The sequence below is a fragment of the Streptomyces sp. NPDC052020 genome, assembly GCF_040680575.1.
Lineage (GTDB): Bacteria > Actinomycetota > Actinomycetes > Streptomycetales > Streptomycetaceae > Streptomyces.
Genome location: NZ_JBFAWY010000038.1, coordinates 1 through 57,671 on the forward strand (window position 1 = coordinate 1; position 57,671 = coordinate 57,671).

Sequence of the window (57,671 nt, forward strand, 5' to 3'; positions counted from 1 at the left end):
GATGCCCGCCGATGAGCACGCCGAGCGCGCTGCCGCCGAGGACGACCGCGATGGAACCGATCACCAGGGCCTGGTCGAGGTCCTTCAGGATGTCGCGGCGCCACTAGAGCCGATCGGGTCGGCTGTCGCGGCATCCACGTCGGTGAGCGCACCGCCTGTCTGGCCCACCTGGACGAGACCGACCGCATCGCCTATCTGGATGCCTTAGAGCCAGGCGCCGACATCGACCACCGCGGCACCCCGTTCCTCGTTTATGGGCTGCTGGACCAGTTACTCGATGCTCTGCGCGACCCCACCACCGGTAAGTCCCACATCGGCACTGCCCGGTTCGACGATGCGCATTTCTACGATGCCAAGTTCGGCGGGGCGTTCTTCACCGGCACGGCCCGTTTCCACCATGCGTACTTCTCCGGCGATGCCTGGTTCGGCGGGGCGTCCTTCTCCGCCGCCGCCCAGTTCGGCGGGACGCACTTCGACACCGCCCGGTTCAACAGGGCGCATTTCTCCGGCACCGCCCAGTTCGACCGGGCACACTTCTCCGGCACCGCCCAGTTCGACCAAGCGTTCTTCTCCAGCACCGCCCAGTTCGGCGGGGCGTACTTCTTCAATACCGCCCAGTTCAGCGGGGCGCGATTCGAGGTGGTACCGCGACTGGGGCCGCTGGTGTGCGGTGAGCGGGTGGTGTTGGACGGTGCGGTGTTCCAGCAGCCGGTGACGATGGAGATTGCCGCCCGCCGGGTGAGCTGTGCGCGCACCCGGTGGGCGTCGACCGCCACGCTGCACCTGCGCTACGCCGACTTGGACCTGAGAGACGCGGTCTTCGAATACCCGGTGGTGGTCGCCGCCCGCCCCGACCCCTTCCACTTCCCTGATACGGATCGCTCACTGCGGGAGGCGGGGGCGAGGCTGTCCGGCCGGGAGCCCGGCGTGCGCCTGACATCGGTGGGCGGGGTGGATGCCGCCCATCTGGCGCTGTACGACGTCGACCTGAGCGGGTGCCGGTTCGCCGGCGCGGTCCACCTCGATCAGCTGAGAGTGGACGGCTGGTGTACCTTCGCCATCACTCCCGCCGGCTGGAGCCGACGTTTCCCCTGGCGGTGGAGTCGGCGCGCCACGCTGGTCGAGGAGCACCACTGGCGGGTGCGCACCGCCCGCCGCCCCGCCTTGGCCCTGGGCTGGACCGACCCGTCGCGGGATGCCCCAGAGCTGCGGCCGGCGGCGGTGGCCGCGCTGTACCGGCAGCTGCGCAAGTCGCTGGAGGACGGCAAGAATGAGCCGGACGCCGCCGACTTCTACTACGGCGAGATGGAGATGCGCCGTCACGACGCCACCCGCCCCTGGGGCGAGCGGGCCCTGCTGACCGCCTACTGGGCGCTGTCCGGGTACGGGCTGCGTGCGACCCGGGCCGTGGCGTGGCTGGGGGCAGCGATGGCCGTCACGCTCGCGGTGATGGTGCTATGGGGCCTGCCCGCCGATGATCCGAAACCACAGACCGCCGGCCGCCAGGTCGCCGTCGGGCAGGAGATCGTCCTCACCACCGACACCCCGGACCCGGTCAACCCTACCGGCCCGGTGACCGACCGGGTGACGAGCGACCGGTTCGAGAAAGCGCTGCGAGTGGTGATCAACTCGGTGGTCTTCCGCTCCTCAGGACAGAACCTCACCACCGCCGGTACCTACACCGAGATGGCCTCCCGCCTGGCCGAACCTGTCCTCCTCGGCTTGACGGTCCTGGCCATCCGCAACCGCGTGAAACGCTGACCCAGCGCAGCCACGGCCAGGGCCAGGGCCCGGCGGAACACCGCAGTCACTAGGTACTGGAGCAGCCGGTGCGCCCCAACCGCCGTGAGCCATCGCGCGGAACATTCCAGTGCCCAGGTCATAGCCTCAAGCACTGAAATCTTCCGCGCGGCCCGACAGGGGATATGGCCATATGCGGGGGCCGTCGTCCAAGGTGGGGCGATGAGCGCGCTGCGACCCGGTGACATCGCCGACGGAATGATCCAGGCCATGGACGCGGCTAAGACCGTGTCCTACGTGGTGAGGCGGACATTGGCTCGGTATGGGGCGGGGAACGTGGAGCTGGATCGTGCCGGATGGCTGCCCCGAGGCGGCTGTGGTTCTCATTGTCATAGCCAGTTGGCAAGATCGAGTTTATGAACAGCACCCCGACCACTCCGCCGCGGCCGTTCGACGTGACCGCGGTCTTCCCTCAGCTGGCTCCGCTGGCCCGCACGGCGACCCGGTTGCACCCCCGCCGGGGGACTCCGTCACCGCAGCACAGTTCCATCGGCGGACCGCTGCTGTGGCCAGTCGGCGAGCCGTGGCCGCACTGCGAGGGACCTCATGTGGTGGACGGGATCAACTTGGCCCTGTCGCCGGCGGACGTGAGGCTGAAGCGGCGCATCAGTACCGCCTCCCGCGGACGGAGCCTGACCGAGCAGGAACGAGAAACCCTGGAGCGGATCATCCCTCCTCGGAAGTACCCCGTGAGGGTCGCGGTCGCCCCGTATGAGGGTTCCATCGCGATGCTGCCGGTCGCGCAACTGTACAAGCGGGACGTCCCCGATCTGCCCACACCCGAAGGAGCAGACCTGCTCCAGGTCCTCTGGTGCCCCTTCGACCACCCGAGCATGCCTAAGACCGCCCTGTTCTGGCGGTCGGCAGCCACGGTCACCGACATCCTCACCACGCCCCCCGAACCGCCCGCGATGCAGTTCGACGACTACCTCCCCGAGCCGTGCCTGCTCCGCCCTGAGCAGGTCACCGAATACCCCGACCATCTGGAGGTGAGCAAGGAACTGCAGGAGCAGCTCGGGAACTGGCGCATGTGGCAGGCCGCCGACGTGGAGATAGACAGTGACTACGAGTCGTGCCCGGAGGAGTTCTATGACAGTGAACTGGCAGGCGCGCCCGGCTGGAAAGTCGGCGGTTGGCCGCGGTGGACCTCCACCGACCCCGGCCCTCGGCTCTGCACTGCGTGCGGCAGTGACATGGATGCCCTACTGACGATCGCCACGTTCGAGAGCGACGACGACAGCAGCTGGCTCCCGCACCAGGAACCGGCGGATGAATCACTTCCAGGCTTCGACCCCTACGAACGTCGCCAGCCCACTGCCGTCCAGATCGGAAGCGGCTACGACCAGCAGCTTTACGTCTGCCCGGCGACGCCCGAGCACCCCCACTCCGAGCTGATGCACTAGGGTCCGTCTTCAAAGATCACCGGATTGTGGATCATGGTGGGGTGATACGCCGTCATGAACTTACTGACCGGGAGTGGGAGTTGCTCGCTCCGCTGATCCCGCGGGCCGTCACCGGACGGCCCCGGGCGTCGGACCGGCAGGTCATGGCCGGGGTCACCCAGGGCGGCGGCGCCATCTGGCGGTGTGCCTCGATCAGCTTCGGTGCGCGAAGAAGGCTCGCAGCTCACCGATTCGCATCACCGTGGTAACCCGCGACGGCATCGTGCTGTACGACAACGAGCTCGCCGAGGGCGGGCGCTGGCGGCCCGCTGCCGGCAAGGCCGTCTCCCGGGCCGTCGCCCGTTCCTGGACGGCCCAGCACCCCCCGGCATCCTGTCCTTGCGGATCTCGGGTCCATCGCACTCCTTGAATTGGGGTGTTGCGACGACCACTACTGATCCTTTCGTAAGTTCGATGGGTGTGGTGGGCGGATGGTCAGGCCGGTATGGCGAGGAATGACCATGGCAGTCGGGGGTTGGTGTTGACGCGGTGGATGCCTTGCTCGGTGGCGTCGGCGACATCGGCGAGGTGGTCGCCGGCGAGGTTGGCGAGTTCACGCTTCTTGAGTGAGGACCACAGCAGTTCCACCGGGTTCAGCTCGGGAGCGTAGGCGGGTAATCGTTCCAGGGTGAGCCAGTCCTGTTCGGCGGCCCAGGCCCGCATCGCCCGGCTCCAGTGGGCGGACAGGCCGTCCCGGACCAGGACCACTCGCTCGCCGCGGTAGAACACCTTCATCTGCTCCAGGACCTCGATGAGTCCGGCGGTGTCGTAGCTGCCGGGCTTGAGGTGGAAGCACAGGCGGGCCCCGCGATCGGGGTCGGTGGAGTGGTAGCCCAAGGCCCCGGCCATCGACGCACGCTTCCAGCCCAGGCGGTGCCGCAGGAGCGGAGTCCGCCCTCGGGGCGAATAGGTGCGGCGGATCTGAGGGAGCAGGGAGACGCCTGATTCGTCGAGGAAGACGATCCAGGCACGTGTGTTCACGGTCCCTTTTTGATGCGCGGCCACTCGTGCGCGATCCAGCGGGCGATCTCCGAATCGTCCCGCTCGACCGCCCGCCGCTCGGGCCGTTGCAGGCTCCATCCCAGCCGGCCGGTCAGCAGCCGCCATACCGACGCCCGCAACAACACCGCCCCGTTGTCCGGGTGACGACCGCGCCTCCCACCCACACGGCCACCACACCTACCGTACTTACGAAAAGATCAGTAAGCGGCAGGGACCGCAGAAGGACCTGCGCGCCCTCGCGGCGAACATCCGCGCCGACGCCCGAGGCCGCTACGCCAGTGCGGAGCCCGGGTGACGGCCGGAGTCGAGTGGACGCTGCTGTGGATCGAGAACACCGCCGCCCAGCTGACCGAAGGCAGGCCGGACGCCGCCGGCGGGCGTCAATATGTGTCGCCGGAGCAGTAGAGCGGCACCCGACGCAGGGCCCCTGTGCGCGGGGTTCGCCGGGCGCGGGTCGTACAGCGCCCGGCCGCCGGGCCACCGTCCGAGTTCGGTGGTCAGGGCGACGCCGTCGTCGGCTTCCTCGGTCCGCCAGCCGTGGATGTCCAGCAGCAGGCCGTCCAGCGGGCCATCGACCCATTCGGCGTGGGTGCGGTGCGGGAGCGGGCCGAGGTGGGGATCGTCGTGGTCCGCGCCGTAGACACGCCGGTTCAGCAGCTGCTCGTCTCCGTTCATGCGATCAGCTTTCCAGCCACCGCCGACAGCCGGGCAGGGCCGGCGGGCCCGGCCTCCACCCAGGCCGGGCCCGCTGTGCTCACCGCGGCTGGGCAGCGCGGTCAGCGCCCGCCGGTCCTCACCGTGGCCGACGATCCGCCATACCGGCCGGTCGGCCCCCGTCGTGGGTGAGCTGGCGCAGGGTCGTCGTCGCCACGGTCATCCGGTAGCCCACGGTCGAGAGGCGGCGGGCGCGGTCGTGGAAGGTGGCCTCCCTCGTGTCCGGGGCCGCACGGCGCGGGGCCGGGACGAAGACGAACAGCAGCGGCGGCAAGGGCCGGTCCAGGTACGGCCCGGCGTAGGTCTCCTGCCAGTGGCTGCGCGGGGCGCGGGCGGCGTTTCCGCGTCCGGACGGCGGTGCGTTGCGGCAGGCGTCGTAGCGCTCCAGCTTGGCGATCAGGCGGGCGTAGGACTCTGCTGGGCGCGGTGGGTCCGGCCGACCAGGGCCGGGGATTCGGCGAGCAGGTTGCGCAGCGCGCGGCGGACGTGGTCGGTGTCCTGCTGGTGGGGCAGCAGCGGTTCCTTGAGCTGGCGGGGTGTGGCCAGGCGCAGCTGGGCGAGGCTGAGCAGGACCTCGCCGCGGAGGTCCGCGCCGGCCTTCGTCGCCGCGGCCTTGTGCGGCCGGGACGCTTCTCCAGGTACAGCGGTTACAGGAGAAGAGGAGTTGCAACCGGCCGGAGTGGGTGAATCGGAGGTCTGATCAGCAACAACCGTCAGTCGGCGACTGGAAGCTGCGGGGCTGGGAGCGGGGCTGGGAGCGGGGCTTGTCGCAGGGCTCGGAACGGGGCTTGCCGCCGCAGTGGTGTCCACCGGGGCCGGCGCGGTGTGCGGGTCGGGTGCGGTGGTCATCGCGTCCTCGGGTTTCTCCGGCCGTACGCGGCCGGGTCGGCCCGCGCGCGGATCTCCACGCGGGCCGAAGCCACCGTGAGAAGGCACCCCTTGACCGACGTCTGTTCTGACTCGCTCCCCCAACTTCGGTATGCCTAGGTTCACCCCTTGCAGCACCAATGTGTCCGTTACCGACGTCACTGCCAGGACCTCATCCCGGAGCGTGGCCGCTGTCCACAGGTCCGGGCCCGCACCGTAGGGCGATCGGCCGGGCGCGGCAGGCACCCGGCCCGCGAACAGCAAGGAGCCCGTCATGGAGACGACGTCGCCGAAGCCCCAGCTCGCCCCGGAGCAGATCCTGCGGGCCTGCGACTGCGTGGAGCTGGTCTGGCAGGAGCAGGGCAGCGAGGCAGAGAAGGCCAAGCTCGAGGAGTTCCACGCCGACGGCCCCGAGCTGGCGCGGCTGATCGGTGAGTCCGGTGCGCTGCTGCCGGGCGACTACCTCACCGCCGTGCCCGACGAGCACGCCGGCTGCGAGTCCGCGTACGCGCTGCGGCATCTGGCGACGTGGCGAGCCGGTACCTCAAGCGGTGGTGCCTCGCGGGCGGCGGCGCGCACACCGCATGGATCGCGGCGGGATTCCTGGTCGAATGCATGCAGAAGGTCGACCAGGTCCACCAGTTCCTCGCCGACGTCCGCGGCGACGCCGGCGCCCGGTACGCGGCAACTGCGACCTGAATCTGCGTGGGGAGTGGCGCGGACACGGAATGCGGTGGATCACAGGGGTTGTCGGACACCGGGCCTCCCTCCTCGTTCTCGCTCTTCCGTGCCCGCTTCCCCGCTGGTGCGCCGGCGGGTGCCGCACATCCCTGTCACCCAATTCGGCGGCGGACCGATCAGGTCGGTGCGAAAGGAGCGATCACGGATATTGATGAGGATCAGTCGTCCGGGTCTTTCACGGCCGTTCACCACCAGGAGGTCGTGGACGCACAGCGCCCAGCCTGAGCTGGTCCGGCAAGGCCGGATCCACCTCGGGGACGAACCAGGCGTGTACGGCGATGCGAGTTACTCGGGGCTCGCCGTGGACATTCCCCTGACATTGCAGAAAACCGATCCTACTGGTCCCGACACCACCGCACTGCCTGCGACTGGCGTATGGAGATGCTCAGATCCCACAGCGGCGGCGGTGTTTTGCACCGCTCTGGTCCGGGCCAGATCGTCCAGCGTGAGTGGATTCGGCAGGCCACAGCTCCCCCTAGTCCCGTAGTGATGCGGTCCTGGGAACCTTTCCGGAAGTGCTGTGGCCGGTACAGGTCGAATCGGGTTGAAGCGCGCGCCGAGGAACGGTGCTGTCACGGGCGGTCGAGGACTCGGGCCGCGGCGTCGGCCTTCCGCTTGCGCAGGGCCTTCCAGGCGGTCTCCGTCTCCCGGTGGGCCTCCAGCCAGCGCTGCTGCATGACCGCCAGTCGCCCGTAGGCCTGGCGCAGGTAGCCGGTGGTTTGTTTGCAGGCGAGGTCGGCGCGGGCCGCGGGCTGGGCGGCGAGCGGTTTGTCCGGACGCAGGCCGGCCGCGAGATGCCGCGGATCCTTCGCCGTGATGCCCGCCTGCCGCACGCAGGCGCGCCAGCGGTCCGTGGCGCGGCGGTAAGCGGAGTCCCGCGCCAGAGCCTGAAGCGCGTCGCGCTCGCCCTGGTCGAGACGCACCCGCAGGGTGAGTTCGCGTTGCGGTCCGCCCGCGCCGAGCAGGCGGGTCTGTGCCTCAGCGACACACCCCGTGGCCGATCCCTGGACACTGATCGCCTTGTTGCGAGCGGAGATCTTCTGCTTCGGGTCGCCGTAGAGCGCCCGGGTGAACGCCTTCCCGCGCGGCCGTTCCGAGGGCTGTGCGCCGGGGGGCTCGGCCGCTGACCGCGGTGTGAGGGTGTCGATGCCGAACTGGCCGGGTCCTCCGCCGGCCGTTCCCGCCCGTGTGCTGGGCGCGGCCTGGTAGCGGAAGCCGTGGCGCGCCATGCAGGCGGTGATCAGTCGCTGCTCGGCCTCGTGCACGCGACGGGCCGTCTCGGCAGGAGTGCGCAGGAGCGGATCGAACGGAAGCCGGGAGCGCAATTCCGCGGCGGGCGGCCGTAGTCGAGCGGGCTGGAGGGTGCTCCCACGGGCGGGCGGGGCGGCGCGGTCCTGCACGGCCCAGACGACGAGGACGGCGACCGCGAGGGCTGCGGCGACCAGTGAGGCGAGGACCGGCCCCGGACGCCGGGGTGCTGCGGGTGGCGTGAAGCGTGGTGAGGGCATGTGGCGGTCTTCTCTCCGTGGCGTGGGCCGGGAACGGCGACAGGGCGTGTCGCCGTTCCCGGCCGGTGCGGTGGTGATCAGATGCAGTCGATGTTGGTCGTGCCCCGCACCTGAAGGGAGCTCGCCCGGTCCCGCAGGTCCGTCGGCAGCATGTTGTATGTGCGCCCCGGGTTCAGGCAGAACAGGAAGCCGCCCCAGTCGCTGCCGACGCCCGTGTAGTAGTGGCTCTCGTACCCGCCGCTGCTGGAGTTGCTGGCGGAGACGACGTTGTTGTGCACCACCTGGCCGCCACCGCTACGGCTGGTCAGCTGGTTGAACGTGTCGTTGCTGAAGTCGGTGTCACTGTTGAAGTAGGAGTGGCGGGCCGAGTCGTAGACCCCCCAATAGAACACGCAGTGGTAGCCGGACGCGCAGTTGTCTCCAGCGGAAGCGGGAGACGCCCCCAGCAGCATGCCGACGGCGGCCGCCGCCGCGGCCAGAGCGCTCACAGCCGTCATTCTCTTGCGTGCACGCATGTGTTTCCCCCTCGTTTCGGTGTTGCCGTGGCTGGTACGTCGAGTCTTCGCGAAGGCGGGCCGCCCTCCCGACAGCCGGTGGCGAGGACGCCGGAACCGTCTGCCTGAACGACGGTAGGTGGGGGGTGTTCGCGGGACATCAGGGCAGACCCTGAGGAGGGTGACCACCACCCCGTGCTCTCGGGTGCGTCGTTACCGTCGGCCCTCGGGTCGCTGAGGCAATCGGCACCAGCCGGGCCGGGGCCGTCGACGTCGCGCTTTGCACAACGGCGTCCGTCGACGCGGTCATCCCCGCCACCCGGAAGTCGACTGGGAGCAGCCGCAACGCGAGGGGGGAAGGCCGGCGCTTCCCGCGCGCCGCGCTGGCGAAGCAGGCCGCCCCGGCCTGACCTGGAGGCGCTGTACGGCGACGTCGCCTCTCCCCCGTGTCCGGCGGGAGGGGCCGCGTCGCGGTGTGGGGTCAGCCGCGGCGGCGGAACAGGCCGAGAGCTTGCCCGGCTCCTGGCCGCGGTCCTCCTCCGGGGGCGGCCGCATGGCGGCCTGCTCGCGCGCGGCGTCGGCGGCTTCCCGCCGGGCGACGTCGCCGGCGTGGCAGCAACCGCACACCGACAGGTCACCGGCCTTCGGCACGAGATTGCGCGGGGTGGTCTCCTCACACCGCCGGCGAGGGCGAGGCGATGGTGCCTGTCTGGGCGGTACATGGACGACCTGCGCGGCAAGGGCGGTCTCGGGAAGGACCCCAAGCGGGCGGAGCAGCGCGTGAAGCGGCTGGCCGCGATCGACCCGGATCGCGCGGAGACGCCGGTCCCACGAAGCCGTCTCCCGGCCTCACCGTTTCGCTTGAGCGGCGTCCCGGTCACATGAACCGGGCACGACCGCCGCTGCCCGCCCACGGCCGAGGGACCTGAAAGAACCCGGCCGAGCATCGGGCCCTCACCACGCACGTCGGCAGGTTGGCGGCCAAAACCGCCCATCTCGCCCGCACAGCCACCCGAGCGAAACGGAAGGCTGGATATGCGGCAATTCGAAGCGCTTCGAAAACTTTCGCAGTCGCCCTGTCCGGAGAAGCGGCGGTCCCGGTCGAAACCCTGGCCCGGGGAATTCATCCGACTGGTTGACATTGGCTGGGCCGGGCTGTCACCATCACGTGGTCGAAGCGCTTCGAAAAGATCGAGAAGTCGCCACCACAGTACCGCCGAAGCTGCCGTCCCCTAACTCAATTGCACTCAATTGGAATCAGCGACTCGCAAGGCGAATCAGCATATGGTTGAGACCGGCAAGAGGGCTTCCGTTATCGTGCCCACTTTCAATCGCGCACCTCTTCTCATGGAGACTTTGCGCGGATTGGCGCGACAGGATCTGGACCGATCGGAATTCGAAGTCATAGTCGTCGACGACGGGTCGACAGACGAAACCGCCGACGTAGTCGAATCCTTCACCCGGCGGTTGGACATCACATACGTGTTCCAGGAGGACAAGGGGTTCCGGGTCGCCGCGGCCCGGAACGCCGGAGCACGGCTGGCCACGGGGGACGTATTCGCCTTCCTCGACACCGGGGCCGTGGTCGGACCCGGCTATCTGCGCCACCATCTCGCACTGCACGCCGACGAGTCCGAGCACCGGGCCGTCGTGGGATACGCCTACGCCTACCGGCCCGAGGACCCCACGGCCGGCCTGGAGCAGATGTGCGGCAGACTGCTGCCCGAACGGCTGTTGGAGGTCTACGCGCACGACCCGTCGTTCTGGGACATCCGGCACGGCGCGTTCCTGCGCTGCGGCTGGGACCTCGGGGAGCTGGCCGTCCCGTGGATCCTGCTGTGGGCGACGAACTGCTCGGTGCGCGCCGACGACTACTGGGCGGTCGACGGGTTCGACGAGGACTTCCAGCGCTGGGGCGTCGAGGACATGGAGCTGGGCTTCCGGCTTTTCAAGCACGGCGTCCGGTTCGTCGCCAGCCGCGAGGGATGGGCGATAGAGACACCCCACGATCGCGATGGGGACAACAACGCCCAGGGCAATCGCCACAACATCGGCCAGTTGCTCGCCAAGCACCGGGAGCCGGTGGCGGAGATCGGCTGGTCCCTCATCAACAGCGACCTGTACTGGCCCTGGGAGGACGACTACCGGACGCTGCTCAGGTGGACCACCGAGGCCCGCGGGATGCACGTGCACGACGAAATCGCCGCGGCGGTGAGCGACCTCGGCAGCGGGGACCGGGTGGCGGTCATCGGCTGCGGCGGTTCGGTTCCCGAGGAGCTGCGAGAGGCGAAGCTGTTCGACTTCGATGCCACGCTTCTGGAATCACGGGACCGGGACGAGACCGCGTGCCACGCCATCGGCTTGCGCACCCCGCTCCCGGATCACTCCGTCGACGTGGTGGTGCTGACGTCGAGACTGGCCGGCCTGTGGCCGCGGTGGAACCTGGAGATCCTCGCGGAGGCCAGGCGGATCGGCCGCGAGGTGCGGGCTCCGGGCCTGGAGCGGTGGTGAAGGCGCCGAGCCTGACGCTGGCCGTCCATGGCGGGCGTCCGGTGCGCGACGAGCGACGCCCGTGGCCCGCCTGGCCCGTGGCGGCTCCGGGTGCCTCCACCGCCCTCGACGCCGTGCTGCACAGCGGCAGTTGGGCCATCACCAGCCCCTACCAGGGTGAGCTCCAGGAACGCCGGTTCGCACGGAAGTTCGCCGCCTACGTGGGAACGAGGCATTGCGTACCGACCGATCACGGATCGAGCGCTCTGGTGATCGCCCTGGAGTCGCTCGGACTGCGGTACGCGGATCCGGTGCTGGTGCCGGCGCTCACCTGGACCGCGAGTGCCACAGCGGTCCTGCGGGCCGGACTCGTCCCCGTACTGGCGGACGTGGACCCGGCCACGGGATGTCTCGACGCCTCCGCGGTGGCGGCGGAGCCCGAGCTGGGCGCCGTGATCGCGGTGCACTGGGCGTGCACCATGGCGGACGTCCCGGCGATCGCGGCCGCTGCGGCGCCGCTGGGTGCCGCGGTGATCGAGGACGCCGCCCAGGCGCACGGCGCCCGCTGGCAGGGGCGGCCGGCCGGGTCGCTGGGCGTTGCCGGGTGCTTCAGCATGCAGCACTCCAAAGTGCTCACCTGCGGCGAGGGCGGGGCCGTGGTGACCGATGACGCGGAGCGGGCCGGCCTTCTCGAGGAGCTGCGGGCGGACTCCCGGCGTTACCGCGAGGACCCGGTGCGCGGCGAGCTGCCGCTGCGGGAGAGCGCCACCACCATGGGGGCGAACTTCTGCCTGAGCGAGTTCGGGGCGGCCCTGCTGTGCGCGCAGCTTGACATCCTGGACGAGCAGCACGCCGTCCGGAACCGGAACTACGAGACGCTGCGCCGGCTGCTGGCGGACGTGCCCGGGGTGCGGTTGCCCACCCGGAACCCCTTGCAGGACCGCCTCTCCCTGTACGAAGTCCCCCTGGTCTTCGACCCCTTGCCGCGGGAGAGGACCAACGCCTGGGTGGCGTCCGCCCTGACCGCGGAAATGGGGATGCGTGCCTACCCCCCGCGGCCGCCGCTGTCCCGCAGCCGCCTGCTGGCCCCGTGGCTGAAGCCGACGTTGACCCCTTTGGCGGAACACTTCACCAAGCGGAACGCGGGACGGCGGTTCGCCGGAGCCGAGTATCTGTCGAACCACGCCGTCTTGCTGCACCACAGTGCCTTTCTGGGCACCGAGGAGGACATGTCAGACATCGCGGATGCCGTCAAGAAGATCACGCACTACATCGCCGCCGGGCGGCCGGCATGACACAGGAACAGACAGTCTCCCGCGGCGTCACGGTGGTGGTACCGGTCCGCGGCCGGGTAGCGGCGACCGAGCGGATGCTGGCCAGCGTGCGTGCGGCGGCCGAACGCTGTCCCGAGCCCGTCGAGGTCGTCGTCGTGGACGACTCCGGCCCCGAGGACGCCGTACGCCACCGTGACCACTGCGCGCGGCACGGCGCCCGCTACGTCCGCGGCCCCCGGCACGTCGGAGCCAAGCGCAATCTCGGCGCCCGGCACGCCTCCCACGATCTTCTGCTGTTCATCGACTCGGACTGCCGCGCCGCGCCCGATCTGCTGCGGCGATACGTCACCGCCATCCGTGCGGCGGACGACACCGACGGGCTCGCCGGTCCGACGGTCGTCGAAGAGAGCCCGACAGCCGTGTTCCGGATCATGCGCCGCTCCCATCTGCTCCACGGCGACCTGGAAAGACCGGCGGACGGGGGCGCGCTGGAGTGGGCGACCACCTCCAATCTGCTGCTTCGCCGGACGGCCTTCGAAGCGGTGGGAGGCTTCGTCGAGGAGTCCCTGACCGTCGTCGCGGGCGAGGATGTCGACCTGGGGATCCGTCTCACCCGGCAGGGGTTCACCCTGCGGGCCGAGCCGGGTGCCGAGGTCGTGCACGACCGGCTCAGCTCCGAATCCCTGCGCAGTGTCTGGCGCAGACTCTACGGGTACGGCAGATCGGAGCAGTGGCTCACCACGGTCCACCCCGACCGGCGCACGCCTCGCTGCAACCCGGTCGTCGCCCTGACGGCGGTCACCGCGGCGGCGCTGGCTGCCGCCCCGGCGACCCGGGGCCGGAGCACCGCGCTGATACCGGTGACGGCGGCGCTCGCCCTCGGGCTGCGAGCCCGTGCGCGTCTGTCCGGCGGTGGCCCGGGCGCCGTCGCCGATTCCCTGGCCTGCGCGGCCCTGGAGTGCGCCTTCGACGTGGGTGCGGCGGTCGCGGCGCTGCAACTGCGGCGGCCCGGGCTGCTGTTCACCGGCTTCCGACCAACCCCGACTGGAGGACCCCGTGCGTGAGGGAATACTGCGTATCGGGTCGGCGGCAGTGCCCTACCGATACGGTGCCGACTGTGCCGACGCCCTGTGCGAGAGCATCGAAGCCCTGCGGCCCGCGTCGGCGATCGTCGCCCTCGACGAGGCGGTGCTCGCACACGCCGAACCTCTGCTGAGGCGGCTGGAGCGGCGGATGCCGGTGCACCCGTTCGTGATCACGCCGGCGGAGGAGAACAAGCGGCTCTCCCTGGTGGAGTCGCTGCTGGACCATGCGGTCGCCCACGGCGCCGACCGTACGTCCGTGATCCTCGCGATGGGTGGCGGACTCGTCGGGAACGTGGCCGGGCTCGCCGCCTCGCTCCTGTTCCGGGGTGTGCGTCTGGTGCACTTGCCGACCACACCGGTCGCCGCGTTCGACGCGGTGCTCTCGCTCAAGCAGGGGGCCAACCTCGCGGCGGGCAAGAACCTGTGCGGCGCCTACCGGGCGCCGTCCCTGATCTGCTGCGATCTGTCCTGGCTCGTCACCCTGTCCCGTCCGCAACTGCTGACCGGCATCACCGAGATGGCCAAGAACGTGCTCGCCGTGGTCCCGAGCCGGGAGAACGCGTTCAAGGAGGCCCTCACCGCTCTGCCGGAACGCCCCGTCGAAGCCTTCGACGCGCTGTTCGAGCTGGGGCTGGCCGCCAAGGCGCCGTTGCTGGCCACCGATCCGCACGAGCGGCACGAGGCGTTGGTGTTCGAGTACGGACACACCGTGGGCCACGCGCTCGAGGTACTGTCCGCCGGTGCCATGGGCCACGGCGAGGCGGTCGCCTGGGGGATGCTGGCGGCCGCGGAGGTGAGTGCGCAGCTGGGGCTCCTCGACCAGGCGGACGTGGCCGCGCACTACTCGCTGCTGTCGGCTCTGGAGCTCCCTTCCCCCTGCACCGCGCTGGGCGACGTCGACCTGGAGGCACTGGCGGCCCGGCTGGCCACCGACAACAAACGCGGTCACATCCCGTCCTCCCCCGGCTCCGTCCCGATGGTTCTGCTGCGCCGTCTGGGCGAGCCGGTGACGGACGCGGACGGCCGCCCCCTGGCTCCCGTGCCCCTCGACATCGCCGTCGAGGCGTTCGAAAAGGTCGCGGCAACCGAGGTGGTCTGACATGAGGCAACGGCTGGACGCCGGGAAGCGGCCGGTGTCGGTGCTCCTGGCCCTCGCGGTCGCGGCGTTCTGTTACGTCTCGGTGGAGACCGTGCCGGTGGGCCTGCTGTCGGTGATGTCCTCGGACCTGGGCGTGCCGTCCTCCCGGATCGGCCTGCTGGTGACCGGGTACGGAGTCACGGTCGCGGTGGTCTCGTTGCCGCTGGCCCGGGCGGTGGCGCGGGCGCCGCGCCGCCCCCTGCTGCTGGGGCTCGTCGCGCTGCTGACGGTGGCGACCGCCGCGTCCGCCCTGTCACCCGGGTACGGCCTGCTGTTCGCCGCCCGTCTGGTGACCGCGCTCAGCCAGGCCGTCTTCTGGGCGGTCGTGGCTCCGGTCGCGGCCGGCATGTTTCCCCTGCATGTGCGGGGACGGGTGACGGCCGTGGTGTTCACCGGCGGTTCGCTCGGCCCGATGCTGGGCGTTCCCGCCGGAACCTGGCTGGGGCAGCAGGCCGGTTGGCGGGTGACGTTCCTCGCCCTGGCGGGACTGGGTCTCCTCGCGTTCCTCGTCCTGGCCGTGGCGATGCCGGCCACTCCGGCGTATCACGAGCACGCCGGGCGGGGCACCTCGCCCGACACCCGCCGGTTCGTGCTGGTGCTCGCCACCACGGCGCTGTCGGTGGCGGGGTTCTTCGCCGTCTTCACCTACACCTCCACGTTCGTCACCGTGGTCGCCGGCATGCCGGCCGTACTGCTGGGGCCGTTGCTGGTCGCCCGGGGGGTGGCCGACTTCGGCGGGATCACGGCCGGGGGCTTCCTCTCCGACTGGAACCAGCGGCTCGCCGTGCTGCTCCCGGCCGTCCTGCTGACCGCCACGCTGGTCACCATGTTCGCCCTCGGGACCAACCCCGTGGCCGCCGGGACCACCCTCGTGCTCACCGGGCTCGCCATGGGTGCGCTGACTCCGGCGCTGCAGAACCGGGTCATGGAGTTCGCGCCCGGCAGCACGGACATGGCCTCGGCCGGGAACTCGGTCGCCTACAACGTCGGGATCGCCCTCGGCTCCTCGGCCGGCAGCCTCAGCCTGGCCCACGCCGGGCCCCGCAGCACCGCCCTGGTGGGCGCCGCGCTGGCCGCCGGCGCCGTGCTGATCGCCCTCTGGCCGCCCGAGCCGCACCGGCCGCACACCGGACTCACGAAGGAAGAAGCACATGGATGAGGCCGTAGCACCGTGGACATGGGACGAAGCCGACCCCGATGAGGAATTCCCCTGCGCACAGTTGGCCGACACCGGTCTGACGGCCCCCGTCCGCGGCGACGACCTCGCGGCGCTGGGCGTGCGCGGCATCCAGTTCGGCAGTTGGGACGGGCAGGCGGACGGCTGGCTCAACACCGACACCGTCGGACTGCGCTGCGGCGGGGCCCGGACCGAGACCGGTCGCGTCTACCGTGTGAACGAGGCCACCTACTTCGTCAAGGCGGACGCCCGGCAACGGCTGCCCTTCGCCGACCATGTGACGCCGTGGGTCTATGCGGAGCACTTCATCGAGCATCTCTCCCTCGACGAGGGCATTCGCTGGCTGCGCGAGGTCAGGCGCGTCCTCACCCCTGGGGGGCTGCTCCGGCTCACCACCCCCGATCTCGCCCGGTACGTCGACGGTTACCGCCTCGGTGACGGCTTCTACTCCACGCATCGCGAACGTCTGCTGCTCCTCGGAGCGCCACCGCACGAGGTCCCGGACCGCCGGGCCTTCATGATCAACCAGATCTTCCGCTTCCACGGGCACCGGTGGATCTACGACGCGGACGAGCTGTCCTTCGCTCTGACCACCGCGGGTTTCCCCACCGCCGGCATCTCGCGCCGCGCCTACCGCGAAGGCGCGGTGCCCGAGGTCGCCGCGCTGGACCGGCAGGTCCGCAACGACGAGACCCTCTACGTCGAAGCCCGCTCGCCGGACGGCCGGTGAGCCGGCCCTGCGCCTCGTCACCACACCCGGCGCGAGAGCACGCGGTGTCATCGGGCCCTGCCCGACTCGACCGGACACGAGCATGGCCCTGACCCGTCCGCGGCATCGTCCGTCCGTGCCCGGCCGCGCGTACTGGTCGGTGAGGACACCGGCTTCGCGGGTGCGCACCTGTGCGGACGGCTCCTCGGCGGGGACCGCTCGGTGGTGGCCGTGGACGGCCTCTCCCCCGGTCGGCTGAGCAGCCTTGGCGCGGTGCCGGGAGTCCGGCGCTCGGCACGTGGCGCGAGCCGCGCACCGTACGGCCTGGTGTGGGCGGTGCCGGTGTCGGTGACGCAGGGGCTCGGCGCCTGGATGCCCGGCCGGGACGCGCGCCACCCGCCGGGGGGTCACGCAACGGTGGGGCCGGCGTCATGTATGCGTCACGGTCGGCGCCGAAGAGGCGGGAGCCAGGCATGGGCGAGCACAGCGAGCGTTCGAGAGGCACCGCCGGGCCGCCCGCTGTACGGCGGGATCGCGCAAGCCGTCGGCGAGAGCCCGGCCCCGGTCCGTCGGATCGCGTACCGTCGCGGGCGCACGTCGCGGCGCGCCGACCTCGCGGGGCCGTTTCGCCGGCCGAGCCGGAACTCGGGCCAGTGATTCCCGGGCACGAGCGCCTCCCCGGGCAACCGGAACCACTACTGTCCAGCAGCCCGCCTCCAGCTCTCTATCGAACCCGGTCGGTTCGGCCAGCGGTGAGGAGCTTGGCGAGAACCAGCTGCCCGAATGTCTCGGCTTGCCCTTGGGCCGCCGCGGCCCTAGGGATGTCCCAGGAAATTCTGATCACCCGCGGTGTAAACGCGACCTCCGCCAAGGCTCGGCCACGGGCATCATTCATAGACGTATGTACGCTGAACCGGTCACTTCCGGGATCTCTGGCCAGTTCCGAGGCGTTCGCCCGCACGTTGAGGCGCAACATTCGCTGGAATCTGTCCTGTTCAGCCTTCCACGGCTTGGTGCCGGCTTCGAGCGGGGGATCAGTGAGGAGCTTCCGAGACTGAGTGACGACAGAGCGCCAGACGTTTGCTCCCTCTTCCACGACGTCTGCCTCAGGGCTTGGAGCTGAGAGGAGTATATTCACATCCCCCGGACCCATGTAAGCACGGCCGGCCGTTGGACTGGGGAGCCTATGGAGCAGCGTCAGAGGAACCTTTGATTTTGCGTCCACCCCCATGCACATCCGCCAGGCACAACCGAGCGCGGCAACAATAGTTCCGGACGTGGTCATTGTCCTGGTAACGCCGATACTGGAACCCTTCTCTGCTCGGAAAACTAGCTCGCCACTTTCTCGAGCCCTGAGTCGATCCCAGTAGTTGGATGTGAAGTAAGCTTCGAACTCATCGGGCACCCCCGCTTCGGGCGCAGCTGTTCGACGTCTCACTGCCCGCTGCGCCAGCACTACGTCGGAAAGAGACGCGACTGGAACCCGCCGCCCTGCGAGACGATCGGACAGAACTCGCGCGAAGCCCTTTAGCCCAGCCCCGTCGGCGAATACATGCGATACGGCAGCGATCACCGAGAACCTCCCGTCATCGCGCGTATAACCGAACAACCGAAGCGGCGCCTTATGTACGTCAATTTCATAGTATCCATGACGGAATCGGGTGTGAATCAGGTGCACCGCCCATGCCGGACTTCCCTGTAGGTTAGTCCATTCGACTGGAACTTCACGAAGGCTCCGACAGAGCCGTGCTTCGCCTGTGCACGTCTCGGCTACAGCCCAAAGATCCAACTCGTAGTCTGCCAGGAGGACACGCAGGGCGTTCTCCAGTGCCGATTTAGATTCAGATCCGAATTCGACTACGTCGCCGACGACCACCCATCGGTTTGGGTTGTGTTGCCAGTCATTGATCCAATTCCACTGCTGAACCTGCCCCCAAGACATCTCCATCGTGACACCAGAGTCCACCAGTCCTCCTTTGCGTGTGCAGGAAGTGCGCCTATGCATGCTTTGCCGTGCAGCGTCAGCGGCAGACCGCTTGGGCGACCGGTCGTGCGGGGGCCTGCGCTTGATATCCGTGGCCAGCCAGGGGCCGCCGCCCTGGTAGGCGAGGTCGGGCCGGGACGGGGACGCCCTGGCCCGACCGCCCGGGAACTCCAGACGTCCGGCCGACTACGGAACATCAAAGCTTTGCGGCATGGACAATGCGGTTGCCAAGCTCCAAAGCTGATATCGCTCAACGCCTCGGACCTGCTCTGGGTTACGCCTGAGCAGTTCTACGACGCGCCCGCGATCGAGGACGTCCCATGCGGGGTGATTGTTGTCGGAGTGAGCCGCAGAACGAGCCAGGTCCAGGATGGCACCAATCGGCTCGATGGGAATCCTATGCGCATTGCGTCGGCGTTCTTCGTTCATGGTGGCGCCGACCGAATTGTCTTGCAGCCAGGAGGCGTCGGCTGTCTCGTACGGCATGTTTGCCAGATCCGGTCCGAATGATTGGAGGAGTATCCGATGGAATTTTCCGTCGACATGACCGCCTCCGCCACGACCTATCATGTGCGGCCAGATCCTAGGCGAAAGATACAGGGATGCGGTGTCCTCGCGGTGGTCTCGATTCGACAGGTTCGGACCATGCCATGACGCCTGTCGCTCCAGATGAAGCACTTCCGGTATGTCGGCGAGTGCAACTCCTCGCTCGATTTGTTCACGACAGAAGTTTCGCATCCAGTCATAGATGAGGAACTTACCGTCGCTGTTCAGAAGGGGGGACGGCGACCTGGGCGTGATCTTCTCAAAGAGAGAGCCAGCCATTTCGTCGACCGTCTGCCCGGTCGGATGTTCTCCACCGAGGTAGGCTGTCCAGGCACCGCGTCCGATCTCGCCGGCCACTCCGTCGAAAAGTATCGGCAGTGAATTCACCGGCTCCAGCTCGACATCCATGATGTCCGTAAGAGACGTTGTTTGCGCTGATGTGAGTTGAAGTAGCTCTAGCACTGAGTGCGTCCGGCTGTATATCGCAGCGGTCTCACGTGTCCGGGTAGCCGAATGCTCCCAGCCCAGCATCACGGAAAGCCGTCGAGCTGCCCGTACATCCCCGGTTTCGGGATAGCCGACTTGCCCAGCATATGCGTTCGTCACTACGGCCGGCTTAATATCGGCTTTTCTCAGGATAGCGGCGATGACTCTAGAATCGCGACCTCCCGTGAGAGCCAGTTGGGTAGCCCTGCCAGGCCAGTCGGCGAATGCGCGGGCAAGTGAAATGAGGAGTCGTTTGGCTTCCGTATAATCTGGGGTAGATTTGAGCACGTCTGCATAATTAGTCCCACACTGCGCCGTTGTGACCACTCTATCGCGGGATATAGATGTCGCCGTGCCGGGAACCAGGCGTTCAACGCCTTCACGCAGAGGCTCGCCCGTGATACTCCACCCCCCTGCGAGCAATCCGGCCAAAGCTCGTGGGCGAGGTTGTGCACCGACTGGCGTGACCAGAGCAGCCATATTGCTGATCTGAATTCCTTCAGAATTTCGGGAGAAGTATACAGGAAACAATCCCGCGGCGTCGGTTTGGACATAGACTGTGTCGTTATCGATTCGGACTACGACGTAACGTCCGTCGAGATCCTGTGACCATTCCGCTGTGTCGCGCAGGTAGGTCCGCGGGTCGACCGACGTGCGACCGTCAGCTTCGCCACCCTTCCAGAGCACGGGCCTGCCGCCGAAGAGGGCAAACTTGTCCCTTTCTGTAGTCGTGTACCGCACCCCGCCCAGATGCTCTGCCGAGTGCCCGCCCCAGTGGCATGTGACCGACCCATCGGTAGACACCCAGGTGTGTACGGTCTTGTCGCTGAGCATCGGATAGCGATCAAGCCACCGCTTCAGTGTTTCGCGCTCAGTGCCATCGTGTACGTCGGATCGAGCTCGGATCGTCAAGAGAAAAGCAATCATGATCGGCTCCTACCAGGTTTCAGTTCGTTGCGTCGGGCGGGATATCGGCTCGAAGGCCAGTCGCGATCAGGGGATCGTCTGGTGTCGGGGCTGCGTTTCGGCAGGGCTCGGTAGGGCGTCAGGCCGGAGCCGCGGGGGGCGGCGCCTGGTACCGGGGGACGAGGGCGTCGCGAACCGACGGCCAGCGGGTAAGAGCGGCACGCACGTCCGAGCGGGCTTCCTCGCGCAGCGCCGCCGCGCACGCCTGGTCGAGCACGTCGTCGAGGAGCACGCGCTGTCCGGTCCGGGCCGACAGCACCGCGGCCTCCACCATCGCCAGGCTCATGGCGTTCTCGTGCACCTCGCCCATGGGCGTGCCGCCCGTCCGCAGCGACTCGACGAAGACCCGCAGCGCTCCGCCGATGCCGTCGTACGGGGAGCGGGGCCGCTCGGCCGGTTGTGCGTCGGCGACGAGAATGGGCTCGTGGTCGCCGTCCCACAGCGCCGAGCCCTTCTCGCCACTCGCCCGCCATGTGCCGTTCCACGACGTCTCGGCGCCCGGGCTGCACCAACTGCCGTTGTACGCGTAGCGCGCTCCGCCCTCCATCTCGAAGACGGCGCTCGCGGCGGCGTCGCCGCTGTACCAGCTCCACGGAGGGTTGTACGCCTGGCAGTAGGCGGAGACCGGGTCGGCGCCGAGCAGGAACCGGGCCGAGTCGAAGGTGTGGATCGCCATGTCGATCAGCAGCGGGTACGCCATCTCCTCCCGGAAGCCGCCGAAGTGCGCAGACGTGAAGAACTCGGTCGTCAGCGTGCCGATAGCACCGAGTTCCTCCATCATCCCGCGCAGGGCGAACAGCTGGGGGTTCCAGCGCCGTGACTGGCTCACCATGAACAACTCACCGGTCACCTCGGAGGCGGCCGCCAGGGACAGGGCGCGGGCCAGGGTGTCCGCGACCGGCTTCTCGCCGAGGACGGGCAGCCCGGCGAAGAGCGCGGCGGTGGTGATGGGGTGGTGAGCCGCCGGAACCGTCACGTTGACCAACGCCTGGGCGTCGGTGCCGGCCGCGAGCGCGACCGCGTCGGAGCCGACCGGAAGGTCCGGCCGGCCCAGGCCGGCGGCGGCTCGGCGCGCGACGTCCAGGTCGAGGTCGGCGATGCCGACGAGCTCGGTCTCGGGCTCGTCGGTGACGGCGGTCAGCCAATTCTGTCCCATGGCGCCGGCACCGACCACCACCACGCGCAGGGGATCGCCGGGCCCGCAGGGAATCGTCCGGTGGGTCATCGAACCGGCTCCGCGGAGGACCTGCTGTCGGAAAAGTCACCGGTGTCGTAGCGCCGCAGCTCTGGGAGGCCGCGTTCGGGCCGGTCCGTGCGAGCCCACCGCACTGCGTTGGCGATCACCCGGCGGATGTCCTTGTTGTGGTAGACCGGGTAGTCCTGGTCGCCGGGGCTGAAGTAGAAGATCCTGCCGTGGCCGCGGCGGAACGCGCAGCCGCTGCGTATCACCTCACCGCCCGTGAACGAGCTGACGAATACCAGCTCGTCCGGTGCGGGGATGTCGAAGAACTCGCCATACATCTCGTCCTCGTCGACGACGAGCGGATGCGGGACTCCCTGGGCGATCGGGTGCGTGGGATTCACCGTCCACACCAGTTCGCGGTCGTGCTCGTTGCGCCACCGCAGGGTGCAGGTGGTGCCCATGAGCTTGACGAAGATCTTCGACCAGTGGCCGGAGTGCAGCACTATCAGGCCCATGCCCGCCAGCACGTGCCGGTGTACTCGTTCCACGACCTCGTCGGACACCTCGGCGTGGGCCATGTGTCCCCACCAGGTGAGGACGTCGGTCCCGGCGAGCACCTCCTCGGTCAGGCCGTGCTCGGGGTCGTCCAGCGTCGCCGTGCGAATGGCGCAGGCGTCACCGAGGTTCTCCTTGATGCCCTCGGCAATCGTGGTGTGCATGCCCTGTGGGTAGATCTCGGCCACGTGCTCATGGAGCTTCTCGTGGCGGTTCTCACCCCACACGGTCACATGGACCGGGGACGGGGACGGTGCGGAAAACGTCGTCACAGTGGTGGTCTGCCTTTCTCCGAAGTCACTCAGAGGGCGGGGCACTTGACTGCTCCGCCGGTCACACCGGTGGCGATGTGGCGCTGTGCCACCGGGAGAAGCACGAGAGCCGGGACGAGGCGAGTGTCACGGTGGCCATCACCGCGTTCCGGCCGCTCACGTGGGTGCGGAGTTACTGGTAGAAGCTGAAACCTACGGGGTGGGGTCGCCCCTTCTTGTGGTGTAGGCGATCAACCAGCGGTCACGGTGCGGGCGTTGGGTAGTGCGGCGGTCCTGTCGGAGCGCTCGGCCTTGCCGCCCTCCCCTCCATGTCGAGCGTCCCCCTCGGGCCGGCCGACTGTCTGGTGAAGCTTCTACCCATCAGCGCCTCCCGGTCCGGGTGAGCCCGGTTCCCGCCACCCCACCCGCCGGCCAGCCGGGGCAGGAGGCGACTCACAGCTCCGCGGCAACCGCGATGTCCGGCACTACCAGAGCGGGATCTTCTTTTATGCGATCCGCCATGTACCGACGCAAGTCTTCTTCTGTTACGTCTCTTTTGTTCACAAGGATCCGCGCCCTCAGTCCGGACGGTCCTCGATCACTGTCTCCGAGGTCCACCGAGACGACCGCCGGATGCTCGCAGAGCACAGTGCGTACCAGATCACGCCTCACCCAGTTGCCCTGGCGCATCGTAATTCCGGAGGGCTTCTCGAAGTTCAGTGTCGAGAGATGCTCCGCGGCTACGGTGTCCGCGTCCACGTCGCCTTCCACCAGGCATTCGAGTACCCGCTCTATTTCTTCAAGAAAATCCTGCGGGTCGCCGGCTAAGAGTCGGTCGGTCCTGACAAAGACCTCTGAACTCCCTGGATCCACGTAGAAATCAAGACCGCGGCAACCTGCGAGGGTCCTGCTACGAATCACGCGAGGAGCTTCGGAGCGGGCCTTCGCGTTCGGCTCCTGAACGTAGTTGAACGTCACCTGATTGCGGTATTCGAGTCCTCGCTGCCGCATCTGGGTCTCCTTCATATCCCAGTACTGCAAACGGGAGGAGTCGCCGTACTTGACGACGTCGAGAGACGCCCCCATAACCTCTGCCGCGAGTTCACGAAAGCTTCGCCCTGCTGACAGGTCCAGGAGCACGGGAGACGTCGAGCTAAGATGCCCTACAATTCCAAGTCTGCGCCTTTCGATACGATTAGAAACAATTATTTCGAACAGGCATCGACGCTGGCCGGAGGCCGCAGAAAGGACTACCGTGAAGATGGCCAGCCAGAGCGATGGCTGCCATATCCGCATACGGCGTGCGACGCGATCGGCACAGTCAAAGGCTCTGTGGGAGAACAGCGACGCCTCTAGGTATCTGGGCTCCGTCTCCACCATGGTTCCCGGGAAGACAGCCTGCGGTCCCTGCGCGAAAATCCGGGCGGCCCGTTCCAGCGAACGCTCGCTACGTTGCTGCCCGGCAGAGGAACGCTCCTCGACTGCCAGATCGGTCGGCTGATAGGCCGCGGGCAGACGGGCGGCCCTGCCCGCCAAAAACTCCTTTATCTCCGTGATGAGCAACTGGATTGCGTTGTGATCGGCGGTGATGTGGTGCATGGCCAAGACCAGCGCATGTCCTCTGGTCGGTGTAGTCACGATGACCGCTCGGAATGGGGCCTCTTCCGTGAGAGAGAACAAATCCGCCTTTAGTCGTTCCGTCTGGCGTGCCGCCTCGTTTTCCACTTCATCATCGGCCACGGGGACGATCTCGACTGCCGGCGACGGATCGTTTCGCACGTACTGCGTTGGCTCGCCCAGAGGGGAGAGGCCATAGACCGTTCGCAGACCCTCGTGCCGCCATCGGACGAAGTCCAGGGCTTCGACGAGGCTTTTGACTGCCACCGTGCTGTTGAAAAGTTCCACTCTGGACAGCAGCAACTCAGGGGCAAAGGGATAACCCTGCCACAGGGTCCACATCTCCTCCTGGCCCCAGGTCATTCGTTCAGCCTTCGTGACAGCCATGCCACGCCCTCCCACTGGGTACTGATGAATGTCGGCGATCGGCGGCGCAGTGTGAGCTGGTCACATGCCACCCTGTGGTTTCGGTCACCGCACGGCAAGCGCTTTCCCTTGTTTCTGATTATCACAGCTGGACGACTGAAAGGGAAGAGACCTGCCAGGGTCCTTGTGTGAAGTTGATCGGCCCGGTTCACGCAGGGCTGTTTTGAAGCTCTGATTTGAGTGGACGAACTCTCAGAGGGCGCTCAGGCAGGTCAAGCCCACTATGCGACGCTCGCCCCGTCCTGATTCAAGAGGCTTCATAGGCGGCGAATGGCGCTCTGAAGGGCGGATGCCGGCCGTCCGTCTCGTTGGCTTCTCTAACTCGAAGTCCGTTTGGTTTGAAGTTGCCGTGGAATCACCCAGTGAACGGCGGAACCGAGCTCACCGCCTCGCTCGTGATCACGTCGCGCCGTGAGTGAGCGCAAGCGGTACGCCAGCGACCCGTCCGACGCCCGATGGGACCTGACCGAGCCGACTTGACGGCCTGGAGCAAGGCTCGACTCGACCGCAGACCAACGGGCGGCCGGCCAAGGTGGTTTGCGGGACGTCGTCAACGCGATCCTCCACGTGATGTCAGAGATCCAAGTTCCCGCACATAGAGCCGACTCGGACGAGACGCGTCTCCCGCACCGTCGGGTAGCTCCCCGCCGGTCGGGACAAGGGCGCGACGCCGGCCGGACACTGATCCCCAGGTCACGGGCTGAATCCGCCTCGCCGGAGCCCTTGTTGTGACGTGCCGAGAAGTCAAGCGGTGTCATACACCCGTTGAGGCCGTTCGTGATCTCTCCTAGGATGGCCCGCATGGCGACCGAGATGCCTTACCAGCCTCTTCCTATTCATCAATCAGACGTCCGCTATGCCCATGGACCCGACTCCGTCGTGCAGCCTGGTGTACCCGCCGGGGAGACAATCGAGTTCGAATGGACTGACAGCGCTATCTACCCGGGAACGTTACGGAAGTTCTGGGTGCATGTGCCCGCACAGTACGACCCCTCGGAGCCGGCGTCGCTGATGGTGTTCCAGGACGGATGGTGGTACCTGGACCCCGAAGGGGAGGTCCGCGGCGCGATCGTGCTGGACAATCTCATCCACCGCGGTGACATCCCGGTCACCATCGGCGTGTTCGTCGACCCGGGTGTCTTCCCAGATGCTGAGAATCCGAAGAACCGCAATACCGAGTACGACGCCTTCGATGACCGGTACGTCAACTTTCTTCTGACAGAGATCATCCCTGAGGTCACGAAGCGCTATTCGATCGCCGAAGACCCCGACCGGTGGGGCATCTGCGGTGGCAGTAGCGGCGGCAACTGCGCCTTTACCGCGGCGTGGCTGCGTCCGGACAAATTCCGCCGGGTGATCGGCTACTTGTCCAGCTTCACGCAGATGCCAGGCGGCAACCCCTACCCCGACCTCATCCCTCGGGTCCCTCGCAAGCCGCTGCGCATCTTCCTGCAAGCCGGCCACCGTGACCTGCGCTGGAACGAGCCCGAGCGAAACTGGCTCGCCAACAACCTCCGCGTCGCGGCCGCGCTGGCAGAAGCCGACTACGACTTCCGCCTCGTCCTGGGCGACGGCGGCCACAGCCCCAACCACGGTGGTGTCCTGCTTCCCGATGCCCTCCGCTGGCTGTGGCGGTCGGACGATCGCCGGAACTGACCGGTGGGTTGAGGCGCGGCGGTTCGGTGGCGGCGGCCGGTCCCCGGGCCGCCCCCCGAACCCGGCATGCCGTCGGGTAGGCCGGCCGGCGGGGTACCCGTAGCCCAGCCCTGTCCGACGCGCCCCACCGAACCGGACGTGCGACATCACTGTGACGCCACTCGGCAAAGCAGATGCGCTTCACGCACGGCCTCCGAGGCGCCGTCGGCGCTTCCGAACAGCTGGGAGAGCCGCAGGTCCTGGCGCGCGATGAGCGTTGCCCGGTTCTCCGCGAGGCCGGCCAGAAACTCCCGCAAGTGATCGACGGCTGCCGTACGCGCACGCGCTCCCTCGCGCAGATCCGCGATGACGGAGTCGAGCACGTTCGTGGTCATCTCGCTCAGGTCACCAGTTGCCGGTGTGGCGCCCACGTCGATTCCAGGGAACGCTTCGGCGTGGCTGCCGCGCAGACGCTGCAAGATCGACGCGTGTGCGTAGTGTTGGATGGGGAGTGCGAAGAACGGCACGCCGACCGCCCATGATTCGGCGATGGAGGTGATGCCGGGTGGTGCGGCAAACACGGCCGCCCGGCTCAGATCGAGCATGAAGTCCTCGTGGCTGTGCCACGGTTTGATCTCCAGTGATCGGCGGCCGCCGGCCGACAGCGTGCCGAGAAGGTCAGCGTTGCCGCCGACACGAGTTCCACTTCCCTCGAAAGCAGTTCCCTTGATCGCATCGGCAATCGTGTCGATGACAGACTGCGCCCATCCTGTCGCGTATGACTTTTTAGTGAATTCGTTCGACAGTCCACTGACACTGACTATCAGGGCAGGTGAATCACCGCGGAGTCGCCTTGCCGTCGGCACGCGGTCGATGATCGCTCCGATGGGTTTTGCAGCGCAAGCATCGCGCGCTCTCGATCGCGTTGGCTCCGCGTCGCCGCCGTAGCGTTGGTAGCACACCTGGGTCGCCACTCTGTGCGCAACATACTGTGCCTTGTGCATCGGGAGATTGACGGCTTCTCGCAGCGCGCCATGACGCTGCTGCCGCGAACCGTCGGTGAGCCGGTGGATCAGTTGCTCTTCGGGCCCCTGGAAGTCTGCGATCTCGTCGGGCCAGTCCCACATCCAGAACAACGAATCAACATACAGGCACGGCACCTCTTCGGCGGCCGCCGCAAGCGCAAGTGACGGCTCCATTACGGAGATCACCAGGTCGTGTCCGCGCACCTCCTCAGTGAGCACGTCGGCGTCGTACCGTGCAGATGTCGAGATGGCGCGGAATAGGCCCGCTTCCCGAGTAGCGGCGGAGTACGCTGTGCCGATTCCCGTAAAGTAGGCCCTGACCGCATGAGTCTCGGTCAGCTCCCGCGCAATGGCGAGCGCCTTCGACGAAGGGCCGAAACCATAAGGTTCGGCTGTCAGCAGTATCCGGCTGTTCGTGTTCAATCTTCCTCCCCAGTTCCGGTCACTACGGCTCCCGTGTGTTCTGCAAGGGCGACCTGGTCTACCTTCCCGCTGCTCCCGCGCGGCAACTTCTGGACCGTGACGATGCGGATGAGTTCGACGGGAAGATTCAGTCGCTCGGCGAGTTTGGTCACTAGCGGCTCATTTGATGAAAGTCGGTCCGCTGTCTCCAAGCACACGGTCACCAAATACGGGCTGGTGAGCGCCGCGGCGGAGCATCTGAAGACGCTCTCGGCTTCTTGACGTACGTCGCCCAGGTCGATCCGGTACCCTGAGACCTTCCGTATCTCGTCTGCCCTGCCGCTGATCCAGAGCCGCCCGGCGACATCCTGCCGGCCCCGGTCGCCCGTATCGAGCCAATCGATCAGATCCCGTGGAGATGCCAGATCGCCGGAGCTTTGGCTGTAGCCCGCCATGATGTAAGGGCTCGCGACTTGGATCCGGCCCTCCCGACCAGCCTGTTGTTCCACGCCATCTGAGTTCACCACACGTATGCGCACCCCATGGATTCCCCCGCCAACGGTGCCCCAGTTCTTCTGTTCGGTATCGGACGAGCTGATCGCAATGCGCGGTCCGGCTTCTGTTTGTCCGTACATCAGATGCAGGGAAGCACCGACGCGGGCGGTCTCACGGTAGAGCTCGGGCACCAGACGCCGGTCGACTCCTCCGCCTGCGAACATGACTCGTCGCAACGTTCTCGGCATCATGGAGCGTCGTAGTGCTGTGACCACCAAAGGCGCAGAACTGGCCGCGAAGGCAAGACTCGTTACACCTTCGTCGCGAGCGGTCTCCCAGAATCGCTCGCTCGCGATCGAGTCGTCGAGGCACACCATGGTCGCGCCGGCAAGCGCGTGTGCGAGCACGTTCGACAACCCGTATGAGTAGGCTGACGACAAGGTCGTCACGCCGACGTCGTCGTCCCTCAGTCCCAGGTTCGCGGCCACCGAGGCAGCGTTTCCCATGATGCTCTCGGCACTCAGCGAGACGTACTTCGGATGCCCGGTGGAGCCGGCGGTCGGGAGCGTGACCATGCGATCCCGATGAACCGATGCCGCGCGGCGTCCCTGTCGGCGGTGGAGCGTGCCCCGTTCCCACACGTGCGTTGCGCCGAGCGTCTCGATCGCGTGCTCGCTCTGTCGTCCGTTCAGGCTGTCGACGAGCACCATCGGCACGGCTGCGTCGAGTAGCCGAAGGACCGCGGCCACTTCGTCCAGGGAACGTCCCGCACGACAGACCACGAGGGCGCGGGCACCGTCGTCGAGGACCCGGTGCCACTCCTCCTCGCGCGGCACCCGGAGTAAGTCCGCCAGCGCCCAGGCGTGATCCGTCGACGGAGCCACGAGAGCGGAGCGATACCGAGAGCATCTCGACCGGATCTCACCGGAAGGTGGGCCTGGCTGCATTGTTCTCACCCGCTTGACATGTATGTGGTCGGTTGGCCGTGGCAGGGAATCAACATCTCGCGGACGCGGCGCGCCGGCCGTCACCGGACTCGAGCGCAGAGCCGGATTGGGTCGCCCCCGCCGTCCCCATCAACGCGTCCGGCAACATCTGCGCGAAGCCTGACACGGAGCGGGTCGCGTCCCCGAGATGCTTCTGGGGTACCTACCAGGCAGCCGGCGTACTGGATCAGGATCTGCTCACTCCGTTCGAATCGGGGGCGCGTCAGCTGCCAGTTCGTCGACCAACTCCGAGATGGTCTCGGCCGTGATGAGCCGTTCGACGTCGACGGGGACCCCGAGCACGGCTTCGAACTGGACGACCAGTTGTAGCGCCTGCAGTGACGATCCACCGAGACTAAAAACATCATCGGTCGCCTTCAGGGGCCGTCCGTAAACCTCTTCGATGGCCCGATGCAGTTCACTTCGTTTGTCCACCCGATATCCCTCACTGTTTTCCGCTGTATCGCTAAAGACTCAGCGTCTGTTCTCGGAAGAGGCGTGCGAAGACGCCGTTCCGCTGCACGAGTTCATCGAAACCGCCCTGTTCAACGATTCGCCCTTCGTCCATGACATAGATTCGATCCATGCGGCGGAGAGTCCATGCCCGATGCGACACAATGACAGTCGAGCGCGTTCCGCTCGTACGGCGGAGTTCTTCGAACAGTTCCACCTCAGTCTCGGCATCTATCGCTGAGGACGGCTCATCCAGTATCCATACGTTCGCATCACGCAGATAGACACGCGCGAGAGCCAAACGCTGCCATTGACCACCTGAGAGACCCGCTCCTCCCCAGACCTCACCGAGCTGTGTCTGTTCACGATCATGGAGTTTCTCGACGAAGTCAGCAGCACGCGCCGCGCGAAGGGCAGAGTCAATAGCGTGGGAGTCAGCACTTTCCGCACGTCCCAGTCGCACGGACTCCTCCACAGTGACCTCGTATTTCCCGTAGTCCTGTGCCATTGCGCCAAACCCACGCAGCCACCACTCCTGCGCCGCGGGCTGAACCGGACGGTCATTCGCAAGTACAGTCCCTTTGGCAATGGGAACGAGCCCGAGCAATGCGTTGAGGAGGGTGGTCTTCCCCGCGCCGTTCTTCCCGACTATCGCGATCATCTCTCCGCGGGAGACGTGCAGCGTCGCCCCCTGGACCGCAAACTTGCCATCGCCGTACGAAACGTGCACGTCACGCATTTCGATCTTATCGATCTCCGGGTTCCCCCAGGATGCCGGTGCGCTCGATTCGGCTTGCGGTCGATCGAGAAACTCTACGAAAGCGTCGACCGTCGGAACGTACTGGATAATCGTTGATATGTGCGACCCGCCCTGAGCGACCGCGTTCACCGCGCCGAACACTCCGTACACGGCAGCGACTGCCGCCGGTTCAAAGCCAACACTTGAGAAGACACTGAAGATGGCCAATCCGAACAGAATTGCGCTCGCCCCCGCGGAAATCCCAGTCGCCCGGAGCCCCGCGCGAATCGGCTCCTTTCTTACGGCGCATATTTCAGCTTGCGCTTCCTTCTCGAGTTGGCCGATGCGGGTCATCGTCCCGAAAGCGGTGAGCTCCAGGAGCGCGGAACGGCTGCTCAGCGTTTCGCGGATGTAGCGCTCGCGCCTGTAGATGCGGCCCAGACGAAGCCACGTACTCTTCATTTCTTTGCTCACATAGAGACCGATCACCAATGCCGGCACGATACTCAAGGCGGTGAGAGCACTCGCGATCCAGCTGTATTTGGCCATCGTTGTAACGATTCCGATGGCACCAAAGATCGCTTCCGCGGCCAGCAAAGCGTCTATGTACATGCGAGATATGTAATCGACAACTGCTCGGCTGTGACCCTCGATTTGAGAGGCGAGGTCCTCAGCGGCGATCTCGGCTGGCGTCAGCTGCGACGCCCGATCCGCGAGGCGTGCTTGCAGGGCGGCGCACGTATCGAGTTGCACGATCTCCGCCACGAAGTCGCGAACCGATCGAAGGGGACCTATCAACCCGACGAGCAGGACGATCAACGCCAAGGTCACCGCCACGGAGCCAGAATCAACGCGGTCGGCGCTGAGTTGTTGCAGCAGCGAAGCCATGAGGAGCACCTGCGCGCTTGGAACACAAGCGAACAGCACAGAGAACATCGCGACGGCCGAAGAGGGCCAGGGTGCCGCCTGAAAGCTGGAACGAGAGATACACAGGCCGGATCTCAGCAACGGTCCTCCTTAGTCTTTGTGGGCCAGTGACAGCGCGGGAGAGGCCCACTCATCGAGCACCGTGTAGGTCGCACCGAAGTCCCGTCCGCATCGCGCGATGGGAAGGACCGTTGTGAGAAGTTCGCCGCGCAGCCCCGTGCCGGCAGCTTTGCTTGCCGCCTCGCGCGAAGCCCAGCGTCGTGCGAACTCGCCGTAGGTGCTCTTGTCATTGGTTCGCGTGGTCAGATCCGGCGCGAATTTCCGCAGCACCGTCAGCGAGACCCTCCGTGGCATCTGGATATCCACGCCGATCCGGCCCTCGTTCGGGGAGATCGCGACAGCTGCCCAGCGTCCGTCATAGGAGAAGGACACGGATCCGATGTGCGGCGATGACAACGCCGGCGCACCATTGGCATCGTGCTCGACGCCAATAGAGCACGGATCGGCAACTCCCTGACAGCGCAACGCAATGTGGAGCAACTCGGCGCGGAGCTCGCTTCGTCGCGATCGCGACGTGGCCGAGCCACACGACAGCCGGCCCACCACGACGTGGCACGTGGATGCGCCGATGCCGGAGCAAGTGATGACGGTGCGATTGACGAATCGACGGTTTGCCGCCTCGAACCGCGGGTCACCCGATTCGGTCACGACGAGATTTTTTCATTATCGAGTAGAGCCACTGTCGCGGCGTAGAGAGTTCCCGCCGTCGCGAAGGTGTCCCAGTTGAGCATCTCGACCGGAAATTCGACATCGAACCGGGTCTCGATCTCTGCGACTAGCTCGACCAACGACAGTGAGTCCAGTCCTGCTTCCTCCAGGTTCGTGTCACGTTCGATGTCCCCGGTCAGTCTCACCAGGAATTGCGCGACGAGGCGGCTGAACGTATCCCACGGCAAGCTCTTCACTCTCCACCTCCGAAATTACCCATGCTGACGAGGATTTGTCGGTCACCTTCGAACGGCATACGGCCGTGCATGTGTTGCCGGTTATCGATGACAAGTACGTTGCCACATTCCCAACGCGGTTTATCGGCGAGACGTATCGCGGTCTGCTTGATCAATCGAAGGTCGTCTATATCGATGGTGGTGCCGTCCATGTAGGTGACAGAGTGCGGGGCGGCGTCGGGCCCGAACATCCTCGTGAAGACAGATAGCTGTCGCTGATTCATGCTCATGCCGATGTCCCATTGATCGGCCTGGTTGAACCAGAGCGGCTGGCCGGTACGGGGGTGGGGGCGAACGGCTTTCCGGTCCCTGTCAATGCGGAGGGCTCCGTCGGGCTCCCACCAGTAGCGCAGCGATCGCTCGTCGAGGTACTTCTCGCATTCGGATCGGGACTCTGTTTGGAACTGCGCCATCCAGGTCTTCCCAGGACGACGCTCGTCGGCTGGGAGGAGCTGTCGGTACCGTACGCCGAGCTTCTCGAAGCGCTTGGTGAGTGAGTCGGGAAGCTCGGAGAGCAGCTCCCCGGCATCGCAAACGGGCGTTTCTCCTCCCACGGACGGGGGATTGACGCAGACGAATAAAAGAATTTCCGGAACCTGGGTCTCGTAGGCGAGCTCCTGGTGCAGGCTCAGTGTTTCCTTCTGCGGATATTCGGTCGAGGTGTAGACGGTGTCGGCGACCTTCGTCCGTGGTGAGTTGCCACCAATGTATTCGACTGTGTGGATGCCGGCCGTCTCGCAGATGCGGGGCAGCCATTCCTCCGGCGTTCCCCGGTGCCTGACGTTCTCGAACAGGAGCGGGCGCGACAGACGCTGTCCCTCGTCGTTCCAAGTGTCGCGGATCAACTCTCCGACGGCGGCACTGTCAAGTGCCTTCGCATGCATGATCCGTGCTTTCATTGCTTCTCCCTCGTCGGCTTCGTGCACTCGTCCTGTCGAGCAACTGCCTCAACTTGCGGCGATCGACTTTGCCGTTCGGGGTGGTGGGCAGTGCCCGTACGGCAAGCCATCGCCGTGGAATGGCCAGCGGTCCGAACAGTTCACTGATCACAGGTCCCGCGCGGCGTCGCAACTCGTCGACGCCCGTCTCGTCGCTGACGACTACAACACCCAGTTGAGGGCTCTGCCCGCCATCAGAAGAGGTCTCGATGGCGACTGCTTCCTCCACATTCGTCGCGCGCTCGATCGCGCGTGCGAGTTCGTGGAGGTTTACGTTCTGTCCTTCGATCACGACCTCGTCGTCGGTTCGTCCCATCAGGAAGACATAGCCGTCCTCGTCAATTCGGGCTCTGTCTCCCGCGCTTCTGAAGGGCACGGCCTCTGCGGAGGCTCGGGAGAGCGATCTCATGAAGAGTTCACCGACCTCGCCCGGACGGTCGAGGACTCGGTTTCGGCTGTCCCGGATCTGTACCTTGGCCCAGACTGGACGGCCCGACGTACCCGGGCGCTCCAGTTGTTCCACTCCGTTCGCGAGGAGCACGCCGATACCCTCGGTTGTGGCGAACATGTCAAACACCCGTTCAGGTGCCAGTGCGCCGTACCAGGTGTCGCGTGCGGCCGGGCGCGTCGGCCCGCCCGTCGTCACCACGGTTCGAAGGCTTCGGGGTTTCCACGCGTCCTGCCGGATGACGGAGGCGAGTGCGTGGAACTCGGTGGGCGGCAGCAGGGACCAATCCGCACTCAGATCATCGAGGGCGCGCGCGACGTGTCGTGGCCGGAACCGGCTGGCGACGATTGCCGTGATTCCCGACTCGAGAGCGGAATAGAAAGCCCAGACGAACGCCGAGTGTGACCACGGCCCGCCCACGTACATGCGGGAGTTCCGCCCTAGACCAGTCATTTGATACGCGGCCGGCAACGGGTTGAGTTTCCCGACCGGGACCTCGCCGACCCGGTGGGTTCCTGTGCTGCCACCGCTCGCCGCGAACAGCCGTCTCCCCGAAAGGTGCGACGTGAAGGTAGTGAATGGCAACTCGTGGCGCGGCCGGCCCGGTTCTCCGTTCTGTACTGAGATGGTGCCGGTCGAAATCGGCGGGCTCGTGGGTACGTCCGGCCCCCAGGACGGGGGTGTGTGGTACTGGGCCGGCACCACTGCGGCATGACCGTCGTGTTGGTAGGCGGCCAGCAGGTCGACGATTCCCGGGATGCCTCGACGTGGCGTCACCACGAGGGTGGGCGCACCACTCACGTCGGCACCGCGCCATTCGGCGAGACGCTTGCTCGCCTCGCGCATGAGGTCCCCCCATGACGCTCGATCGCCGGTTGCCGCGTCTATGACTTCTGGAGGTCCGCAGTCGTTCATGTCATTGCCCCGCCGTAGGCGGCCAACAGGCCCGTGAGGGTCGGTTGCCCGGACGTGTCTGCCTGGATCCGCGCTTTCGCGGTACGCGGGATGCCCCCTCTCCACCTCGGGACGCTCCTGGTGAACACCACGGCGAACGCTCGCTTCCGCTCCGCGGTCTTCAGGGATCGGACGGTGAATCTGCCGGCCCCTGGATCCCGGGCTGGTTCCGAGGCGTTGGCCCGTACGTCCAGCCTCAGGGTTCGGCCGCAGCGGTCCTGCTCTGCGGTCCCACCTGCCGAGCCGGTTTCCGGCGGGGGGTCGGAGCCGAGCAGCCCTGCCTGGGTGATCAGGGAGCGCCCGAGGCTGGCCCCGGCCGCGGGTCCGCCCACCCGAGGGTCCGGAGCACCAGGCACGGCGTCCCCCGCAGGCACCAGTTGACGGATGCGGGCCGGCTGCCGCGCCTGACCCCACGACGACCCTGGCGTCACCATGCGCTTCCCGTGCCCTCGCTGGCGAACTTCCGGAGCCGTACCCTGTCCGCTTTACCGTTTGGCGTCAGGGGCAGTTCGTCGATCCGGGCGATTCGACGAGGGACACGGTCCGTGCCCAGTATGTGGCCGAGCCTCACGAGGAGATCGTGCTGGGTGACTCGTTCGTCCGCTGACACGAACAGCGTTGACTTCGTGCCGGCCCGCGGCGGGACGCAGACCACCCCTTTGACGCCGTCGCAGCTCAGCGCCGCGGCTTCCACCTCCTGCACCGACACGCGTTGCCCTCGCTCCTTGTATGTGTCGCCCATACGACCAACGATGTGCAAGCGACCGGAAGAATCGATGTACCCGAGGTCTTCTGTGGCGAGCTCTCGCCGCCCCGAGTACACGGGGAACTTCCGCTCTGTGAGTTCGGGATCCCGCCAGTAGCCGGTCGAAAGATTCGGACCGCGAACATGGATCTCCCCTACCTCGCCGACGGGGAGTTGATCACCATGTTGGTCGCGGATGACGACGGAAGTACCTCTCAAGGGTCGACCGACGCTGGTGGGGTCGCATCTCCATTCGTCAGGTTCGGAAATCGAGACTCGTTTACACTCGGTTACCCCGTACATGAGCACGATCGAGGCACGAGGGAAGGCACCTGCTATCCCGGCGAGTACTCGGTGATCCACCGATTCTCCGGTGAACGTGACGAGGCGTACGCGATCGTCCTCCCCGGACCGGTGCCACTTCGACACGGCAGCGCGGGCCATCGACGGCGTGAGCACAAGCACCGTCGGACTGGCGTGGCGAATGGCGCCTCGCAACCACCCGAAGGGGTCGGTCGCGTCGCATAGGACCAAGGTGGCCCCCGTCGAGAATGCCAGGAAAATCTGATACAAACCGTAATCGAACGAAAGTCGGATCGGGCATGCGATCCGGTCCGTCGTGGTGTAGGCCAACCGCTCGCCGATACGTTCGGTGCAGAACTCGACCTGATCCGCCTGGATCATGACGCCCCTGGGCTTTGCAGTGGAGCCCGACGTATACATCAGGAGCGCCAGGGAACCGGTCCTCGGGTCCCGCTTCGGCCGGGCCGACGAGCTCGGCTTGTTCAAGGCGATGCGCGTCTCCCCGTCGAGCCGCATACGCACGTCAGCGTCGTTCTCCGTCACGGAGCGGCGGTGATCCGGCCACACGGAGTCGCAGGGGACGGCGACCGCGCCGGCCGCCATCACGGCCAGCAGATTGACAACGTCCGAGCACCGTTGGCGGATGACCACGGAAACCCGGTCGCCATCGACCAGCCCAGCCTTGGCGACGGCGGCACGGCAGGTGTCGATCATCGACGCCACGGTCAGGTACGAGAGAGTCTCCCGCCCATCGTCGAGCGCCGGCGCATCTCCACGCTCTCGCATCGCCGCGAGGAGACGTTCGAACACAGGCACGTCACTCATGACGCGATCCCGGGTCTGAACGCCAACCGACCCCTACGACATATACGGCCGCAGGTGTACCGGCACGCGTAGTCGGCAGGTAACCCGTCTCCGTCATGCCGAAGACGTCCACAAGACAATCCATCGGGATGGTGCGAGCCTGTTCGACGTCGTCAAGCTCGACGATGGTCGCCCCGCCGGCTGCTAAACGCTCGGCTAACCAGATGGAGCGGGAGGCCCGCCGGTCCTGCGATCTGGCCTTGAAACCCATCCCGAGAACCCCGATCGTCCGTTCGCGGAGGCCCGTGAACCGACGTTCGATCCGGTCGGCGACCCACGCCTCGTACTCGTCCGATATCGCGGTGGCCGTAGCAGCCAGATCCAGCATCCCGTCAGGGGTCGCGTCCGAGAGCATCCGTGTGTCCTTCGGGAGGCACGGGCCGCCGACGAAACCGGCCGCGCTCAGGCCATACGTGCGTGGATAGTCCTGCCGCACCGCTCGTCGGATGACCTCGTATGAACAGTCGTATTCCGATGCGAGCATTTCGAAGTGATTCGCGAGCTGAAAGCTCATGTATCGGTATCCATTGCAGATCAGCTTCGCTAGTTCCGCTGACTCCCAGTCGGGGAGACGAATAACGTCGATCCCCATCGTGTTGAAGAACTGCTCCGCCCGGTCGACCGCCCGTGCCGGGCCGCCCAGTAGTTGCGGAATCGAGAACAGTTCTCGCTCTACCGCTCCCTCAAGCGAACGCTCGGGGGCTACCACGACGTCCAACTCCGAGGGTGCGATCGTATCGAGGATCGACGTCAGCCTACGTGTCGTACCCGGATCAGCTGTGGTGCGAAGGACCACGAGCTGCGAATCGGTCAGGAGCGAAGCGATCTGTTCGACGAGCTCGAAGAGACTGCCACGGGTCACGCCCTCGGGGCCCTCGGTGCCGATCGTGATAACCACCACGTCCGACCCCCGAACGGATTCGTAGGAGCACGACACGTCCTTCACGTTCAGCGCAGGACGCTGGGCCCATCGATCGCGCCACAAAGTAACCTGTTCGACGTCCCGGTCGATCACGCTGATATCGAAGAAGGGTGCAATTGCCGTCACGAAGTCGGCGCCGATCGCTCCGCAACCACCGATCACGACCACACGTCCGAACCCTGAGGGCACGTCAACTCTCCGGAACGACGGTGAAACGGTCGTCTGCTTCATAGGCTCCCCTTCTCTCAAGCTGCTCTGACCCACGGGATCACCTCGTCTAGGATTTCGGTGAGCGGGACCGTCGCGCTGAGGCCAAGAAGACGCGCGGACTTTTCCGTCGTCGGCATTCGCTGTTCGTTGTTACCGGAAAGCCGTTCGCCCCGGTCGGTAAGGTCTTCACGAAATCTCCGGTAACGCTCATTCGAACAACGACCGGTAAGCTGCGAGCACGCGCGTGGCATAGCTACGCCAGGGCTCTCCAAGGCGCCCGTCAAGGAGCGCGGTCGGCGTGGGAAGCGGCTCGGGCGAAACCAGGCTGAACGCCTCACGCATTATCCCTTCCGTCATCCCGCCCTCGTAGAGATTGAGAGCCGGCCTTCCCACCTCGTCCGCGTAGTCGATCGCCGCCCCGCGCCGCGGCATCCACACTGGTGTGCCCAGCGTCATCGCCAGTCCCGAAACGCCCGACTTCACGGATTGGCTGGTCGCGATCAATACAACGTCCGCCGCCCGGAAATAGACCGCAACGAGTTCATCCGGGATACTTCGGAGATCGAGGGTGAAGAGGTCTGGAGCGAGCGCGGCAACTTCCTCGATTTCGCGGCGAAGCGCGATGTCGGTGACATTTCCGGCCACGACAAGGTGCACTTTCTCGCTCGTCGCCAAGCTGAACCTTCGAAAAGTAGTCATCAGACTCGGGAGGTTCTTGTATCTCCGCACCACACCGAACGCGAGCGCAATCCGTTTATCCGGAGGGAGTCCGAGTCGGGCTCTTGCGGAACGTCTATCGATTCCCTCGGACGGATAGGCTCCCACATAATTCATATTTCCGAGATGCACGCGTCTGGTCGATATCAGTGCAGGATACTCGTCGATGAATTCGTCAGCCAGAGAGCCATTGCTCACGAGAAGCAAGTCACAGATCTGAGAGAAGTCTCGAAGAAAGCTCGCGGTGACCTCACCGCAGATCGGCTCGTGCGGGCGGACGTTGTTCGCATCCCAGACCAGCCTCGTGCCGCGCCGCCGCGCACTCGTCAGGGCGCTCAGCACCGCCCGCGCGCTCCGGCGTGCGGCGAGAGTCCCGCGGTCTCGAGTTATGACCCATTCTGGCCAGTGCACGTGAATAACGTCATAGGCACCAGCCGCGGCGGAGTCCAGCGAGAATGGAGCAACGCTTACGCCGTCGATATTCTTCTCCAGCTCGCCGAACAGCAGCGAAACATCGACGTTGCCAGCCGTATAGGCGTGATAATGCGGTGACGTCACAACAAGCGTGTCAGGCAACTGACTCTCCTAACGGTCGCTCTTGCCTATTGTTATCACAGTAGGCTGCATATACCTGTTAGAGATCGCTATCTGAGTTGACTTTATGCAGGCTCAGAACAAAGTGTCGACCTGATTGTGCGATGTGTGCGCTTGCCTCGGGTGGTCGGCTGGAGTCGTAGGAGGCTGCTTTCGCTGTGGCTAGCGGCCACGCCAGTTTCTCGTCGCGTCCTGGGGCACATTCCCGAATCTTTGATGCCCACACCAGAAGCCTCAGGATCAGACAGAGAACCAGGTGCATACCGGTGGATTGCCGATGCACCCAGTCGTCATCGAAATCCGATTTCGAAGCGCTTCGACTCCCAGACGCTAGTCCGTGAACTCGACATGACGCAAGAGGAGTCGAGGGTCACATTCAAGCCATCGGTGGCTGGTTTTAATGGTCTTGGAGATCCTCTGAGGGCGACGACTCGGTGGTGAACTGGACATAGCGGGAGCATCTGGCGCCTAGTTTCCGTACGGTACTATCGCGCACCAACCAGGCTCATCATAATTGCCGGCCGCTTGATGCGTTGACGTCGGCTGCCCCGTGACCTACCGTCGCTGTGCCACATTCGATGCGCTTCGATACTTCGACAGTCCCCCCTGTACGGATGCCAGTTCCTAAACGCAGCGGGTTGCTGTCGGCACCGCTAGATCCGGGACTGTGACGCTCCATCGACTGGATTCACGTGGGGAGGTGCTTTAGGCCGCCCCTCTGGGCGTCTCCGCACTCAATAACCTTTCGGCGGCGCGCTCACGTCTGTCTGCTGGGCAACGCGTTGGCGCTGCGCATCCCGAGGAGCAGTGCGTTTGCGCCGGCCTGAGCAAGCAAGCCGCCTTCGCCTCCGCGGCACGGGCGGCGAGGGTACAGACCGCCGAGCTGGCCGACCTCAGCAGCTTACAAACCGGGTGAACATCCCGCATATCGCCCACGATCGCGTGCAGGCTGCCGACCTGGCGAAAGGTACGTCCTCCTGAACCGGTAGAGACGACGAGTGGAACGCTGCTCCGAATCAATGCAAGGAGCCGGATCCGCGAGCACACATGCGCGCGGATGACATCCACCGACCGAGGCCTCACGTGGCCGGCAAGTTTCTATCCAATCATCCACCGGTGAGAATAAGGGGGATTCCTTATGGCCAGGACATCACCTGTGCACGTGGTCAGCGTCGTAGGATCCCAGGACGCCGCCCTGCTGCCCCACTTCGTCGAGCACTACCGAAGCGTGGGTGTGGATTCCTTCCGACTCATCTGCCATGCTGAGGCCCCGTCGGACGATGGCTACGTTCATTTGCGCGACGCATGCCGGGCGGTCGGTGTAGAGCCCCTGCACTCGCATTTCGGGCCCTGGCGCGACAGGTTGAACCAGAAGCTGAAGGCGTATGCTATGAGCCGTCGGCCGGATGACTGGTATGTCGTGGCGGACGTCGATGAATTCCATGTCTACAGCCATCCCCTCCATGAACTCCTGGAAAAATGCGAGCGCGCAGGAGCCGACCATGTGAACGGCTGCTTCCTGGACCGGGTCGGGGCCGGCGGCGAACTGCTGGAGGTGGATGCGACACCGCTCTGGCAGCGCTATCCGCTCGCCGGCGCGGTCAGTGCGGGCATCTCCAAGGCGCTCCCGCTCAAGACGGGGGTGGCACGAGGACGGGTCGAACTGTTGGTCGGACATCACGGAACCGTAGGCGGACACGGGCTGCCCCGGGCGGAAGGCTTCATTCAAGTCCACCACTTCAAGTGGACCGAATCGGTGGTGCGGCGCATGCGGCACCGGGTGGACTCACTGAGCCGGGGACGTTGGCCGGTGGAGCACTACGCCCTGATCAGGGAGGCGAAAGCCGCGTTGGCCCACCTGGAGGCGCATGAGGGACGGATCGACGTCGACGACCGGGGCCTGAGAACCGCGCCGTGCGGCCGTAACTACGCCGATCACCCGCTCTGGGACGAGATCGCCGACGAGGCGGAGGGGTGGGCATGGACTCTCACATACTGATCCATGAGCGGATCGAGCGCGCGGCGGACTCCGGTGCTCTCGACCTGTCCGGGTTGGGGCTGAGCAGCCTCCCGGAGGAGGTCCGCGCTCTGCGGGAGCTGTCCTGGCTGGACGTCGCGGACAACCACCTCACCGAACTGCCCGACTGGCTCGGCGAGCTGGGGTCGCTGACCTGGCTGGAGGGCGCCGGCAACCGGCTCACCCGGTTGCCGGAGTCAGCCCGCCACCTGAAGCGGTTGACCCTCGTGGATCTGAGCTGTAATGAACTGACCGAACTGCCTCCGCAGCTCACCGCGCTGCCGTCCCTGGTCCGGCTGAGACTCGCAGCGAACAGGATCAGTGACATTCCGGAGGACGGCCTTCGCCTCCCTCGACTGACCTCACTCGACCTGCACCGCAACCGGCTGAGCGGCATCGCCGGCGGTCTGGCGGAGGCTGTGGAGCTGTCGGTTGTCGACTTCGGCGGTAACCGCTTGACCGAGGTTCCGGACAGCTTGCGCGAGCTGTCGCGCCTCTCAGTCGTCCAGCTGGCCAACAACCACGTGCGCGAGCTGCCCGAGTGGCTCGGTCGTCTCGACGGGCTGACCAAGCTGGTCGTCAGCGGAAACGAGCTGCGGACGTTCCCGGAAGCACTGTGTGGCTTGAGTGAGCTCCGGCGCCTGGACCTCGGAGGCAACCAGATCTCCGCCCTTCCCGAGCGGCTCGGTTCACTGCGCTCGCTCACCTGCCTGGACGTCAGCGACAATCTGCTCCGGGACATCCCCGGGTCCTTGCCGAGGCTGCGCTGTCTCACGCGGCTCGACCTGCGCGGGAACCGCCTGAGCACCCTTTCACCGGACTTCTCGCGGCTGAGGGGCCTCACCTGGCTGGGGCTCAGCTCCAATCCGCTGCACAGGCTGCCCGAGTGCCTCGGCGAGCTGAACGACCTCGTGTGGTTGAAGATCGCCCATGCGTCCCTGACCTCTCTACCCCGATGGCTGGACGGATTCACGCGGCTGGTCGAGCTGGAAGTCGAGGGCAATCCCTTCGACATCCTCCCGACCCATGTGGCCGGTCAGCGGCTGGAAGACCTTGCACCTGCACTGTGATTCATCGTTTACCTCAATCCCACATCGGACGGGACGGTTCTGTGCCTTTGTCGACGCTTGAACTTGATGGAGACCGTCGCCACGTCGTCGTGACCGGCGGAGCGGGGTTCCTCGGATCTCACCTCTGCGAGCGGCTCCTGGACCGCGGATACAACGTGACGTGTATCGACAATTTCGTCACCGGCTCCCAGGCCAATCTGGCGCTGTGCCTCGAGAACCCGCGTTTCACGCTGCTGGAGATGGACGTCACGGAGAAGGTCTGGTGTGAGGGCCCGGTCACCGCGGTAGCGCACCTCGCCTGCCCGGCAAGTCCGCAGGACTACCTGCGAATTCCGCTGGAGACGCTGAAAGCGGGGTCCCTCGGCACTCTCAACGCTCTCGCCCTCGCGCAGGAGAAGGGGGCGAGACTCCTGTACGCCTCGACGAGCGAAACGTACGGGGATCCGGAGGTTCATCCCCAGTCGGAGGACTACTGGGGCCGGGTGAATCCCACAGGCCCGCGTTCCGTGTACGACGAAGGCAAGCGCTTCGGTGAAGCCGCCACCATGACCTACCTTCGTCACTTCGGGGTGTCGACGTCGATCGTCCGCATCTTCAACACCTACGGCCCCCGGATGCGCACGGATGACGGCCGGGCTGTCCCGACCTTTGTCACACAGGCCCTGAAGGGGGAGCGCCTCACGGTCAACGGCACCGGCGGACAGACACGCTCCTTCTGCTACGTGGACGACCTGATAGCCGGCCTCGTGCTCGCGCTCGAATCGGAGCACCCAGGCCCCATCAACCTGGGGAACCCGGCAGAGGTCACCATTTTGGAACTCGCGCGCACGGTGGCGAAGTTGACAAAGGTGCATGCCGACGTCACCTACTGCCCGGCCATGCAGGACGACCCGGTCCGTCGCAGGCCGGACATCTCTCTGGCGGGCGAATTGCTTGGCTGGTCGCCGACGGTGTCGCTGGAGGAAGGGCTTAGCCGGACGATCGATTGGTTCCGCACCGCCGCACGCTGAGGCCGGGGCCCCAGCACGCCAGGTCGCTGGTCCGCGAGGGCGCTCAGGATGGCGTTCTCGACTTGAAGTCGCCGGTCACGGGTGTGGTGGAGGAGCGCGCCGGTCGTTCGCTCTTCCGGTGGCCAGGTCCGTACGGCGCCGCGCGGCGCGGCCGGGCGCCGTGCGCCTCGACGGCCATGCGGACCTGGAGCAGCTTCTCCAGGAGCTGCGCATCGGCGGCCCCGGCGGAGGAGATCTCGCGCTGCCTCGCGCACACGCCCTCTTCCCGGCTCTTCCCGGCGGACGGAGAAGGCGCCGCGGCAGCCGCCAGGGCTGCCGCCTGCGCGGCGCGTTCCGGAAGGTGCGGGTCGGGATCGGTGCGCAGGAGCACCAGCTGGTGGTAGAGCGGCGCCGTGGCGGCGATCAGCAGGCTCCGCGCGTCCGTGTGCCGTGTGCCTCGGGGCGGCCTGGTACGGCAGCACGGTGACGTGGCTTCACCCGGTGTTTGCTGAGCCGATGTGGGCGAGCAGTGAGGCGGTGCCGTCCTCCGCGGCGATGCCGCGGGCGAGTTCGGCGGCGCGGCGGCGGTGGGCCGGCTCGCAGAGGCAGGCGGTGATCGCGTCGCCGAGGGCTTCGGCGGTGAGATCCTGGAACGGCACGGGCCGCGGGGCGACTCCCAGCTCGCACAGCCGGGATGCCCAGAACGGCTGGTCGGCCATGACGGGAACGGGCACGGCGGGCACGCCGGCCCGCAGTCCGGCCCCGGTGGTACCCGCCCCGGCGTGGTGGACGACGGAACGATCTCCCTCGGCGAACGCCCTCCGGTCGCCCTCGCCCGCCACGGGGATCGGCGCGGCCCACCCGCCTGCCGCGCCCCGGATCGATGGGTGCCGTCGTCACTCATGAACGTCGAACACCTCCGTGCCGGAGCGCCCCGGATGGTGTCGGCGGTTCCGCCTGTCAGCCCCGGTGGTCGTCGGCACCGTGAATGCGGCCTCCGCGGAGGCCGCCGAGTGGGACACGCACGCCTCGTCCGACAGCGGTGACCACTCCGCGAAGGCCGGCTCGGCGCGGGACGAGGACCCCAGATCGGCGCGCAGGACCTCGTCCAGCGCCGCGGCGGTGGCCTGGACGTATTGGTGCATCATGCTGAAGTGGTCACCGGGCACGGTGATGTCCGCCCGCGCGTTCTTCCAGCGGGTGGTCAGCCCGGCGCCTTCCGACCGGACCAGGAGCAGGGGCGCGGTGAGGTCGGTCGGACGCCACGTGCGGAGCAGGTCCGTGTAGGCGGCCTGGGCGGACAGTTCGGCCTCCGTCATCAGGGCGCCCAGGTGGTCGTCGCGAGCCAGCTGCCCCAGTCGCCTCTGGTGCTCCTCCTGGTCCCATTCCACGTCGGGCGTGGCGGTGTCCAGCAGCACCACCGCCGTCGGCCGGACGCCGATGGCCTCCATGCGGGCCGCGACGGCGTGTGCCACCCAGCCCCCCGCCGAGTAGCCGCTGAGCGCGAGGGGAGCATCGCCGAACTGATGCGCCAGAGTCCTGGCGTGGTCCTCCACCAGCACGTCCAGCGTCGCCGGCAGGGCCTCGTCGTCCCGGAACCCCGGGTGGGGCAGGGCGTAGAGGTCGCGCAGCCCGTTGACGTGGCGGGCGAGCCGGGCGAACGTGCGGGGGCCGGTCGGCGCGAAGACCGAGGGCAAGCAGACCACGGCGGGGACGGACGGACCGGTGGCGAGTCGCAGCGCCGCGGCGGGCCGGGGGGGTCGTGGCGTGCGGAACACCGGGCGCAGACCGGCCGCGGCGCGCAGGAGTCCAGCGCCCTGCTCGAATCTGCCGGTGCGGTAGGCGCGCAGATACAGCCGGCGCAGACTCGTCCGGTCCTGCGGTGCGGACCGGTCGGTGCCGTCGTGCTCGGGGAGGTGGCCGGCCAGGTGTTCGGCGATCTTCCGGGCAGTCGACTGCTCGAACGTCACCTGGGGGGACAGGGGCAGCCCCGTCACCTTGGTGAGCTTCCGGCTGAGTTCCACGGACGCGACCGAGTCGAAACCCATCTCCAGGAGACTGCGGTCCGGGACGATGTCGTCCGCGCATGCGTGACCGAGTACGGCCGCCGCCTCGTCTCGGACCGTCCGCAGCAGCGCCGGGACGCGTTCCGGCGGGGGCAGCGTGCGTAGCTGTTCGATCCGGTGGGGCGCGCGTTCGCGTCCCGGGCCGACGCCCGGCGGGACGTCCGCGCCGGTCACCGGTGCCTCGGCCGGGTGGTCCCGCCGCAGGTCGTCGAAGAGGCGGCTGGGCCGGGCGCTGGTGAACAGGGGAAGGAAGCGGGCCCAGTCGACGTCGGCGACGGTGACGGTGGTCTCCCGCGCGGCGACGCAATCCCACAGGGCGTTCACCGCTGCCCGCGGTGCCAGGGACCGCAGCCCGCGGGTGCGCAGCCGGTCCCGCACCGCCGGGTCGGCTGCCATGCCGGCCCCGTCCCAGGGGCCCCAGGCCACGGAGGTGGCCGGTAGGCGCAGGCGGCCGCGCGTCTCGGCGAGCGCGTCGAGGTACGCGTTGGCCGCCGCGTACGCCCCCTGCTCCCCGCTGCCCCAGACCCCGGAGACGGAGGAGAACAGCACGAAGGCGTCGAGCGGGACGCCGGCGAGCAGGTCGTGGAGGTGCGCGGCGCCGGTGGCCTTGGCGGACAGCGTTTCGCCGAGGTCGGTGAGCCGGAGGTCGGTGAGGGGGGCGTTCCTTCCGGCGGTTCCGGCGGCGTGCACGACCGCGGTGAGCGGCGGATCGGTGGTCGGCGGTACCAGGGTGCCGAGCAGCTCGGTGAGAGCCTCGCGGTCGGAGACGTCGCACGGCACGATGTCCACGCGCACCCCGGAGGCCGTCAGCTCCGAGCGCAGGGCGGACGCGCCGGGTGCGGCCGGGCCCCGGCGGCTGGTGAGGACCAGGCGCTCCACGCCGTCGCGGGCCAGCCGGCGGGCCGCCCGCGCGCCGAGCGCACCGGTGCCGCCGGTGACCAGCACCGTGCCGCGCGGTCGCCACGGCGGTCGTGCCGCACCGGGAGGTTCGGCCCGCACCAGACGGCGGGCCAGCAGCCCGCCGGGGCGTACGGCGAGCTGGTCCTCGCCGTACGCGGACGCCAGTGTGCCGGCGAGCAGGGTGACGGCGCGCCGGTCCGTGCCGGTGGGGAGATCGACCAGGCCGCCCCAGTGGCGGGGACGTTCCAGGGCGGCCGTGCGGCCGAGCCCCCAGAGCATGGCCTGCACCGGATCACCGGCGGGGTCGGTCTCGTGGGCGCGGACCGCGCCGCGGGTCACGCACCACAAGCGTCCCTGACCGTCCAGGTCGGCCAGAGCCTGTAGCGCGGCCAGCGTCGCGGCCAAGCCGGCCGGCACCGACGGGTGCCCGGGGTGCGGGGAGGTGTCCCAGCCCAGGAGGGAGACGACGGTGCGCACCGGCTGGTGCGGGTGCCGCCCTTGGGCCGGGTACGGGGTGAGCAGCGCCGCGATGTCGGCGCGTGTCGTCGTGGACGCGTCCAGCGTGAGCACGGTGGCGTCGGCGCCGTCGCCGGCGAGGACGCCGGCGAGACCGTCCGCCAGGCGGCGCGCCTCGTCGTCGTGGGGGACCAGCAGCGACCAGGAGCCACCGGTGGCCGCCGCCCGGGCGGGCGGGGCGGGAAGCGGCCTCCACTCGACGCGGTAGCGGTGGTCGCCGGGCTCGCCCGCGGCGGGGCCGGTCGCGGTGTGGAGATCCGGAGCGGTCAGCCAGTAGCGCCGGCGCTGGAACGGGTAGGCCGGAAGGGGCACCTGCCGGCCTTGGAACCCGGCGTGCACAGCCGTCCAGTCCACGGGGGAGCCGGCCGTGTGTACGCGGGCGAGCGCCTCGAACAGCGTCCGTTCCTCCGGCCGGCCCGCGCGTGCCGCCGGCACCGTGACCGCCTCGCCGGCGTCCCCGGCCAGGCAGTGCGCGGCGAGCGGTGCCAGGACGGCGTCGGGTCCCAGCTCCAGGAACACGGACACACCTTCACGGCGGAGGTGGCGCACCCCGTCCAGGAAGCGGACCGGCTCCCTGGCCTGCCGGACCCAGTACCGCGGTGAGCCGAGCTCGGTGTGCGCGGTGGTGCCGGTGAGCGTGGAGACGAAGGGGAGGGTCGGCACGCGGTAGCCGATGCTCTCGGCGACATCGCGGAACGCGTCGAGCATCTCGTCCATGTGCGGGGAGTGGAAGGCCCGGGTGGCGGACAGCCGGGCCACCCGGACGCCCCTGCGCCCGCAGAGGTCCTCCAGGCGCGTGACCGCCTTCGCCTGGCCGGACACCACGGTGGCCAGCGGCCCGTTGACGGCGGCCACCCCGACGTCCCCGCCGACGGCCGCGCAGATCGCCTCGGCTTCCCGCACCGGTGCGTGGACGGCCGTCATCGCGCCGTCGTCACGGCATGCCTCCATCAACCGCCCGCGGGCGGCGACCAGCCGGCAGGCGTCGTCCAGGGACCACAGACCGGCCGCGTACGCGGCGGCCGGCTCGCCGGCCGAATGCCCCAGAACGAAGTCAGGCCGCACCCCCCACGACTCCAGCAGCCGGAACAAGGAGACCTCGAAGGCGAACAACGCCGCCTGAGCCCACGCGGTGCCGCCCAGCCGGGCGGCCGGCGCACTCCCCCGCTCCGCGAACATCACCTCACGCGGGCACGAACCCAGGTGCGGGGCGAGTCCCCGGCAGACCTCGTCCAGCGTGCGCGCGAACACCGGGAACCGGGTGCTCAGCTCCCGGCCCATCCCGGGATGCTGACCGCCCTGTCCGGTGAAGAGAAAGGCGAGTTTCCGCGCACCGCCGGCAACCGGCCCCCGCACCAGGTCCGGTGCCGTCCGGCCGGCGGCCAGGTCGTCCAGCAGGCGCGCCGCGTCCTCCCGGTCGCGGGCCAGCGCGATGGCACCGTGCTCGAAGCGGGTCCGGGCGGCCAGTGAGCGCCCGATGTCCGCCAGGGGCACTCCGGGATGGCGCGACACGTACCTGCCCAGCGCGGCCGCCAGTTCCCGCAAGGCACCGGGTGTGCGTGCCGACACGACCAGGGGGACGACGCCGTCGTGGCCGCGGTGGCGCCGCCCGGTTACGGGCTGTCCGACGGGCCGTACTCCCTCCAGGACGACGTGGGCGTTGGTGCCGCTGAGCCCGAAGGCGGACACGCCGGCACGCCGCGGCCGGGCGGCCCCGCGCCACGGCACGGACTTCGTGAGCAGTGCCACCCCGCCGCGAGACTCCTCCCCGGTACGGGCCGTGCCGTCGGCATGCAGGGTGGCCGGCAGCAGCCCGTGCTCCATGGCCATCACCATCTTGATGACCCCGCCGACCCCCGAGGCGGCCTGGGAATGCCCGATGTTCGACTTCAGCGAGCCCAGGCGCAGCGGCTGCCCGGGGGACCGGCCCGCTCCGTACACCGCGCGGAGCGCGCCCAGTTCGATGGCGTCTCCCAGCACCGTTCCGGTGCCGTGGGCCTCGACGGCGTCGATGTCCGCGGCGCGCAGTCCCGCGTCGGCCAGGGCCCTCTCGATGACCCGCTGCTGCGCCGGGCCGTTGGGCGCCGTCAGCCCGTTGCTCGCGCCGTCCTGGTTCACCGCGCTGCCCCGCAGCAGGGCGAGGACCCGATGACCGTTGCGGCGGGCGTCGGACAGCCGTTCCAGCAGGACGACGGCCGCCCCCTCACCGAAACCGGTGCCATCCGCGTCGGCCGAGAAGGCCCGGCAGCGGCCGTCCCGCGACAGCCCGCCCTTGCCGCTGAACTGTTTCAGCACGCCAGGAGTGCACATGACCGTCGCGCCGCCGGCGAGGGCCAGGTCGCACTCGCCCGTCCGCAGGGCACGCGCCGCCAGATGCAGCGCCACCAGGGAGGAGGAGCACGCGGTGTCCACCGTCACCGCGGGGCCCTCCAGGCCCAGGGTGTAGGCGACGCGGCCGGAGGCGACGCTGCTCAACATGCCAGTGAGCAGCAGTCCTTCCACCTCGTCCGGTGCGGCGTGCCACGGTGGCCCGTAGTCCTGATAGGCGATCCCCGTGAACACGCCGGTCGTGCTCCCGCGAAGGGACCGGGGATCGATCCCGTACCGCTCGCACGCCTCCCAGGACGTCTCCAGCAGCAGCCTCTGCTGCGGATCGAGCGCGAGCGCTTCCCGTGGACCCATACCGAAGAAGGCCGGGTCGAACAGATCGGCGTCGCGGAGGAAACCGCCTCCGGTGGGAAACCCGGAAGACGACTTCGCCCGGGCACCGGTGAGTCCCGGCAGGTCCCATCCGCGGCCGTCCGGGAGTTCTCCCACCGCGTCCCGCTGTTCCTCCAGCAGCGTCCACAGCTCCTCCGGTGAACGCGCGTCACCCGGGAAGCGGCAGGCCATGCCGATGATGGCCACCGGTTCCGTCGCAGGAGCCGGGCCGCCCCATTCCACCGGGCGGGTCCCGACCGCCCGGTCATCGGGCGACGCGCCGGTAAGCCTGCCGCGCACGTACCGCGCCACACTGCCCGGCGTGGGGTAGTCGAACAGCAACGTGGCCGGCAGTACGACGCCCGTCGCCTTCTCCAGCTCGCGGCGCAGGCGCTCGCCCCGGTCCCGGAACACCCCCAGAGCACGCCAGGGAGTGTCCTCGCCCGGCCGGCTTCCCGCTTGCTCCCCGCATACCGCCGCCGCCTGCCGGAACAGCCACTCCAGCAGGATGTCCACCTGCCTGTTCGGCGGTGCCTCGGCCAACGCCCCACGCACATCACGGGGCGCGGATACCGAGGGGCCCGTGGTGGTATCCGAGCGGCCTGTGGTGGTATCCGAGCGAGAAGCCATCAAGCCCCCCTTTTTTCCCTGGATAAAACGGACATATCCTGCGTACATCGAATCCCGGCCGGGCCCACCCGACAAACTCATGGCCCGCCCCATTACCCCCATCGGCGCATCCGCTCATGATCGGCATGCGGCGTCCGCCGAGCGCACCCGGAAGCCCGTTCCGCCCTCGGGCGGGTTCGTCGGGCGGGCGGCCCGGCGCGAACGCTTCCATCCCCGCGATCCCTGGGGGCAGTCCACCGCGTGCGCGGCGTCCGGGTAGGCCTCGCCTCCCTGAGCGGGCATGAGCCGGCCGGGGGGCGAGGAGTGCTGGCCGGTGAGAACAGGTGCGGCGAGACGGTCCCCCATGTGCTGCCGGCACCCACCGGGCGCGGCGTTGGCGTCCAGGATGACGTAGTCTGCGCCACCGCGTGGAGCGGTGGCGGGTCAGCGCAGGATCAGCAGGACGGCCAGCGCGATGAGCAGCGAGTCGATACGGTCCAGCAGACCGCCGGATCCGGCGAGCCACCGACCCGAGTCCTTCACCCGCGCGCTTCTCTTGAGCATGGATTCAAGGAGATCACCGGCCGGGCCGCCGACCGCCACCGCGACCGCCATCGGCCAGGTCAGGGCGGACAGCGGGGCGAGGACGACCACCCCGGCCACGGCTCCGGCCAGGGTCCCGCTCCACCGCTTGGCCGGCGACAGAACGGACAGCCGAGGCCCGCCGAACCGCCGACCGGCGAAGAAGGCCACGATGTCGGCGACCGACACCGCCACGAACAGCGCCAGCCCGCTTGCCCCGAGGGGCACGAGTCCGGCCAGCACGCTCAGCCAGGCGAGCCCGAGCAGCCCGGCGCCGAGCCGGCGCCCGCCGTGGTCGGCATCGGCGCCCAACAGCGGCACCGCGGCCAACGCGAGCGCCGCGACAGCGAGCCCCCGGAGCACCTGTCCGGGCGACAGCCACGCGGCCAGCACCACGCCTGCCACCCCCATGGCCAGCACCGTCCGGTCGGGCCGCTCCAATCGTGCCAGCACGGCGTACTCCATCACCGCGACCACCCCGACCACGATGGCGAGGACGGCGATTCCCGGACGCCCCCACCAGAACGCGGCGGTCACCAAGGGCACGCCGGCCGCCCACGCGCACCACCGGACCAGCAGCTCACGACGCCGGGACGCCATCACCGCGATGCCGCTGAGCGCCAGCGCGCCGCCGAGGCAGGGAATCAGAGAGGCCACCGTGATCATCGGACGAGCACGCTCCCCCGCGGTGAACCGGGCGAGGCCGGGCCCGGCCGGAGCACCGCCAAGGCGGCCCGGCACGCGGCGACGATCCGCGCGTTCTCCGCGGTGTCCTTCACCGCGATGCGCACGGCACGCCCCTCGTACAGCGGCGACAGTGGCGACAGGTCGCGCAGGAAGACGTCGTGGCGCCGGCACTCGGCCACCAGTCGCGCGGCGCTGGGCCCGCCCGACGGCAGCACGAGGGTCAGGAAGTTCGCCACGGCCTGCTCGACCTCCACCTCCGGATCGAGTCGCGCCAGGGAGGCGGCGAGCTCGCTTCGCAGTACGTGGGTGCGCGTCCAGCGATCGCTGTAGTACGCCGGGTCCCGCAGGGCTGCCACAGCGGCCAGCTGCGCGGGGAGGCTGACCGGCCAAGGCGGCGTCCGCCGGCGTAGCTGTGCCGCGGTGTCCGCACCGGCCACCAGGTAAGCGGCCCGCATGCCGGACAGCGCGTACATCTTGGACAGTGAGGTGCAGACGGCCACACGCTCGCTCGTCGCGGCCAGGTCGGCGAGTGACTCGGTCAGTCCCGCGTAGCCCAGGTACGCCTCGTCGATCCACCACCGGGTGCGGGCAGGCGCGGCGGCGATCAGCGAGCGCAGCTCCGCGGCCGGGACGTGGCGTCCTGTGGGGTTGTTCGGATTGACCACCACCACGAGGTCGTACCGGCCGGACCCCACGGCGGCGGACAGCCGGTCCGGGTCGATGCGCCAGCCCTCCTCGCGGCGCAACCGGAAGCGGTCCACCCGGCATCCGATCACCGTCTCCGCGACGTGGGCGTACTCGCCATAGCAGGGATCGGTCAGCAGCACCCTGCTCTGCGGAGTCAGCCAGTGGCCGAACGCCCTGAAGATCAGGTCGGACGAACCGGCGCCGACCGCGAGTGTCCCCGCGGGCAGCGACCGCACCGAGGAGATCTCCGAGAGCAGGCCCTCGGCACCGGCCGGCGGCGAGGTACGGGCCATCCAGGCCGGGTCTTCCTCGAGCACCGCCCGCACTCCTGGGGCCGGTGGAAACCAGGCGTCCAGCACATCGGCGGCCACCACCCGCCGGCGCCGGTGCAGGGCGCGGAAATCCGTGCCGACGGCGGTGAACGAAGCGCCGCCGTGCTCGCAGCCGTCCGGCCGGGGCGCGAACGCCATGTCGAGCCGCCAGTCCACCGCGGAGCGCAGACGCTCCAGCGCGGCGCCGTACCGGCTCATCGCGCGCCGCGTCAGCTCCGTCACGCGACCGGTCAGCACCTCGAACGTCACGGCACCACTGCGGACAGTACGGCCGACCGGGCGCAGGCCGACCGCCAGGTACATGTCGAGCAGGTCGGTACGGCCCATCGCCACGACCTCGCGGCCGCCTCGGGAGGCGATCCAGCGGAGCGCGGCGTGCATCAGCAACGGGGCCGCCGCCGTGGCTCGCCAGCGCCGTTCGACGGTGAGGACACGCACCTCGAACAGGTCGTCCTTGTCCAGCAGCGGCAACTCGTCCCGGGTCAGGTACTTGTCGAGCGCGTACCGGCCCAGCCAGGGCGCAGTGACGCTCACAAAGCCGACGCGTTCCGGCCCCCTGGCCGCGACGAGGTAGACGTTGTCCCCGTCGAGCCCGTCGTGGAGCCGCCCCGCCGGGTCCACCGCGTGCTGCCCCAGCTCTTCCGCGTACACCCGGTGACGCACTTCGTAGATCCATTCCAGGTCATCCGGCGTCGCGGTACGCAGCTGGAGCGGGTGTCGGCCCATCGGAACCCCTTTCGATGCAGGAGCACCCGATCATGAGCCACGCAGGCCGGCGTCAACAGAGTGAGTGGCTCGACCGGTCTGAGTACGCGTACTCAGGCGCGTCGCGGACTCCACGCAGTAGCAGGGGGTGCCGGCCGGCGGACGGGGTCCGTACGTCTTCGCCTGCGGGGTCAGAGGTTCCCGCCCGCTGTGGCACGCCTCATGAGGCCCGGATCGCCCGGGTGATCTCCTCACCGGTCGGCGCCACGATGACAGACCACTCGTTTCTCATAGCGAGAGGCAGGTGACGACGGTCCTCATCCCGGTCGACAATGACCGTTCCGGCCGGGAGGACGAGGACGGCTTCGAGCCGTCGCAGCATGTCAGAGATGAGGTTCATGATCCCGTTTCCTCCGAAATGATTGATCGCAACACCGCTCTCGTCTTTGATGTACAGATCCGCCTCCCCACCGCCGTTCTTTGCCGCGATCCGAAGAAAACCGGTTCCCGGGTCGCGAGCCGTCACGTATGGACCCAAGACCTCCTGGACGGTCCTGCTGTCCAGGGGCGCCGGCTCCCCTTTTTCGAACCGGAGAACGAATACGTCGTAGCTCACAGTCTTTCTCCAGGTTGATCACGCGGTCGAGGCGGAGAAGTCATCGCCCGTCCCTCGATCACTCCCGGCCCGGGCCGGGACCCCGCCGCCGGTCGGTGGCCCGTCCGTACCGGCGGTTCGCCCGAAGCGCCTGCCCGGACCCCGCCGGCCGGACGGACGGACAGTCGTCGTGCCGCACCGCGGCGGACGGTCCGGGCCCCGTCCGGCCCGGACCGTCCTCCCGGTCACCAGTCCAGCGGCAGAGTGGCGAGGTGCTGCTCGAGCAGACCGGAGATGATCTGGTGGTCGCGGAGCGAGGGGTGCCAGTCGCAGCCGAGCCGGTCCAGGGCGGGATCGTCGTAGTACCAGTAGCCGACCCGGTCGTCCCCCCGCGCGTTGCGCTCCCCGACGATTCCCCGGGCGGTGTCGGCGAAGGCGGTGCCGGACACCAGGGTGGCACTGACCACCAGGAACGTCCTGCTTCCGTAACGGGCCCGCAGCTTGTCGAGGAAGCCGTGGTAGGCGCTCGTGTAGGCGGCTATCAGCTCGCTCTGCGTGGCCCACGGCTCGCCCGGGTGGAGCGGGGTCGAGAAGTCGTTGATGCCGAGGCCTATGACGACGACCTGCGGCCGCCAGCCGCGCGGCTTGTGCCAGACGTCGCCGACGACGTTCAACAGGCCCCGGTCGTAGTAGGTGCGGTAATCGGTGCCGGGGTCGCCGCCGTCGTAGTTGCGGACCATGCCGCGGCCGGAGAACGCGTTCTGCTGGTAGTCGGCGTCGAGCTTCCGGGCGGTGAGGGGGCCGAAGGCGAGGTCCGCGTTGCTGTTCCGGTCGACTCCTCCGTTGGCCGAGCAGTCGCGCGTGCCCGAGACGTTGCCGTACCCGGCGGTGAAGGAGTCGCCGATGAACTCGATCTGCCTGCTCCGCGCCGCGGGGGCGGCGAGGACCTCTCCTCCCCGGGCGGCGACGAACCCGCCGAAGCGGCCGGTGGCCCACGGGCACTCCGTCCGCTTGACGAGCCGCACGGTGTGCTCGGTGTCGGCCAGGCCCCTGACCCAGGACGTGGTGCGCCCGGGAGTCACCAGTGTGCTGACGGTCCTTCCGTCGATCTGGACGTCGTAGTCGTTGGCGGAGTCGTCGAGTGCGATCCCGACGCCGGTGCCGCGGAACCGGCCTTCGAAGGCGATGCCGGGCCAGGTGTACTGCACCGAGCCGTCGGCCGCCCGCTTGACCCGGCCCGCCGTCCGGAACCCGGCGAAGGCGGCGGACGGCGGGATGCGGTGGGCGGCGGACGCCTGGGAGGGAGCGGCCGCGGCGGCGGTGACGCCCGCAGTGACGCTCGCGGCGGCGGCCGTGAGCAGTGCCCGCCGGGAGAGATGGGGAGCGGTGCGCATGAGCGGTCCTTCCGGGGTCGGGAGATCTGCACGTGCGGTGGTGCGGGAGCGCTCCCATGATGGCCGTGCCGGTGCGGCGTGGGGAGTGGTCCGAGGCGACGAGTACGGAAGACGCCGGGGTGGTGGCCGAGGAGGCGCTGCCGCCCCCGGACCAGGCGCCCAACCGACTCGCCACCGCCGCCCGCGACGCCGTCGAGGCCGGCTTCGACGGCGTCGAGCCGCGCCGCGCCGGCGGGCACCTCATCCACCGCTTCCTCGCCCCGAACGGCGACCAGCGCACCGACCGGGAGCGTTCCGGCCGGTGCGGCGGCCCGTCGCCGCGGGGGGGAGCGTCCGGCGTCAGTCGCGCGCGTCGCGCGGCGATGCCCCGGAACCGGCCGGTTCCGGCTCCGACCCCGCCTGGCAGGCCCCGGCCTCGGTGACGTCGTAGGGCGGCGGGGCGGTCACGATGGTGTCCAGGACCGCCCGCGCGGCCTGGAGGTCGGCCACCGCCCGGTCAATGCGCTCCCGCTCGCGCTGGAGGTCGGAAAGCGTCCCCGAGCAGGCCGGTGCCAGCATCCGGCCGTCGTCCACCATGCACGGCAGCAGGGCGGCGATCGTCCGCGTGGAGAGGCCGGCCCCCAGCAGCGTACGGATGTTCCGCACCGTGCGGACGTCGTCCTCGCGGTACTCGCGGTACCCACTGGGGCGGCGCACCGGGCGCAGCAGTCCCTGTTCCTCGTAGTAGCGCAGGAGGCGCACACTGACGCCGGTCCGGCGGGAAAGGTCTCCGATGCGCATGTGCCGCTCCCCACACAGATTCGATTTGACTCTCACACCGATGTGAGACCCTAGCCTGCTCGGCATGACGACGCAGCGCTCAACCGACCGGCAACACAAGCCCGTTACCCTGCTGGGACTCGGACCCATGGGCATGGCCCTGGCCGAGACCCTGGTGCAGCGGGGCCACCCGCTCACCGTCTGGAACCGCAGCCCCGAGAAGGCCGGCGGACTCGTGGCCAAGGGCGCCCGGCTCGCGCGGACGGCGGCCGAGGCCGTCGCCGCGAGCCCGGTCACCCTCGTGTGTCTCACCGACTACGACACCATGCACAAGGTCCTGGAACCGGCCGCCGAAGCGCTCAGGGGCCGCTGCCTGGTCAACCTCAACTCCGGTACCCCGGCCGAGGCGCACGCGGCCGTCGCGTGGTCCGGCGAGCGGGGCGTACGCTACCTCGACGGTGCCGTCATGGTGCCGCCGCCGATGGTGGGAGAGCCGGGCGCGGTGTTCCTGTACAGCGGTTCACGGGACGTCTTCGAGGAACTCCTGGAGCCGCTGACGAACCTGGGCGACCCGCGCTACCTGGGGGAAGACCCCGGTCTCGCGGTGCTCTACAACACCGCCATGCTCGACATGATGTACACCACCCTGAACGGCTGGCTGCATGCCACCGCCCTGGTCGGCTCCGCGGGCGTACCGGCGCAGAGGTTCGCGGAGCTGGCACTCGGCTGGTTCATGCCGACCGTGGTCGACTACGCGGCCCTGGCCCGGCAGGCGCCCGACCTGGACGCCGGCCACTACCCCGGCACCCTGAACACACTGGAGATGAACCTCAACGCGCTGGACCACATCACCCGCGCCAGCCAGGAGCAGGGCATCCACTCCGACCACCCGCGGCTGATGAAGGAGATCGCCGAGCGCGCCGTCGCCGAGGGCCGCGGCGGCCAGAACTACCTGGCCGTCTACGAGCTGTTCAAGAAGGCGACGCCGCGCCCGTAACGCCCGCGGACCGACGCGGGCCGCACGCCGGTGAAGGCGGACCGCTCACCGCTTCGGCAAGGCCGGCGCCGGCCGGTCAAGCGGCCCGGGCTCCTTGGCCGGGCGGACGGCCGGCCGGCCGGCGCAGCCGCCGTCCAGGGGCCTCCTCGGGGCCGGCCAGGCGGCGGCGGACGGCGGTACCCCCGGGACGGGCCGCGTCCGCTGCCGGGCCTGTGCAACGCACCGACCACGCATATGAACGATCGTTCTTCATAAGAAAACGATCGTTGAGCGTAGCGGGAGCGTCGCGTAGGGTGCCGAACAGCAAAAATCCCTTTAACCTCAGGAGCATTCGGTGGAGTTACCCCTCCCCGAGACTCTTCGGCGCCTTCGGGGGTGTCCCGAAGGGCCGGACCTCGACGCCGGGGAACTCGCACACGAAAGGGCCCTGCCCGAACGCGCCGTGCGAGCCCCGCTGAACGGCCGGGCAGCGCCCCGCGACACCGTCGGGGAACGGGTGTGCGCGCGCGTCAAGACGCTCGCTGACGCCTACCCGGTCCGCACCCGCAAGAGGGCGGGCGACCTGGTCGGCGCCGTCCACCGCGAACTCGGCATCTCCGAGGTGTGGGCCCGCGAACTCCTGATGGAGAAGTACGGCGTGGTCCGCACCGGCCTGCGCGGCCACGGCTCCGTGACCCCCGCGCAGCACGAGCGGCTCCCGGCGGGAGTGGTCAGGTCCGTCGTCCCCACGAAGGCGCCCCACGATGAGCGTTAAGGCGATGAAGTCCCTGCTGGCAGCGCTGGGGAAGGAGGCCGACAAGCGCATCGACCGCCCCGCCCCGCCCCACGTGGTGATGCACGAGTTCTGCCAGGCCATGAGCCGACGCACCGGCCGGCCCATCCAGCTCGTCTTCCGGGCCTTCCCCGCCGACACCCCCGTCTCCGGCATGCGACTGGACCTCGGGGACCGAAGCGTCATCGTGGTCGAGGAGCACATGGTCCCCGAGGCACAGCTCGTCATCCTCGGACACGAGCTGTGGCACGAGGAGCAAGGCGACTGCGGACACCACGTCGCCGGGATGCCCGCCGCGGCCCGCGCCCTCACCGGCCAGTCCGCCGAAGCCACGCGGCGCGCCGCGGAACAGATCCTCACCGCCGAGGAAGTCCCCCGCGAGGCTCTTCTCGCCGTCGCCGCCCGCGCCGGGTCCGCCCACGACCACGAAGTCGACGCGGAGACGTTCGGCCTGCTGTTCGGCCGGGAGGTCCGCACC

Annotated in this window: 44 protein-coding genes and 5 pseudogenes (1 of these 49 running past the window's edge); 20 read left to right on the top strand and 29 right to left on the bottom strand. The window is 68.2% G+C overall.

Annotation, left to right across the window (positions count from 1 at the left end):
• The 4 genes and pseudogenes from AB0L74_RS28850 to AB0L74_RS28865 all read left to right on the top strand — a co-directional run.
• Positions 1–208, top strand: a 208-nt coding sequence (locus tag AB0L74_RS28850) for a hypothetical protein (RefSeq protein WP_365658578.1), incomplete at its 5' end; no start/stop codon positions are given.
• 104 nt (positions 209–312) lie between these two features.
• Positions 313–474, top strand: a pseudogene (locus AB0L74_RS28855) (pentapeptide repeat-containing protein); the annotation flags it as partial.
• Between the two features lie 204 nt (positions 475–678).
• Complete coding sequence (locus AB0L74_RS28860) at positions 679–1,761, top strand: pentapeptide repeat-containing protein (RefSeq protein WP_365658581.1); 1,083 nt, start codon at positions 679–681, stop codon at positions 1,759–1,761.
• 395 nt (positions 1,762–2,156) lie between these two features.
• On the top strand, positions 2,157–3,203 hold the full coding sequence (locus AB0L74_RS28865) for a hypothetical protein (RefSeq protein WP_365658584.1): 1,047 nt from the start codon (positions 2,157–2,159) through the stop codon (positions 3,201–3,203).
• A 474-nt stretch (positions 3,204–3,677) separates the two neighbouring features.
• On the opposite strand, the gene AB0L74_RS28870 is transcribed toward AB0L74_RS28865, so the two are convergent.
• The 4 genes and pseudogenes from AB0L74_RS28870 to AB0L74_RS28885 all read right to left on the bottom strand — a co-directional run bounded on the left by AB0L74_RS28870 (position 3,678) and on the right by AB0L74_RS28885 (position 5,807).
• Positions 3,678–4,223 (bottom strand): transposase, encoded by a 546-nt coding sequence (locus AB0L74_RS28870; RefSeq protein WP_365658587.1) that lies wholly within the window; start codon positions 4,221–4,223, stop codon positions 3,678–3,680.
• Positions 4,220–4,408, bottom strand: a complete 189-nt coding sequence (locus AB0L74_RS28875; protein ID WP_365658590.1) for a winged helix-turn-helix domain-containing protein — start codon at positions 4,406–4,408, stop codon at positions 4,220–4,222. The genes AB0L74_RS28870 and AB0L74_RS28875 overlap by 4 nt, the downstream gene beginning before the upstream one ends.
• 280 nt (positions 4,409–4,688) lie before the next feature.
• Positions 4,689–4,919: pseudogene (locus AB0L74_RS28880) on the bottom strand (hypothetical protein); the annotation flags it as partial.
• Between the two features lie 435 nt (positions 4,920–5,354).
• A complete protein-coding gene (locus AB0L74_RS28885) occupies positions 5,355–5,807 on the bottom strand; it encodes a hypothetical protein (RefSeq protein ID WP_365658593.1) in 453 nt (150 codons plus the stop codon).
• Positions 5,808–6,353: 546 nt separating this feature from the next.
• Between AB0L74_RS28885 and AB0L74_RS28890 the strand changes: the two genes are divergently transcribed.
• A complete protein-coding gene (locus tag AB0L74_RS28890) occupies positions 6,354–6,524 on the top strand; it encodes a hypothetical protein (RefSeq protein ID WP_365658596.1) in 171 nt (56 codons plus the stop codon).
• 614 nt (positions 6,525–7,138) lie between these two features.
• Here AB0L74_RS28890 and AB0L74_RS28895 read toward each other — a convergent pair.
• Together AB0L74_RS28895 and AB0L74_RS28900 are read right to left on the bottom strand one after the other, a co-directional pair.
• Positions 7,139–8,074, bottom strand: coding sequence for a hypothetical protein (locus AB0L74_RS28895; protein ID WP_365658598.1), 936 nt, complete (start codon positions 8,072–8,074; stop codon positions 7,139–7,141).
• Between the two features lie 77 nt (positions 8,075–8,151).
• Complete coding sequence (locus AB0L74_RS28900; protein ID WP_365658601.1) at positions 8,152–8,562, bottom strand: hypothetical protein; 411 nt, start codon at positions 8,560–8,562, stop codon at positions 8,152–8,154.
• A gap of 1,290 nt (positions 8,563–9,852) precedes the next feature.
• Here AB0L74_RS28900 and AB0L74_RS28905 point away from each other — a divergent pair.
• The 6 genes from AB0L74_RS28905 to AB0L74_RS28930 are packed head-to-tail and all read left to right on the top strand — an operon-like array spanning position 9,853 to position 16,462.
• Positions 9,853–11,079 carry a glycosyltransferase gene (locus AB0L74_RS28905; RefSeq protein WP_365658604.1) on the top strand — a complete coding sequence of 409 codons (1,227 nt, stop codon included), beginning with the start codon at positions 9,853–9,855 and terminating at the stop codon, positions 11,077–11,079.
• Positions 11,076–12,353: a DegT/DnrJ/EryC1/StrS family aminotransferase gene (locus tag AB0L74_RS28910; RefSeq protein ID WP_365658607.1), complete on the top strand. Its 1,278-nt coding sequence runs from the start codon at positions 11,076–11,078 to the stop codon at positions 12,351–12,353. The genes AB0L74_RS28905 and AB0L74_RS28910 overlap by 4 nt, the downstream gene beginning before the upstream one ends.
• Positions 12,350–13,396 carry a glycosyltransferase gene (locus AB0L74_RS28915; RefSeq protein WP_365658609.1) on the top strand — a complete coding sequence of 349 codons (1,047 nt, stop codon included), beginning with the start codon at positions 12,350–12,352 and terminating at the stop codon, positions 13,394–13,396. The genes AB0L74_RS28910 and AB0L74_RS28915 overlap by 4 nt, the downstream gene beginning before the upstream one ends.
• Positions 13,389–14,516, top strand: a complete 1,128-nt coding sequence (locus tag AB0L74_RS28920; protein ID WP_365658611.1) for a hypothetical protein — start codon at positions 13,389–13,391, stop codon at positions 14,514–14,516. Before AB0L74_RS28915 ends, AB0L74_RS28920 begins: the two co-directional genes overlap by 8 nt.
• Position 14,517: 1 nt before the next feature.
• Positions 14,518–15,714 carry an MFS transporter gene (locus tag AB0L74_RS28925; protein WP_365658613.1) on the top strand — a complete coding sequence of 399 codons (1,197 nt, stop codon included), beginning with the start codon at positions 14,518–14,520 and terminating at the stop codon, positions 15,712–15,714.
• Complete coding sequence (locus AB0L74_RS28930; RefSeq protein WP_365658615.1) at positions 15,707–16,462, top strand: methyltransferase domain-containing protein; 756 nt, start codon at positions 15,707–15,709, stop codon at positions 16,460–16,462. Before AB0L74_RS28925 ends, AB0L74_RS28930 begins: the two co-directional genes overlap by 8 nt.
• Positions 16,463–18,611: 2,149 nt before the next feature.
• Here AB0L74_RS28930 and AB0L74_RS28935 read toward each other — a convergent pair.
• From AB0L74_RS28935 to AB0L74_RS28950, 4 genes are all read right to left on the bottom strand, one after another.
• Positions 18,612–20,384, bottom strand: coding sequence for a hypothetical protein (locus AB0L74_RS28935; protein WP_365658618.1), 1,773 nt, complete (start codon positions 20,382–20,384; stop codon positions 18,612–18,614).
• Between the two features lie 118 nt (positions 20,385–20,502).
• Positions 20,503–21,648, bottom strand: a complete 1,146-nt coding sequence (locus AB0L74_RS28940) for a Gfo/Idh/MocA family oxidoreductase (RefSeq protein WP_365658620.1) — start codon at positions 21,646–21,648, stop codon at positions 20,503–20,505.
• A complete protein-coding gene (locus AB0L74_RS28945) occupies positions 21,645–22,478 on the bottom strand; it encodes a ThuA domain-containing protein (RefSeq protein ID WP_365658622.1) in 834 nt (277 codons plus the stop codon). The genes AB0L74_RS28940 and AB0L74_RS28945 overlap by 4 nt, the downstream gene beginning before the upstream one ends.
• Before the next feature lie 387 nt (positions 22,479–22,865).
• The gene (locus AB0L74_RS28950; protein WP_365658624.1) at positions 22,866–24,416 is read right to left on the bottom strand and encodes a condensation domain-containing protein; all 1,551 of its coding nucleotides are present in this window, start codon (positions 24,414–24,416) and stop codon (positions 22,866–22,868) included.
• A gap of 450 nt (positions 24,417–24,866) precedes the next feature.
• Here AB0L74_RS28950 and AB0L74_RS28955 point away from each other — a divergent pair.
• Positions 24,867–25,022: pseudogene (locus tag AB0L74_RS28955) on the top strand (IS5/IS1182 family transposase); the annotation flags it as partial.
• 234 nt (positions 25,023–25,256) lie between these two features.
• The gene (locus tag AB0L74_RS28960; RefSeq protein WP_365658626.1) at positions 25,257–26,111 is read left to right on the top strand and encodes an alpha/beta hydrolase-fold protein; all 855 of its coding nucleotides are present in this window, start codon (positions 25,257–25,259) and stop codon (positions 26,109–26,111) included.
• Between the two features lie 146 nt (positions 26,112–26,257).
• Here the strand turns inward: AB0L74_RS28960 and AB0L74_RS28965 are convergent, their stop codons facing one another.
• The 11 genes from AB0L74_RS28965 to AB0L74_RS29015 form a co-directional block, all read right to left on the bottom strand.
• Entirely contained in the window at positions 26,258–27,538 is a 1,281-nt protein-coding gene (locus tag AB0L74_RS28965) for a hypothetical protein (RefSeq protein WP_365658628.1), read from the bottom strand.
• Positions 27,535–28,896, bottom strand: a complete 1,362-nt coding sequence (locus AB0L74_RS28970) for an AMP-binding protein (protein ID WP_365658630.1) — start codon at positions 28,894–28,896, stop codon at positions 27,535–27,537. Before AB0L74_RS28970 ends, AB0L74_RS28965 begins: the two co-directional genes overlap by 4 nt.
• Before the next feature lie 300 nt (positions 28,897–29,196).
• Positions 29,197–29,433 (bottom strand): acyl carrier protein, encoded by a 237-nt coding sequence (locus AB0L74_RS28975; RefSeq protein WP_365658632.1) that lies wholly within the window; start codon positions 29,431–29,433, stop codon positions 29,197–29,199.
• A gap of 31 nt (positions 29,434–29,464) precedes the next feature.
• Positions 29,465–31,078, bottom strand: coding sequence for an ABC transporter ATP-binding protein (locus AB0L74_RS28980; protein WP_365658634.1), 1,614 nt, complete (start codon positions 31,076–31,078; stop codon positions 29,465–29,467).
• A 129-nt stretch (positions 31,079–31,207) separates the two neighbouring features.
• A complete protein-coding gene (locus AB0L74_RS28985) occupies positions 31,208–31,825 on the bottom strand; it encodes a hypothetical protein (protein WP_365658637.1) in 618 nt (205 codons plus the stop codon).
• Positions 31,822–32,082 carry a phosphopantetheine-binding protein gene (locus tag AB0L74_RS28990; protein WP_365658641.1) on the bottom strand — a complete coding sequence of 87 codons (261 nt, stop codon included), beginning with the start codon at positions 32,080–32,082 and terminating at the stop codon, positions 31,822–31,824. Before AB0L74_RS28990 ends, AB0L74_RS28985 begins: the two co-directional genes overlap by 4 nt.
• Positions 32,079–33,020 carry a TauD/TfdA family dioxygenase gene (locus AB0L74_RS28995; RefSeq protein ID WP_365658645.1) on the bottom strand — a complete coding sequence of 314 codons (942 nt, stop codon included), beginning with the start codon at positions 33,018–33,020 and terminating at the stop codon, positions 32,079–32,081. The genes AB0L74_RS28990 and AB0L74_RS28995 overlap by 4 nt, the downstream gene beginning before the upstream one ends.
• Positions 32,986–34,353 (bottom strand): fatty acid--CoA ligase family protein, encoded by a 1,368-nt coding sequence (locus tag AB0L74_RS29000; protein ID WP_365658648.1) that lies wholly within the window; start codon positions 34,351–34,353, stop codon positions 32,986–32,988. Before AB0L74_RS29000 ends, AB0L74_RS28995 begins: the two co-directional genes overlap by 35 nt.
• A gap of 535 nt (positions 34,354–34,888) precedes the next feature.
• Positions 34,889–36,334, bottom strand: a complete 1,446-nt coding sequence (locus tag AB0L74_RS29005; RefSeq protein WP_365658651.1) for an AMP-binding protein — start codon at positions 36,332–36,334, stop codon at positions 34,889–34,891.
• Complete coding sequence (locus tag AB0L74_RS29010; protein WP_365658654.1) at positions 36,327–37,526, bottom strand: hypothetical protein; 1,200 nt, start codon at positions 37,524–37,526, stop codon at positions 36,327–36,329. Before AB0L74_RS29010 ends, AB0L74_RS29005 begins: the two co-directional genes overlap by 8 nt.
• 186 nt (positions 37,527–37,712) lie before the next feature.
• Complete coding sequence (locus tag AB0L74_RS29015) at positions 37,713–38,798, bottom strand: hypothetical protein (protein WP_365658657.1); 1,086 nt, start codon at positions 38,796–38,798, stop codon at positions 37,713–37,715.
• 1,180 nt (positions 38,799–39,978) lie between these two features.
• Between AB0L74_RS29015 and AB0L74_RS29020 the strand changes: the two genes are divergently transcribed.
• From AB0L74_RS29020 to AB0L74_RS29030, 3 genes are all read left to right on the top strand, one after another.
• Positions 39,979–40,815: a glycosyltransferase family 2 protein gene (locus tag AB0L74_RS29020; RefSeq protein ID WP_365658660.1), complete on the top strand. Its 837-nt coding sequence runs from the start codon at positions 39,979–39,981 to the stop codon at positions 40,813–40,815.
• Entirely contained in the window at positions 40,797–41,903 is a 1,107-nt protein-coding gene (locus AB0L74_RS29025) for a leucine-rich repeat domain-containing protein (protein WP_365658663.1), read from the top strand. Before AB0L74_RS29020 ends, AB0L74_RS29025 begins: the two co-directional genes overlap by 19 nt.
• 89 nt (positions 41,904–41,992) lie before the next feature.
• Positions 41,993–42,913 carry a UDP-glucuronic acid decarboxylase family protein gene (locus AB0L74_RS29030; RefSeq protein ID WP_365658713.1) on the top strand — a complete coding sequence of 307 codons (921 nt, stop codon included), beginning with the start codon at positions 41,993–41,995 and terminating at the stop codon, positions 42,911–42,913.
• Positions 42,914–43,208: 295 nt separating this feature from the next.
• Here the strand turns inward: AB0L74_RS29030 and AB0L74_RS29035 are convergent.
• The 7 genes and pseudogenes from AB0L74_RS29035 to AB0L74_RS29065 all read right to left on the bottom strand — a co-directional run.
• Positions 43,209–43,337 (bottom strand): annotated as a pseudogene (locus tag AB0L74_RS29035) (TetR family transcriptional regulator); the annotation flags it as partial.
• Positions 43,338–43,386: 49 nt separating this feature from the next.
• The gene (locus AB0L74_RS29040; RefSeq protein ID WP_365658666.1) at positions 43,387–43,734 is read right to left on the bottom strand and encodes a nucleotide disphospho-sugar-binding domain-containing protein; all 348 of its coding nucleotides are present in this window, start codon (positions 43,732–43,734) and stop codon (positions 43,387–43,389) included.
• A gap of 54 nt (positions 43,735–43,788) precedes the next feature.
• Positions 43,789–49,617, bottom strand: coding sequence for a type I polyketide synthase (locus AB0L74_RS29045; protein WP_365658669.1), 5,829 nt, complete (start codon positions 49,615–49,617; stop codon positions 43,789–43,791).
• A 510-nt stretch (positions 49,618–50,127) separates the two neighbouring features.
• On the bottom strand, positions 50,128–50,931 hold the full coding sequence (locus AB0L74_RS29050) for a phosphatidate cytidylyltransferase (protein ID WP_365658672.1): 804 nt from the start codon (positions 50,929–50,931) through the stop codon (positions 50,128–50,130).
• Positions 50,928–52,697 (bottom strand): histidinol-phosphate transaminase, encoded by a 1,770-nt coding sequence (locus tag AB0L74_RS29055; RefSeq protein WP_365658675.1) that lies wholly within the window; start codon positions 52,695–52,697, stop codon positions 50,928–50,930. The genes AB0L74_RS29050 and AB0L74_RS29055 overlap by 4 nt, the downstream gene beginning before the upstream one ends.
• A gap of 199 nt (positions 52,698–52,896) precedes the next feature.
• Positions 52,897–53,292 carry a hypothetical protein gene (locus tag AB0L74_RS29060; protein ID WP_365658678.1) on the bottom strand — a complete coding sequence of 132 codons (396 nt, stop codon included), beginning with the start codon at positions 53,290–53,292 and terminating at the stop codon, positions 52,897–52,899.
• A 224-nt stretch (positions 53,293–53,516) separates the two neighbouring features.
• Complete coding sequence (locus tag AB0L74_RS29065; protein ID WP_365658681.1) at positions 53,517–54,665, bottom strand: SGNH/GDSL hydrolase family protein; 1,149 nt, start codon at positions 54,663–54,665, stop codon at positions 53,517–53,519.
• A 170-nt stretch (positions 54,666–54,835) separates the two neighbouring features.
• Between AB0L74_RS29065 and AB0L74_RS29070 the strand changes: the two are divergent.
• Positions 54,836–54,949, top strand: a pseudogene (locus AB0L74_RS29070) (alkene reductase); the annotation flags it as partial.
• A gap of 55 nt (positions 54,950–55,004) precedes the next feature.
• On the opposite strand, the gene AB0L74_RS29075 reads toward AB0L74_RS29070, so the two are convergent.
• Complete coding sequence (locus tag AB0L74_RS29075; protein ID WP_365658684.1) at positions 55,005–55,445, bottom strand: MerR family transcriptional regulator; 441 nt, start codon at positions 55,443–55,445, stop codon at positions 55,005–55,007.
• Positions 55,446–55,509: 64 nt separating this feature from the next.
• Here AB0L74_RS29075 and AB0L74_RS29080 point away from each other — a divergent pair, with 64 nt between their 5' ends.
• The 3 genes from AB0L74_RS29080 to AB0L74_RS29090 all read left to right on the top strand — a co-directional run.
• Complete coding sequence (locus tag AB0L74_RS29080; protein ID WP_365658687.1) at positions 55,510–56,421, top strand: NAD(P)-binding domain-containing protein; 912 nt, start codon at positions 55,510–55,512, stop codon at positions 56,419–56,421.
• A gap of 442 nt (positions 56,422–56,863) precedes the next feature.
• Positions 56,864–57,175: a hypothetical protein gene (locus AB0L74_RS29085; RefSeq protein ID WP_365658690.1), complete on the top strand. Its 312-nt coding sequence runs from the start codon at positions 56,864–56,866 to the stop codon at positions 57,173–57,175.
• Positions 57,165–57,671 carry the 5' portion of a toxin gene (locus AB0L74_RS29090; protein WP_365658693.1) on the top strand. The gene runs 102 nt beyond the window's last position, so 507 of the gene's 609 nt are visible here — the first part of the coding sequence; its start codon is at positions 57,165–57,167; its stop codon lies off the right edge, out of view. The genes AB0L74_RS29085 and AB0L74_RS29090 overlap by 11 nt, the downstream gene beginning before the upstream one ends.

What these genes read in the sequence shown, in the direction of transcription:
- AB0L74_RS28865 (WP_365658584.1), top strand. Translation starts at nt 2,157, where the DNA reads ATGAACAGCACCCCGACCACTCCGCCGCGGCCGTTCGACGTGACCGCG.
- AB0L74_RS28885 (WP_365658593.1), bottom strand. Translation starts at nt 5,807, where the DNA reads ATGACCACCGCACCCGACCCGCACACCGCGCCGGCCCCGGTGGACACC.
- AB0L74_RS28895 (WP_365658598.1), bottom strand. Translation starts at nt 8,074, where the DNA reads ATGCCCTCACCACGCTTCACGCCACCCGCAGCACCCCGGCGTCCGGGG.
- AB0L74_RS28905 (WP_365658604.1), top strand. Translation starts at nt 9,853, where the DNA reads ATGGTTGAGACCGGCAAGAGGGCTTCCGTTATCGTGCCCACTTTCAAT.
- AB0L74_RS28915 (WP_365658609.1), top strand. Translation starts at nt 12,350, where the DNA reads ATGACACAGGAACAGACAGTCTCCCGCGGCGTCACGGTGGTGGTACCG.
- AB0L74_RS28925 (WP_365658613.1), top strand. Translation starts at nt 14,518, where the DNA reads ATGAGGCAACGGCTGGACGCCGGGAAGCGGCCGGTGTCGGTGCTCCTG.
- AB0L74_RS28930 (WP_365658615.1), top strand. Translation starts at nt 15,707, where the DNA reads ATGGATGAGGCCGTAGCACCGTGGACATGGGACGAAGCCGACCCCGAT.
- AB0L74_RS28935 (WP_365658618.1), bottom strand. Translation starts at nt 20,384, where the DNA reads ATGATTGCTTTTCTCTTGACGATCCGAGCTCGATCCGACGTACACGAT.
- AB0L74_RS28940 (WP_365658620.1), bottom strand. Translation starts at nt 21,648, where the DNA reads ATGACCCACCGGACGATTCCCTGCGGGCCCGGCGATCCCCTGCGCGTG.
- AB0L74_RS28950 (WP_365658624.1), bottom strand. Translation starts at nt 24,416, where the DNA reads ATGGCTGTCACGAAGGCTGAACGAATGACCTGGGGCCAGGAGGAGATG.
- AB0L74_RS28960 (WP_365658626.1), top strand. Translation starts at nt 25,257, where the DNA reads ATGGCGACCGAGATGCCTTACCAGCCTCTTCCTATTCATCAATCAGAC.
- AB0L74_RS28980 (WP_365658634.1), bottom strand. Translation starts at nt 31,078, where the DNA reads ATGGCTTCGCTGCTGCAACAACTCAGCGCCGACCGCGTTGATTCTGGC.
- AB0L74_RS28995 (WP_365658645.1), bottom strand. Translation starts at nt 33,020, where the DNA reads ATGAAAGCACGGATCATGCATGCGAAGGCACTTGACAGTGCCGCCGTC.
- AB0L74_RS29000 (WP_365658648.1), bottom strand. Translation starts at nt 34,353, where the DNA reads ATGCGCGAGGCGAGCAAGCGTCTCGCCGAATGGCGCGGTGCCGACGTG.
- AB0L74_RS29005 (WP_365658651.1), bottom strand. Translation starts at nt 36,334, where the DNA reads ATGAGTGACGTGCCTGTGTTCGAACGTCTCCTCGCGGCGATGCGAGAG.
- AB0L74_RS29010 (WP_365658654.1), bottom strand. Translation starts at nt 37,526, where the DNA reads ATGAAGCAGACGACCGTTTCACCGTCGTTCCGGAGAGTTGACGTGCCC.
- AB0L74_RS29025 (WP_365658663.1), top strand. Translation starts at nt 40,797, where the DNA reads ATGGACTCTCACATACTGATCCATGAGCGGATCGAGCGCGCGGCGGAC.
- AB0L74_RS29050 (WP_365658672.1), bottom strand. Translation starts at nt 50,931, where the DNA reads ATGATCACGGTGGCCTCTCTGATTCCCTGCCTCGGCGGCGCGCTGGCG.
- AB0L74_RS29055 (WP_365658675.1), bottom strand. Translation starts at nt 52,697, where the DNA reads ATGGGCCGACACCCGCTCCAGCTGCGTACCGCGACGCCGGATGACCTG.
- AB0L74_RS29065 (WP_365658681.1), bottom strand. Translation starts at nt 54,665, where the DNA reads ATGCGCACCGCTCCCCATCTCTCCCGGCGGGCACTGCTCACGGCCGCC.
- AB0L74_RS29075 (WP_365658684.1), bottom strand. Translation starts at nt 55,445, where the DNA reads ATGCGCATCGGAGACCTTTCCCGCCGGACCGGCGTCAGTGTGCGCCTC.
- AB0L74_RS29080 (WP_365658687.1), top strand. Translation starts at nt 55,510, where the DNA reads ATGACGACGCAGCGCTCAACCGACCGGCAACACAAGCCCGTTACCCTG.